Below are 57,671 nucleotides of genomic sequence, written 5' to 3'. Positions count from 1 at the left end.
GTGACCACGGCGCGCGGCCGCGTGCTGCCGCTCGGGCGCATCGCGCTGCACGCCCTGTCGGTCTTTGTGCCGGACGAGCGCGGCGTCGCGCGCGCGGCGCTGGCCCCGGTGCCGGACGAGCTCCGCGAGCTTTGGGCGGCCCTCGACGGCGACGGCTCGGCGTGGGAAGAGGTGCTGTCCACGGCGCTCGGGGCGGCTCTGAGTGGTGCAATCATTGGAACATGAAGGCAGGAGGTTCATTGATCTTTTCCCTGTCTTCCGCCTTCATGTTCCAAATTGACCACTACCCGGATACGAAACGTCGCTCGCCTGACGGCGATCAAAGACTCCCGCTCCCGCAGGTCGTCCCTGATGCTGCTCAGACCCATGCACAGACCGGGTCAGTGGCGGACGACGATGCCATTCCGTTGCGGGCATCAAGCGCGCTCGGAGGCCGCCCCCATTGGGCTCTGCCGCTTCGCTCGTCTAACCGAGCGTGTCGCAGACGTCCCCGAGCGCCAGCGGGAGGACGGACGTCAGGTACAGAGCATTCCTGAGCACTCTGCTTCAGATCTATTTGTCCAGCGAGGTGGCTGTAACGCGCAGGGTATTGAGCGACTGCGAGAGGGATATTACATCCTTCGACATCCAAGAGCGCTCAGTGCATGCGTGCACGACGCTGTTCGCGGCCGCTAGGAGGCTCTCGATGAACGTGAGCCGATTGAGGGATCCTTGAGTGATTGGACTGCTTGTCGGGCTTATGTCGTCGAAGCAGCGCACGTGCCATGTGTCCTGATCTTGTGATATGTCGAAGCAGAATGAACCGTCCATGAATAGAAATTCTTCGTGTTTTGCTCCGTTGATGAGGCGCATGGTCGCCTGGCACCACCATGACAGAATGACGACCGGGAAGTCCGACCATCTCGCTTCAGGGAATATGGTTCCTGCATACTCGATGAAGACTTCTCCGGTAATCGGTCCGTTGTGAGTAAGGCTGAGTGTTTCTGTGTCGACGATGATGGAGAGTCGATCGCTGCCCTGATACATTTGGCGCTCCAGGTGGTCAGTACATCTGTTACCTGTACTTCGGCCATGCGGTCTCGATTTTGAGATCGGTCAGATTGACCCATATTCGGATCGTCAATCCGCCGCTTGTGCCTTCGACCAAGACTCTTGTCGAATTGAGGTCGCTTTGTGTCTTGATTCGCTGGCCATTTTGATAGGCTTCGCGAACGGCTGCTTCTACCTGTTTGTCACTCATCGTCTCAGGGAACACGTCCTTATTTGCGCCTGGTTGAAGTCGATGGCCCCCTTTCATGTGGCCCGATCTTATGTGATCCATATCAATTTTGAGCTGTTTCAGCGAGGGCAAATTTACCGGCTTCGTTCGGCCAGGTGCGCCAGACCGTTTTCCTCCTCCCCGAAGCATGGCGGCCATGGCGAGGACCTGGATCGCCACCTTGACCGACCTGTTTCCGACCTTGCGAGCGTCCTCATCCTCGACCGCCTCGACGAGCTCGATCGTGTTCGTGGCGAGCCCGACCAGGGGATTATACCTCTCGTTGATTGCTCCGAAGAACCCGAGGACGCCGCCGCCGTGCTCTTCCATCTCCCGTTCGATCTCGCCGGCCGCCTGGTGGATGTTGTAGATGGCCAGCGGGATGCCGATCGGCGTCATGTAAAGCGCGTTCGTGAGCATGTCCTCCGCGGTGCCCAGCACCAGCTCGGAAATGGCTTCGACCGCGCCGATCGCGCCCTCCTGCAGGCTCCACGGGTCGACCAGATCCCCCCGGTCGCCATCGTCGTCGTACCGGCGAGGCGCCGCCGCGCGATCGCGGCCGCGGGAGAACCGCGGCGCGTCCGGGGAAGCGGCGTCGAACAGGTCGGCTAGCTCGCCCGCGGGTGTGGGGGGCCACAGCTGAGGGCGCGAAGTTCGCGGCGCCGCAGCCGGCGGCTGGTAGAGCGCGCCGCCGCCGACCGCGCCGGTGGTCCTCGGCGCGTTGAGGATGCCGCCGAGCGACGTACCCGGCGGCGCCGGCGGCGCGCCGACAACCGGCGGCACCGGCGGCACGCCGGCAACCGGCGGCGACGCCGTGACCCCGACGGATCCTAGCGGCGAGGACGGCGCCGTAGGAGGGCCGGAAGCAGGCGACAGCACCTCCGATCCGAACAGCGCGGGATCGAAGATCGACGTCGGCTGTTCCGGCTCGGGTACGGTATAGCCACCGTACATCCTTTCGAGCACATCCAGCAGGGCGGGCTGCGGCGCCGGCGCGGGCCGCGCTGGCGCCGCATCGCTCTTGCTCGGGCTGAATTCGAACAGCTGGTTCTGCAGCTTCCAGAGGGGCCCATCCGCCCACGCAGGTGGGGCAGTTTGGGTGGCGTCATGCGCATCCGCCAGCCGTTCATCCGGACTCTTGTCGAGGAGACCCGTGCCAGCGCGCGCCAGCTCTCCCAGCGCCTTGTCCAGCGCGGCGCCGCTCGCGCCGTCGACACGATCCATCGTGGGGCCGAGGAGCAAGCGCATTGCCGCGTCCGCGCGCGCCTGGTCCATGGGCTCGCCGGTGGCCGGGTCGAGCAAGGTGCCGTCGTCCGCCAAGAGCCCGACCATGCCGAGCACCTCGCCCTTGGTCTTGCCTGCGGATAGCGTCGACGGCGTCCACTTCGGCATCCAGGGGTCCACGTTGAGCCCCATAGCGATCTGCCGGCCCTGGACCGCGCCTGCGTCCCCAGCGACGCCCGAGCCGATCGCGCCGCCCGTCTGGCCGACGATCTCGCGCTGGAACCACCACATCCACTCCTCAAAAGGCATCGTCATCCGCGCGCCCTCCTCTTTCGCCAGCGACTCCGTCGAGGCCCATGCGACGACCGCGTGGCGGTCACTCCTCGTACTCGATGGTCGCCGTCTTCGGCTGCGGATCTCCGTCCGGGCGCGGGGGACCGTAGTGGGGCGCGGTCGTCTGTTGCTTGTACAGTCGCGAGCTCCACACCACCTTGCCTCGATCCACGAGGATGTAGTCGTTGTACGCGTTGAAGCAGACCATTTGATCCCGGGGTACGATCACAGATTGGCTAAGGAGCTCGGGGCGGTGGTTGTATGCGTAGGCCCAGTACCCCATCAGGTCCCATACCTTCGACCGACTGATGCTGCTGCCGCCCGGATAGCAGCGGTCGTAGACGTCCGCGCCCGGAACCTGTCTCTGCGCGTTATCGACCATGGCCGAGAACTCTCGCTCGCGCAGGTTGTTCGCCGTGACGTGGACGCGGACCCGCGCGCGGACAGGGCCGCCGTTGGCTTGCAGCGTCAGCTCGAGCCGCACGATGCCCATGCTCGGTATCAAGCCGCGATCGTAGCCGATGTTGAGGTACGTCTTCCCCGTGAGCGACACCGCGTCCGTGTTCGTGAGCGGCGTCGGCTGCTTCCAGGACCACACGAGCCCGTCGCCCGAGTGAGCGAGGTACACGTGCAAGGACACCGGCCCGACGCTAGCCTCCACCTGATCCGTGCTCACCTCGACGGCCAGCTGGTCGTAGGCGCCGAGCAGCTTTCCCAGGCTCGGATAGCTCACGGCCTTGGCGATCGCCGTGCTGCTATACATGAAATCGTTGTATGCAGTCCTGGTGATCCGTCCCGGCAGCTTGCGCTGTCGTCTCTCCAGATAGCGCCTCAGCGCGATCCTGCTCAGCTCTCGGACCCTGTCTTCGCCACTCACGTTTCCTCCTGCGGTTGCTGTTAGGGTTGATTGAACCGTGTCAGGACAGCCGCTCCGCAACGACGGGCGTCCCGGCGGGCTCCACGCCGACAGGCGCTTGGTCCGTACCGCCGCCCTCACACGCCGCGCAGGGGGGCGCCTGAACACCGTCTCGTCTGCCGTCTCGCTCGTCCTGCGCTGCCGGCCGGTGGTCCGGCGTCGGCGTGCTCTCCGCTCGCGCTCCGGCGTCCTCTTCCTCCTCGTCGAGCTCTGCCGACAGCAGCTTGACGACCCCGCGCCCGAGGTTGAGCAAAAGCCTTTTGGACTCCACGTCCATGTGCTGCACGCGGCGCACGAGCCCGAACACCTCGCGCTTGCTCCGCAGGCTCATGCTGCCGAGCACCTCGGTGTACCGCGCCTCGCCATCGAGGTGGCTCGCCCCGAGGACGAGCTCCCGGAGCTCGTCCAGCACCTCGCTGCGGACGCCGAACAGGAGCTCGGCCAAGGGGATGTGCTCCGACGAGTCCTCCGAGTCCTCGTCCCAGGGCAGAAGCTCTTCTCCACGCCTGCGGATCGTCACGTATACCTTCACGGCGACGGAAAACGTGCCCGACCCATCGCCGACGTCGATCCGGAGGCGCACGAAGCGCAGGCTGGGCCGGGTAGGCCAGCTCTCGCCGCCTGCGAACGTCGCTGTCTTGCCGTTCGCAGGCAGCACCCCAGAGACCTCTGAACCGCTGTTCTTGGGCTTCCAGTCATAGCCGTTCGCGGAGTGCTCCATCGTGATTTCAAGGGGCAGATCCCTGCTGCCGCCGATCCTATCCATGACCGCCTGAAAGCAGAGCTGGCCCGCGGAGCTCAACATGTCCGTGTGTTCGAGGCTCGTGTACTTCCTGATGAAATAGGCTCCCTCAGGCACGGCCGCTCCGACGAACATGTCGCTCAAGGTATCGTCGAACACCATCTCAAAGGATCGTTCCACCCAAAGCTCCTTCCTGCGGGCGACCGCGCCTCCGTTGCCCGAATGGCGCGCCGGAGCGCGACGACGCCCGGCCTTTCGTGTGTCGTCGCGCCGGCGCTCATCCCCTCAGGAGTCGTCCCTTTGCGTGACGTACACCCGGACATGCGCCGAGGTCGTCGCGTTGGTGAAGTACAGTCTGAACCGCACGTAATTGAGGAGCGGACTGCTCCCAGAGTGGTACCCATACTTCACGTTCGTGACGCCCGTGGAGAGCGTCGTGATGCTGATATCGCCTGAGCCGCTCGGGGTGGTCGAATTGGTGTTCTCCACCAGGAAGTTGCGCCCGTCGGCGCTGTGCTCGATGAAGAGCTCGAATCCGCCGATCGAGCTGCCCCCGACGTTGTCGATCGCGATCATGATCGCGAGCTGGTCGAATTGTCCCAGCTTGGCGTTGAGCTCCGCGCTGGTGAACACAGGCGCTGACGAGCTGGTGCCCAGAGGAAGGAACTCATCAAACGCAACGAAATTAGCTCTTCGCATCCTGAACCTCGCAGTTGTCTGGTATGTGAACGGACCACGGCCGATGGCGACGAAGACTCCAGCGCCGATGCCGCTCGAGGGCACGGCGGTGACTGGGAGCGGCGGGCTCCGACGCGCGCCGAGAGGCTGCCCGGGCGTATGCCGTCAGCCCATGATGGAGAAGGCGCTCGCTTCCTGAGCAGAGCCGTTCCCCCCGCTCAACGCATTCGTATATGGTGGCCTCCCGCCTCGACGTCCAGGCGGTTTTCGGTTTGCGCGATTACGTGATTTTGTAGTCGTGCAATGATGACGGGATCCTGGGTTGCCTGGAGCTGCGGTGGTCGCGTATTGCAAGGTTTCCCAACAGCACTTCGGCTGCGGTATCCCGGCGCCCAAGGATCCCGAGGCGCGGAGTGGCATCAACCCGCATGGAGCAGGTCCCGAAGATGCACGCGTCGTTTCGTCCGTGGCGTGTGATATCCACGGCGCGATCGTGGCGTTCCTGGGAGCGATCAACGCGGCGCGGTGCTCTATGCGACGGGTGCGCGTGGCCGGCGGCGCCTCGCGGCGGTGCGCGAGGGGGGCGAATCGCGCGGGTGTACGTCGGCGTCGCTGGCGAGTGCGTCGTGGGATCGGGCACGTGGGATGCGCCCATCGGCGCGCCATCGTGGGGCCCGGTCGCTGACCATGGGGAGGGACCAGGTGATCCCGCTATCTCGCGTCGCGCCGCACGCCTTGCGCGTCACGGTGCCGGACGAGCGCGGAGAGCTCTGCGCGGCGATCGCGCCGGTGCCGGACGAGCTCCGCGATCTCTAGGGAGCGCTCGACGGCGACGGCGCGACGTGGGAAGAGGTGCTCTCCGCGACGCTCGAGGCGGCCCTGCCGCTCGGTGCTCCTTCCGGTACCAGATGACCTCGCCTCGCCCTCTCACCCGCGCCGCCCTGGGGATCCTCGCTGGCCTTGCGCTCGCCGCCGCCGGCGTGGTCGCCGTGGCCGAGCCGCAAGCACCGCCGTCCCGGGCGGGGTATGCGCCGGACCCGGCCCCGCGGCCCAGCGTGAAGCAGTGGGTCTTCGACGTGCAGTACGCGAAGGGGAGGGGCTCGATCGTGCGCGTGCGGCCGGTGGCGCTCGACCGGCCCCTGGCGACGGCGCGGGTGATGGGCCGGTTCGCGATCGAGCTGTACGTGGGCCAGGAGCTGCTCGATCGGGTCCGCTTCGACGTGCCGCTGACGGGGGACGCGCCGGAGCGTCCGCAGGGCGCCCTGCTCCGCCGTCCGACGTTCGACAACGGCGTGACGACGCGGCTGCGCGTGCAGATGGCGGACAACCCGCGCGCGAGCTGGGCCAAGCTGGTGGACCGGAAGACGGGCGCGGAGGAGCGCTTCCTCTGGCCGCCGGAGCCGGACGGCCGGCTCGTGCCGCTGAGCGCGCAGGGCGGGGTGGCGCCCGACGGGGGCGCGCCGGGGGATGCGGGCAAGCTGCCTGCGGACGCCGGGGGACCGGCGGATGCGGGCTGGCAGGACGCTGGCCCCGATGGGGGCTTTCCGCCGGTGGACGCGGGGTGGCAGGACGCGGGGAGGCTGCCGGTGGACGCGGGCTTTCCGCCGGTGGACGCGGGGTGGCCGGACGCGGGCTGGCCGCCGGTGGACGCGGGGCGGCCTCCGGATGCCGGGGTGCCGCCGGATCCGTTCAGGCCGCGGCGGAAGTAGCGCGCCCTGCCTGAGCTGCGGTACCTTGGCGGGCATGCAGGACCGCTCGCTCGCTGTCGTCGCATCGCTCGCCCTCGCCGTCGTCTTCTCCGCGGCGCCGGTCGCCGCCCAGCCGCCTGCGGGCAAGGAGAAGCCGCAGGCGGCTGCGCCTGAGCCGGCGGCAGCCGCGCCCGACGCTGCTCCGTCGCAGCGCAAAGATCCCAGCGGGCACACCGGCATCAGTCCCTACACGGAGCAGGTCCTGAAGGGCCAGGCGTCGTTCGTGGCGCGCGACATCCCCGGCGCGATCGCGGCCTTCCAGGAGGCGATCAAGCAGGATTCCTCGAAGATGCTCGGCTTCTATCTGCTCGGCGAGGCGATGCTGGAGTCCGGCAACATGGCGGAAGCCGAGACGGCCTGGACCACGGCGACCGGCAAGAAGGGCACGGAGGAGCTCCACGCCAAGGTGCTCTTCTGCCTCGCCGATCTGCGCGAGCGTCAGAAGAACTGGCAGGCGGTGAAGGAGGCGTGGGGGGCCTACAGCGCGTACCTGACGAGCAACCCCAAGGCGACCGGCTATCCGGCGACCGCGGCGGAGCGGCAGAAGCAGGTCGACCGACGGATGAAGGACGAGAAGGACTACGCCGTGGTCAAGGAGCGTATCGTCCAGCGCGAGGCCGAGCGCCTGAAGGAAGCTGAAGAGAACGCCAAGAAGGACAAGATGAACCGGTAGCGCGCCCCCGGCCGCGCGCGGCGCCCGCCGCGCTCCCTACCCGCGGCGCCAGCCGTCGCTGGGCTGGGCCCCCGCCTCCGTCCACCGGTAGAACCCTTCCCCCGTCTTCTTCCCGAGCTTCCCCGCCCGCACCATCTGCCGCAGGATCACCGGCGGCCGGAACTGCTCCCCCACCTCGCGGTGGAGGTGCTCCAGGATGGCGAGCCGCACGTCGAGCCCCACGAGATCCGTCAGCTTGAGCGGCCCCATCGGGTGCCGGTACCCGAGCTCCATCGCCCGATCGATGTCGACAGCCGACGCCACCCCGGCCTCCAGCATCCGCATCGCCTCTGCGCCGAGCGCCACGCCGAGCCGGCTCGTCGCGAAGCCGGGCGTGTCGTTCACCACGATCGGCGTCTTGCCCAGGCGCCTCGCCACCGAGAGCGCCGCCGTCACCGTCGCCTCGTCGGTCTCGAGCCCCCGCACCACCTCGAGCAGCTCCATCACCGGCGGCGGGTTGAAGAAGTGCAGGCCGATCGTGCGCCCGCCCGCGCCGAGCCGGCGCCCGAGCTCCGTGACGCTCAGGCTCGACGTGTTCGTGCCGAGCAGCGCCCGCTCCGGCGCCGCCGCCTTCACCCGGCCGAGCACCTCGACCTTGAGGTCCATCCGCTCGGGCACCGCCTCGATCACGAGATCGGCGTCCGCCGCCGCGCGCTCGAGATCCGGCGACGCCACCAGCATCCCGATCATCTCGCTGCGCGCCTCGTTGAGCATCTTGCCCTTCTGGACGAGGCGATCGGTCGCGCGCTTGAGGTCCTCGATCGCCGCGCCGATCCGCGCGGCGTCGACGTCGTACAGGCGCGTCACGTAGCCGGCGACCGCCGTGACCTGCGCGATCCCCTGGCCCATCGTGCCCGCGCCGAGCACAAGCACCGTGCGCATGCGCGCCGCGGCGGGGACCACCGCGATCTCGCTCACTTCGACGGCGCCGGGGCGCCGTCCTTCTGCCGCGCCTCCATGCGCTTGCGCACCTGATCCACCTCCTGCGGCGTCAGCTTGCGCAGGTTCGCCGGGCCCGGCGCGGCGGTGCCCGCCGCGCGCGCGGCTGCGGCGGCGCTCAGGGCCTCCGCGGCCGCCCCTGCCGCGGGCCCGGTCGGCGCCGCCGGGCGCGCGCCGGGCTGAGCCGCGGGGCGAGCCTCGGCGGTCGCCGGGCGCGCGCCAGCGGGGGCGGGGCGAGCGCCGGCCGCGGCCGGGCGAACCTCGGCGGTCGCCGGGCGCGCGCCCGCCGGCGCGGCCTGCCCTGCGGCGCCGTCGTCGTCGCTGCTCATCGCGAGAAACGTGACGCCAGCCACCACGAAGACCGCGAGCCCCAGCGCAGGGACCCAGTTCGGGGTGGGCGGCTCGTCCGCCGGCAGCGCGCGGGCGGGCTCCCCGTCGAAGCCATGGTGATCGCTCACGTCGTGCGCCGGGGCCGCGTGAGCCTCGTGATGGGCCGTGCTCATGCGCGGACAGTTGCCGCACTTCGAAAGCGGCGTCGAGGGGGTTCCACGCGCTTCCACGTCCCGCCCACGTACCACCCGCGCCCCGCCGGCCAGAACGGCCGGGCGCGCTCAGCCCGCGAGCCGCCGGTGGCTGTCGAGCGCCGCGCGCTGATCCTCGAGATCGTCGCCGTAGACGGCCTCGATCGCCTCCGCCGCGAGGCGGTGCTGCCGCTCCGCCGTCTCCTTCGGCTGCATCCCGTACGCGGCGTCGCGGATCAGCACCGTGCAGAACTCGAAGCGGTGCTCCCCCATCCGCGACCAGATCCGCTGCGCCTCGCCGAAGCGCAGGTGATCCACGAGCGCCGAGGCGTCCGGGATCATCCGGGCGAGCACGCGCGTGTCGAACTCGCGCCCCAGCACCGCGGCGGAGATCACCGTCTGCCGCGTGCGCGGCTCGAGCCGCTCGAGCCGCGCGACGAGCAGGCTGTTCACGGTCCGCGGCGGCATGAACCGGCTCGATCGCGCGGCGTCGTGGGCCGACCCGTACCGCCCGTCCTCCAGCCAGTACGCGAGGATCTCCTGCGCGAAGAACGGATTCCCCCCCGCGGTCTGGCCGAGCAGCGACCCGAGCATCGTGGGGAGCGGGCCGCCGAAGAACGGCTCCGCGAGCGCGAGCAGCCGCTCCGCCGGGAGCGGCGCGAGCTCGATCGCCTGCGACGGGATGCCGGCGTCGAGCGGGATGCGGGCGTCCACGCCCTCCCCCGAGGACGCCGCCGGCCGCGCCGAGCAGATCACCGCCAGCGGCAGGTCCCTGCAGGCGGCCGTGATCGCGCGCACCGCGTCGAGCGAGGTCCGATCGGCCCACTGCGCGTCGTCGAGGTGCACCACCACCGGCTGCAGCGAGCTCTCCGCGACGAGCAGCGCGGCGAGCGCCTCGAGGACCTCGTCGCGCCCGCCGGCCTCGGCCCCCGCCTCCTGGCCGCGCAGCCTGAGCAGCCGCGCGAACGCCCCGCGCGACCTGTCGATCCCGGCCCGCACCTCGGTCCAGCTCTCGGGCAGCCGCTCCAGGAGCAGCTCCAGCGCGAGATCGAGCCCCGCCTCCTTGGCCCGCTGGCCGAGCTCCGACGAGATCCCGAGGTACTCCTTGAGCGCGAACTCGAACGCGTAGAGCGGGGTCCTCAGCGTCTGATCGCAGCGGGCCTCGATCCACAGCAGCGGGCGCATGTCCATGAGCTGCGCGCGCTGGTGGCGGTAGCTGTGCACGAGGTAGCTCTTGCCGATGCCCGCCTCGCCGAGGATGTACACGACGCCCGCGGAGCGCCCGGTGAACAGGGGCTCGAGCGCCTGCGTGAGCCGCCCGAGCTCGACCTCGCGGCCGATGGGGCCGAGGTCGTAGAACTCCTCCTGCACCGCGATGCGCCGCCGCTCGAGCGAGTAGACGAGGATCGGCAGATCGAACCCGTCGAACCGGAAGATGTTCTCCGTCGACCACTGGTGGCTCGCCTCGCCCGCGCGGAACGCCCGCTCGTCCGCCCAGATCGACGACGGCGCGGCCTTCCGCGCGATCTGCGCGGCGAGGTGGATGGCGCGGCCGACGCACGCGAACTCGCGGCGGCCCACGGCGCCGAAGAAGCCGACCAGGCAGCGCGCGCGGGTGACGCCCACCGCGAGCCGGGGCACGCCGAGGCCGTTGCTCTTCAGCTCGAGCGCGAAGTCGAGGGCGCGATCGTGGTCGCTCTCGTGCGCGACGGGCGCGCCGAAGTAGAACTGCGCGCCGAAGCCGCGCTCCGTCACGGTCATGCCGGCGAACGTCGCGCCGTACATCGCCGAGATCTCGTGCAGCTGCTGGAGGAGCTCCGTCGGGCTCGCCACCCGATCGAGCGAGACCGACACCGTCGTCACCTCGCGGATCTCGCCCTCCGGCGCGAGATCGCCAGCGCCCGGCGGCAGGAACGCCTCGACGTCCGCGTCCGTCGGGGCCGACGTGATCGTCAGCGAGGGGGGCCCGCTCAGGAGATCGGCCTCGTCGAGCTCCGCCACGCTCTCCCGCGCGCTGGCCGCGGGGAGCCGCTCGCGGAAGCTGCGATCGAGGTGGAGCTCGCTGTCGTCCACCCCGCGGTCGGTCGCCTGACAGGCCTCCATCGCGGGGCCGTAGATCAGGTAGTACGCGCGATCCGGGGCGATGCGCACGATCGTCCAGTGGACCGTGCCCCAGGCGAGCCCGATCCTGAACGGCGTCTGCGCGCCCCCGGCGCCCAGCGCGCGCCGCGCCGCGAGCTCCAGGAGGCTGCGCCGCATCGCGAGCGCCGCGCTGCGGGCGTGCCGGGTGACGTTGCGCCCTGGCCGATCGGGGAACAGCGCCGTGAACCCGCCGGCGGGCGACAGCGTCGCGACGAACCCGCCCGACTGGTGCACGGCCTCGAACAGCGGATCGAAGAACGATCGCAGCGCGTCCGGATCGAGCGCCTGGCGCGCGATCATCTGCTCGGCGAGCTCCACGATCGCCGGCAGCGAGACGTGCAGGACAGCCGCGTCGATCGCTCCCGCGTATTGCCCTTCGGCATCCTGTTCGAGGATGAAGTCCGGGACGAGCGGATTCATGTCGAAACTGTATCGGGTATCTCCGCCCGACACGAGCGCGGCGGGAGGGCCGCTCGATCCCCGGGCGAGCGCGCCCGGGGGGGCGACGAATAGGTTGTTACGGAAGCGCGCTGCGGGGGTCGTTCAGGACATGTGAAGGGAGGGGTGCGCAAGAGAGAGCCTCCGCGCGTGGGCGGAGGTCGGTCCCGTCAGGTTCGTCGTCGTCTTCGTCGATTCCGTCAGTTTCGTCCGTTTCGTCAGAACGGCGAAGCCGCCAGGCCGTCGACCGGCACCAGGCGGGAGGTGAAGAAGACGCGCACCGTGCCGAGCTCGAGGCGCGCGCCGTCGAGCGTGAAGGGCACCTTGCGGGTCTCTCCCGCGAGGCGCAGGGTCAGCTCGCCGCGGACCGGGCCCGGCGCGCGGGCCCCCGGGCTCGCGGCGCCGGCGCCTTCCTCGGCCGACGCGCGCGCGATCTCGACGACGTAGCTCCCCTTGGGGAGGCTCCGCAGCGCGAGGGACTCCGAACGCGTGCTCGTCGCGTCGCGCGAGCGCACACCCACCGACGGGAGGGTCGCGCCCATCCACGAGACGCGCCGCCCCTGCGCGTCGATGAGGGAGAGGTCGAGGTCGGCGCCGCCGGTCCACTCGGCGCTGAGCCGCACGTCGCCGGGCAGGTCGGCGGCCGGCGCCGGGTCCGGCTGCGCGAGCCGCCTGTCGATCTCCGCGCGGACGGCGGAGGTCGCGTCGAGGCGGAGCTGGCTCGCGAGCTCGCTCATGCCGCCCTCGCCGGCGCACCGGATCGCGGCGGCGACGAGCTTCGCGTCGGCGGGCGCGAGGTCGGCGAGCGCCACCCGGTGCTGGCACGCGAACGCGGGCCGCCCCGCGGCGTCCCAGAGCTCGGCGAGCCGCGCCTGGGTGGCCCGGTCGCCGGGGCGCACGTCGGCGAGGCCGCCGAGGATGCGCGCGGCGCGGTCGCGCTGCCCCTGCCGCGCCGCGAGGTCGGCCCGGGCGATGAGCGCGTCGGGATCGAGCGCGTCGCGCCCGCTCCAGCGCGCGGTCAGCTCCTGGGCCTCGCCGAGACGGCCGGTCGTGGCGTAGAGCGCGTAGAGCCCCGCCGTCCTGTCGCGGCTGTCCGGGGCCGCCGCGAGCGCCGCCTCGGCGGCCGCGGTCTTCGCGGCGCTCTCGGGCGCGAGCGTGTTCGTCGCGTCGAAGCTCACCTTGCGATCGAACACCCGGCGCATCGGGATCATCCGCCGCGGGCGCGGGCGCGACCACTCCTCGGCGGCGACGAGGTCATCGCGCGACCTCCGGGCGCGCTCGTCCTGCGGGAGCGCCGGCTTCGGCTCCGCGGGGGCGGCGGCCGTCGGCGCCGGCGCCGGCGCCGGCATGTCGTCGAGCGAGCCCGAGAGGGGATCGAGCTCCTGGGATCGTCGCTTGGCGGGCGACGCCGGGCGGGCGCCGGCCGACGTGCGAGACTCCGCCTTCGCGGCCGGCGCGGCGTCCGGCCAGCCGGAGCCGCCGCCGCCCCTGCCGCTGCCCGACAGGCCGAGGCCCGCCCCGAGCGCGTCGCCCTTCTCCTCGGCGCCCTCGTCCGCCGCGTTGCCGGGCTCCTCCCCCTCGGCGCTCGCGCTCACGCGCTCGGCCTGCTCCTCGCCCGTGAAGGCGGAGGTGATGCCGTCTCGATCGAGGCCGAACGCCTTGAACATCGCCTCGCTCTCCAGGACGAGCAGCGAGGTGAACCGGCTCGCCACCGAGAAGCGCCGCGACAGCTCGATGACGGCGGGCTTCTGCGCGTCGCCGCCGGTCTCCTCGAGCTCCGCGATCTTCGCCGCGGCGTAGAGGCGCGGGACGAAGGCGTTGCCCGCGCCGCTCGTGGCGACGATGTTGACGGGGTAAGTCTGCTCGAAGCGCTCGCCCGAGACGCGGCCGCGGAGGCGGATCGCGCCGTTGACGTCGGCCCCGGAGCTCATCCGCGCCACGACGAGCGCCTCGCCGCCGGCGCGGATCGGGTCGAGCCGCGCCGGCGTGACCTGGGTCAGGCCGGGCGGGAGCTCGATCTCGGGATCGCGCAGCGCGAGGCCGTACGCCGCGCCGAGGACCGACTGCGCCGCGCTCGCGACCTTCTGGCCGGGCACGTAGGGGACCATCACCCCGCCGCCGCCCCGCGCGAGCGCCCTGAGCGACGTCGTGTCCGCGTCGCTCCCGAGCGCGACCGCGACCACCGCGGCGGCGCCGTCCGCGGGGACCGCGCCGCGCACCGCGGCCTCGATGTGGGCGGGGCGCGTCGGGCCGACCGAGGGCGTGCCGTCGCCGAGGTAGATGATCCGGAGCTCCTTGCCGTCGAGCGGGCCGGCGGCCGCGCGCGCCGCGATCATCGCCGCGGCGAGATCGCTGCCCCCGTCGGGCTCGATGCCGCCGAGGAAGCGCTCGACCTCGCCCGCCGAGGCGGCGCCGGGGGCCATGGGGCGCGCGGCGCCGCCCTGGCCCGCGTCGCCGAGCGAGCGGCAGAGGGTGTCGCACGCGAGCACGACGACCTCGTCGCGCCGGTCCATCTCGCGGACGAGCGACGAGGCGAGCCGCGTCGCGCGGGCGAACCGCTCGCCGACCATGGATCGGCTCGAGTCGACGACGATCGCGTGGCGCCGCGAGGTCGACTCCTGCCACCGGGGGAGCCGGGGCCGGATCGCGATCGCGACGTAGGGCGACGTGTCGCTCGCGATGGCCTGCGCCGCGGCGAGGGAGGCCTCGTGCTCCGCGCCGTCGCGCTTCGACGTCCCGGCCGCGCCGCGCCGCGCGCTGTCCACCCGCGGCGCCGCGGGCGGCGTGGCCGGGGCCGGGGCGGGGGGCATCCGGTAGGCCCAGGCGGTGACGGGCCGGTCGCGATCGGGGAGCGCGTACTCGACCGTGAGGTCGCCGGCCGGCGTGAACCCGCGGGCCTCCAGCGTGCGGCGGTCGGCCGCGCCGTCCGCGGGCGCGGCGGCGAGATCGTAGCCGCGCGTCGCGACGCCGAACTCCCGGTCGTGGCCGAGCACCTGCACGTCGAGCGAGAAGTCGCCGATGTTCGTCGTGCCGCTCTGGTCGTGCGCGAGCGGGTAGGTGAAGCGCCGGACGCCGCCGGCCTGCTCGACGAGCTGCGTGTAGGTGAGCACGACGCGCCGCGAGCCGCGCTTCGGGATGGGGAAGATGCGCAGCTCGAACCGGCCGCCCCGCTGCCACTCGAGCAGCGCGGGGTCGCGCCACGGGCCGGGGACCCAGATGATCTCCTCGCGCGGCTTGGGCGCCTTGGGGGCGGCGTTCTGGAGGACGCCGCGCCAGATCGCGGCCCCGCGATCGCGATCGACGAACGCGCCCTCGATGAGCTTGCCGTCCACCTCGAGCGCGAGCCGCTCGATCTGCGCGCCCGGCGGGAGCGGGAACCGGAAGATGCCCTCGAGCTCCTCGTCGGTGTCGTTGGCGAAGGTCTCGTCGATCTCGGTCCTGGCGACGACGTCGACGATCCGCACCTTGACGGCGTGCCTGGCGAGCCGGACGGCCCGCTCTTTCTCCTGCGTCGCGCCCGGCTTGCGCGCCCTGAGCTCGCCGAGGCCGCGGAGCGCCGGGGCGTCGGCCTCCTCGGCGGAGCGGTCGCTCCACTCGAGCGTGTCGGCGAGCGACGTCGCGCTCGCGACCTCGGGCGCGGCGCCCTTCGCGAGCGTCGCCTCCTCGCCGGCGCGCACCTCGACGGGCTCGCCGCGCTCGCCGGTGACGCGCACGGCGCCGCGGGCCACCTCGACCGAGGCGCGCGCGGCGCCCGCGGTGATCGCGAGCTTGGTCCCGAGCACCTCGATCTGGCCGTGCGGCACCTCGACGCGCGCGGGCGGCGCGCCGGGGCTCGGGGTGACGTCGAGGACGACGGCGCCCTCGTCGACGCGCGCGCGGCGGCCGTCGCCGGCGATCCACACGCGGGAGCCGCGGTCGATGGCGAGCGCGGAGCCGTCCGCGAGCGACAGGTGGGCGCGCGTCCGCGCGTCGGTGCGCAGGGTCGCGCCCTCCGGGAGCGTGGCGCCCGCGGCGAGCGGCGCGCAGGCGCCCGAGGCGTCGCACGCCTCGAGGCCGCCCGACTTGTCGGCCGACGCGCGCGACACCGAGGCGACCTTGCCGGACCACGGCGCCCCGGCCGCCGCGGCGACGGACGGCGCCGTCGTTTCGCCGCCGCGCCGCAGGGCGACCCCGGCCGCTACCGCCGCCGCCGCGGCCAGGGCGGCGGCGGCGAAGGCCGAGCGCCGCCCGAAGGCCATGCGGCGCGCTGCCGGCGCGGTTCGCTCCGGCATCGTGGAGCGCGGTCCGCCCGTGCGCGCCTCGGCCGCGCCGGATCGCGCTCCGGACGTGTCGGAACGCGGCCTGGGCGTAGCGGAACGCCGCTCGGGCGTGTCGGATCGGGCGTCGGCCGTGTCGGATCGCTGCCCGGCGATGTCCGATCGCCCTTCGGCGATGTCCGATCGAATGTCGGCGGTGTCCGATCGCCCTTCGGCGATGTCCGATCGCCCTTCGGCAATGTCCGATCGAACGTCGGCGGTGTCGGATCGCTCTTCGGCGATGTCCGATCGAACGTCGGCGGTATCGGATCGCTCTTCGGCAATGTCCGATCGCCCTTCGGCGATGTCCGATCGCCCCTCCGTCACGCCGGATCGCGCGCCAGCGGCGCCGTGTTGCTCCTCGGCGGCCACCTTCAGGACCGCACCGCTCGTTGCGCCCTCCGAAGGGCGCGCCGCCTCGATCCGCCGGAGCAGCGCGTCCGCGAATCCGTCCGCCGGCCGGAAGTCCGCGCCCGCCGCCGCGACCACCTCCGCGGCGCGTGCCGCGTCGTGGCGGAGGTCGCGGCACGCGTCGCAGCCGGCGATGTGCTCGTACAGCGCCGGCCGCGCCGTCCCGTCGAGCACCTCCGCGAGCTGCTCCTCGACCTCGCCGCAAAGCCCAACCGAACCCGTCTCTGTCGCGCCCATCGCCCTCACTCCTCGCCCAGCTCGGCCCTGAGCCGCGAAAGCGCGCGGCTCACCCGCTTCCGCGCCGCCGCCTCATCGATCCCGCACGCGATGGCCACCTCCTTGAAGGAGAGGCCCGCCTCGAAGCGCAGCACCACCGCCTCGCGCTCGCTCGGCTTGAGCCGCGAGAGCGCGGCGCGGGCGCGCTCGGCCCGCTCGCGCTCCGCCGCGAGCTCGCTCGCGTCGGGCCGCGGCCGGGTGTCGTGGACGAGGCGCAGCCGCGCCTCGCGCCGCGCCCTGAGCTCGGTGTGCCGCCCGCAGAGGCGCCGCGCGATCCCGAAGAGCCAGGCCCGCACGCTCCCCTCGGCGCGGTACTGCGGGAACGCATCGAACGCCGCGAGCAGCGTCTCCTGCACCAGCTCCTCGCTCTCGGCCTGCGACCCCGTGAACGCCATGCACAGCCGGCCCAGCGGCATGGCGTAGGCCTTCGCACACCGCGACAGCGCTTCCCGGAAGTCGCCTGTCCCGATCAGCCCCTCGATCGCGCGCGCCTCGTCGGCCCGCGCGTCGCCCTCCGACCCAACGAGCGCTAACCCAGCTGCCATCGCTGCCTCATCGCCGGCCATGTGCCCCCGTCCCCCGAGTTCGTGACCGGATTTTTTTTCGCCCCCCGCCCCCGGCGGACTCCGGTGCCCGATCCCACGGTACAGCGCGGTCCGGCCTTTGCCTTTTGCAATGCGATCCCCGCCGCAGCAGAATCTGCCGTCGCCTCAGGAGCCGCGCTTATGAACGAGACAAGCCCGCCTGGTGTCACCAAGGTCGCCGCGCCCCGAGGCGCGGCGCCGAGCGATCCCGTTGACAGGTCGCGTGTGAAGGGATGGAGACGGTCGCTGGCGCTCGCCGCTGCCGTGTCCGCCGCCGCAGCGCTCGCCGCCCCCGCGGCGCTCGCGCAGGGCGAGGCGCAGGCTCAGGGGGAGAGTGAAGCCCCGCCGGCCGGCAAGCGGGTGGTGCTCCCGACCCGGGCCAGCGCGGGCGGGAAGGAGAAGAAGGCGGCCGCCGCCGAGCCCAAGGGGGGCCCGGCCGAGAAGGACAAGGCGGAGCCGCCGGTGGAGGAGCGCGCCGCGCGCGGCGTGGTGGTCATCGAGCGCGGCGGGCAGGTCCTCGGCCTCGGCGCGGCGCTCGCGGGCGACGGGCGCATCCTGACCGCGCTCTCGCCGCTCGGCGCGGGCAACGACCTCACGGCGCGCCTCGCCGACGGGACCACCGTGCGGGTGAAGCTCGGCCACCACGACCGCGTGTGGGATCTCGCGCTGCTCGTGCCGCAGACCGGCAAGTGGGCCGAGGGGCTCACCGCCTCGTCGCGCGATCCGGTGCGGCCGGACGCGCAGATCCGCTCGTTCTCGGCGGCGCGCGGCAAGGTCGCGGCCACCGCGCTCGTGCTGCGATCGCACAAGACGCTGATCGGCGGCGACGACCGGCCGCTCGATCGCGCGATCGAGCTCGGGTCGCGCGTCTCGCCGCTCGATCTGGGCGCGCCCATCATCGACGAGGACGGCCGCGTGGTCGCGGTCCTGGGCCGCGGCTGCGCCCCGAACGAGGGCAAGCCCTGCACGCCCGTCGCGTTCGGCGTGCCGATCAGCGCGATCAGGGCGTTCCTTCGCGCGGTGCCGCCGACGGCCGTGCCGCCCGCGGCGTGGCTCGGGATCCAGGGCGTCAGCGAGGCGGCGCCGGTCGCGAAGGGGGTCCGGGTCACCGTGGTGCACCCCGAGAGCCCTGCGGACGAGGCCCGCTTGACGGGCGGCGATCGCGCGGAGAGCGACATGATCCTCGCCGTCGACGGCGTGCCCGTCACCAGCCCCGAGGCGCTCTCCGACGCGATCCGGACGCACGCGGTCGGGGAGAAGGTCCCGCTCACCTTGCTGAGCCGCGGGAGGTACCGGCAGGTCACGGTCGTGCTCCGCGCCGCGCCGGATCCGTCGGCCCCCGCGGCGAAGCGGCCGGAGGCCGAGCTCCCGCCGCCGAGCTCGAGCGGCAAGTCGACCGAGGAGTACCGCAAGTAAGAAAAAACTGATGCGGGCCCGCGCGCGGATTCTATAAGCTCGGCGCTCGGGCCCGACCCGGTTGACACCCCGTCAACCGAACCTCCAGGATCGGGCTCGAGCGGCTCGGACGGGCGCGCTCGCGGTTCTCATTCAACCTCGCGCCTCGCGCGGGGCCATCGATCGGGTGATCCGTGTCCCAAACGTTTCGAATCGAAGTGGCCGGCGAGACGAACGTCGGGCGCAAGCGCAACCACAACGAGGACAACTTCGGCATCATGGTGGAGTACGGCCTCTTCATGGTCGCCGATGGAATGGGGGGGCATGCGTCGGGCGAGGTCGCGTCGAAGATGGCGGTCGACGCGATGCAGGACTTCTTCGCCCAGACGCAGGACGACCCGGAGCGGACCTGGCCCTACAAGATGGACCGGTCCAAGGGCTACGAAGAGAACCGGCTGATCACGGGGATCAAGCTCGCCAACCTGCGGATCTACGAGACCGCGCAGCGCGAGGCGAAGAAGCGGGGCATGGGGACGACGTTCGTCGGCATCTTCACGGCGAACGACGGCGTCTACGTCGCCCACGTCGGCGACAGCCGGGTCTACCGCTTCCGCGAGGGCCGGCTCGAGATGCTCACCGAGGACCACTCGCTCCTCAACGACTACATCAAGATGAAGCGGCTCACGCCCGAGGAGATCGCGAACTTCCCGCACAAGAACGTGATCGTGCGCGCGCTCGGGATGAAGGACACGGTCAAGGTCGACACCCGCTTCGAGGTGCCGCAGCTGAACGACACGTACGTCCTCTGCTCGGACGGGCTCTCCGGCCCGGTGAGCGACCTGGAGATGACGCAGATCCTGACGGAGCATCAGGACATCCAGGTCGCGACCGCCAAGATGATCGAGCGCGCCAACGAGAACGGCGGCCCCGACAACGTGACCTGCGTCCTCGTCCGCTGGACGCAATAGTCCGCACGACGCTCGCCGATCCCGCCTGCGCGATGTGCGTCGCTCTAGGGCAGGGCGCCGCCGCTCCAGGGGATGAGCACCAGGAAGACGAAGGCGATGAGGGCGAGCATGAAGAGGCTCGTCATCAGGTAGGTCGAGCGCGGCGAACGCGCGGTGCTCCAGCCGTCGCCGTAGAACTTCCCCCGCGAGCGCACGCGGATCCGGCGCTGCACGCCGCGCAGAAGGCTCGGCGGCGCCGCGGGCGGCGGACGCATCGCCCCTCGGACCAGCTCGCGCAGATCCAGCTCGTCGACGAGCGGCAAGTCGCCGTCCTCGGGGAGATCGCCGTCCTCGGAGAAGTCGTCTCGGGGCGTGGCGGCGGCGGGCGGGCGCTCCACGGGGGGCGCCGAGGGACGGCTGCCGCTCTCCGCGCCCGAAGCGGCCGGCTCATCGGCTCGCCCCGTGCGCTTCGGGTCGTCCGCTCCGCTCATTTCCCGCCTCTCACCTTCTCGCCCATCATCTTCTCGACCAGCGCGCGGAGCTGGCCGCGCGCGCGATGGATCCGGCTCTTCACCGTCCCGTCCGGCAAACCCGTGACCGAGGCGATCTCTTCGTACGACATGTCCTCGACGTCGCGAAGGATGAGCGCCTCCCGGAACTCGGGATCGAGCTGCCCGATGGCGCGCTTCACGACCGCCTCGAGCTGCATCCCCTCCACCAGCTCGTCAGGGCGGCTCACGTCGCCGACGCTCACGCCCTTGGCCGCGGACAGCGGCACCCGCTCGGCCATGGCGTCGACGTCGTCCTGGGCGCCGGCGTGCCGCCGCGAGAGGTACTTCGTCCGGTTTTTGCAGAGATTCACGGCGATCCGATAGATCCACGTCGAGAGCTTCGATTCGCCGCGGAACTGATCGATCGCCTTGAAGACCTGCACGAAGACTTCCTGGGACACGTCCTCGGCCTCGTCACGCCGGCCGAGCATGCGGTAGACGAGCGCGAACACGCGGCGCTCGTACATGATCACGAGCTCGTTGAACGCGCTCTCGTCACGGGCGACGAGCCGCGCGATGAACTGCGCCTCGCCCGCCTCGAGCGGCGCCGCCGACGCGCGCCCCTGCTCCGCGCCCGCTGCGGGCGGAGAGCCGCCTCCGCGGTCCGTATCTACATGGGTAGGGGCTCCGCGTCCGCGGGCCCCTTCATCGCTCGCCACGCCGTCCGGTCCTCCAGGAGCCAGGGGCTCGCGCACGCCGCGCGGCAGGCGCAGAGCCCTCGGTGAGACCACGGTAAACAACCCCGGCTCGACCGCGCCAGACAATAGCGAGCAAGTGACGGCGCAGGAGGCGCCCGCGAGGCGGTGCGACCTCGCCCGAGGCGCTCCCGCCCACGCGATGGACATCGGCCGCCATGACCCCCCTCAGAGGGCGCGGGTGCTCGATGGTTCCGGCGCGTGGATTCGAACCACGATTAGGGGATTCAAAGTCCCCCGTCCTGCCCTTGAACGACGCCGGAGTGCTGCGGGACGGAGCCGACCGCCGCGCGGCGCGCACCTTAGCGCGAGTCGCGCAGGATGGCACCCGTCCCGATCCATGAGTCGGCTCTGCGGGCCGGATAGCTGATGCCGCGCGTGGCGTCCGCCTCGGATCGGCCTCGCCTCAGGCGGAACTGCCCGCGCTCGCGGCGACCCGCCGGCGCCGGCTTCGCGCCGGACGCCGAGGCCTTCTCCGCCCGGTGGAGCGGCAGCGCGGGCGCGCCTGTGTCCTCGCCCGGGGTCGCGGTCGCTTCCTCGCGCGCCGGGGCCGCTTCGGCCGCAGCGCCGTCGCGCGCCGGGGCCGCCGCGGGCGCCGCCGCGGCAAGCGCCGCAGCGCCGGCGCTCGCGGCGAGGTCCGGGGCAGGCACGGCGACCTGCGCGGCGGCGGCCGCGACGCCCTGGGCCACGCCGAGGTGCGCAGCCTGCGCGGCCGCAGGCCTCGCAGGCGAGGCCGCAGGGGCGACCACGCTCAGCACCGAGAGGCCCAGCACGAGCACGAGCGCCGCGCTGCCCGCCGCCGCTCCGGCGGCGCCGCGAGAGACGCGGGCGCGCCGCGCGAGCCGCGACCAGGCGCCCGACACCCGCCCGCGCGGCGTCTGATCCGCGTCGCGCGCGCCTCGCGCCGGCCCGGGCTTCGCGGCGCCGGGCTTCAGCGCCCCGGCGCTCGGGAGCGTGTCGGGCGGGGACGAGGGGGCTGCGGGGAAACAGGACGGAATATCAAGAGAAATCGGCTGCGAGGGGCTGTCCCGCCGCAGCACGGCCTCGGTCAGCGGGAACCGGCCGAGGGTGAAGGCCTCGGCGCGCTCGCCGCGCGCCTTCTCGGGGGCGCCCTGGTGGAAGCGGGGCGCCACGGAGCTGAGGTCGTCCGGCGTCAGCGCGAAGCTGAGCGGGCCGGTGGACTCGGGCGCCTCGCCCGCGGCGGAGAGGGCGGGCGCCTCGTCGCGCGGGGGCGGCTGGGAAATGGTCCAGCCGAGCGCCTTCACCTCGCCGGCAGGCGTCCAGCACTCGAGGCCTTCGCGCCAGACGCGCGTGCTGTGGGGGAGCTCCCCCAGCTCCAGCGCGCGCCAGAGCGTGACCGTGCTCATCGCCTCGAGAAAGTCGCCGCGGTCGATGCACCAGGGCTTCGACTCCGCCGGTGCCTCCTCCGCGCCGCCGGCGTGCGACGTGAACGGCATCGTGGGGGCGCTGCAGAGGCTGCTCAGCTGCCCCTGCCCGCACCCCTCCGCGCCGCCCGACGCCGGCACGCCGTCGCCAAGCCCCTCCACCTTGTACGCTGCGCTCGGGCCCATCGCTGTCTCCCTAGCGAGCCGCGGCGGCCCACCCGATGCTGCTTCCGGGTGCACCTCCGCTGCTCTCGTGCGTCGGTAGCGGATGCTGGCGCGGTGGGCCAAGAAAGGTGCCGGGCAGGGCAGGCGCCCAGGCCGGGGGCCTGCGTCTGGCGGCAACGCTGCGCGGGCAGGGCGCGGCAACGCTGCGCGGGAGAGGGCGCGGCAACGCTGCGCGGGCAGGCGCGGCAACGCTGCGCGGGCAGGCGCGGCCCGGCGTCAGAGGTCGGTGTAGTTGTCGGCGAACATCGCGCGCTGGCCGAGGAAGGCGATCTCGAGCGTGCCGCTGACGTCCGTCCCTCCGGTCGAGCTACGGATCACGTTGAGCGCTGGCATCAGCCGAATGAGCCCGCGGTACTCCGTCCCTGCCGGCGCGCGCGCCAGCGTCACGTGGACCGGAGCGCGCAGGCTGAGGCGGACATCGGCAGGCGCCTCGTCGTTGAGCGCGACCGCCACCTTCGCGCCGAGCGCCGCGCGGAACGTGGCGTTCGCCGCCTTGTCGACGAGCCCGGCGTGCGCCGCGATCGTGAGCTCCTGGCTCTGCACCGGCGCGCCGAGCACCTCCTTCCTGCAGCGCGTGGCAGGGACGAAGGAGGTGGACTGGGTGACCGGATCCACGCCGTGGACGACGTCGCCCGCGGGCTCGCACCACTCGAGCGTGTCCGTCGACGCGGTCCAGCGCGAGTCGAACTTGATCTGCCCTTCGAGCGTGGGCGCGAGCTTCTTCCCGCCCTCGCCGACGTAGACAGCCGCCGCGCCGACGCTCCAGGGGACAGCGGTGAGCTCGCGCGGCGCGTAGGTCGGCGGCAGGCTCTGGTCGCGCCGCTCGGGGCCGGGACCCAGGTAGCTGAACCGGGTGCGGCCGACCGCGCCGCCGACGTAGAGGATCAGCGGGGGATAGGCCGAGCTGCCCTCCCCCTCGAAGTCGAGCCGCGCGAACGAGGCGGAGAGGCGCAGGGTGCCGGTGGGCGTCTGGGCCGCGTCGTCGGTGGCGGAGAACCCGATCAGCGTGGCCAGCCCGTCCTCGGCCGCCACCTCGGCCTCGATCACGGCGCTCACATCCCATGCCGTCGGATCCGTCACCTCGCCGAACCCGGCCAGCACGCCGAAGCCGACCCGCGCGAGCGCCGCGCCCCCGGAGCTACCCGTGATCCCGACCGGAACGATGTAGACGGGCTCGCGGCCCGTGGCGGCCGGCGCGATGGCCGCGCCCCCGGCAGGCGCGAGCGGCGCGATGGGAGCGCCCGACGCGGCCGGGGCGACCGGCGCAATCGCGCGGCCCGGCTGCGCGGGCGCCACGGCCACGCCAGCGCCCGGTGCCGGCGTGGCAGGCGCGGCGGGGGTGCTCGGCGCGGCAGACGGGACCGGCGCCGTGGGGGCGCTGGCCGCCGTGGGGGCGCCGGGCGCGGAGGCGGCCGGCCGGACGGGCGCCGGGGGCGCTGCGCCCGGCGGCACGGGAGCCGACGGCTGCCCCGCGCCCTGGGCGAGCGCGGGCGCGGCCAGCGTGAGCGAGAGCAGCGCTGCGGCGCGCTGGAGCAGCAGGGCGCCCCTCACGGCGCCACCGTGAAACGGAAGGTGAGGCAGTCGGCGCCGCTCGACGTGTCGTATTCGGCGCGGGTGCTCTGGTTCGTCTTGGGATCGAAGGCGAAGATCTGGAACTTGCCGCTTCCGTTCCGGACCCTGAAGCGGAATACGTAGTTGCCGGGATCCAGATCGAACTCGGGGAAGACCGTGTTGCGGATCGAGAACGGCCTCACCCCCGCCGGATCCGCGGTGGGCTCCGGGTCCTCGAACAGATAGCCGACGGCGCTGAGGTGGTACTCGTCGCTGTGGAGCTTGAGCTTGATCCTCTTCATGGTCGAGAGCGATCCTCTCACACGCGCGCGGCACGGTACAGCGGCTGGAGGGCGCGCGACATGGCAGCGATCGGGCTCGCCCGACCGTCCGGACCATTTCTGACGAGCGCAGGTGGGTCATTTCTCGTGAGCGCCGAAGGATGCCGGAGCGGTAATGTTTTTAACCGGGCAACTGCATGGTCGAGCGTCGGGGCGCTCGGGTATCCGTGATGGTTTTGACTTCATGGTGGTACCGGTCATCGGGCGGAGCGGTGGCGACGGGCGCGGGCTTCGGCGCCGACGGGGGCTGTCCGCGAGTTGATTCCTCGCGGCGGCGCTCGTGACGGTCGCGTGTGATGGGAGGGTCCTGGGGAGGATCGGCGAAGACGAGAACGGTTTGGCGTCGAGCGGCGGCGCGGGCGAGGGGAGCGCGAGCTCGTCGTGGTGCGGCTGGTCAGGTAGCCGCCGCCTGCGAAGTGGGGGAGGAGCGTGGCGCCTCGAGGCGCTCAGCCGCCGCTGGCGCGCCGCACGGCGACGCCGACGCCGGCGGTGCTGTAGCAGCCGCTCACTGTCCAGGAGATGGTGGTGTTGGAGCTGGCCACGAGATAGCCGGCCAGCGCGACCATGGTCGTCGGATCGGTCAGGCGCCGGTTCATGGTGGAGGTCGCCGCGGTGGGGCTGATGGTGGCGCCGGTGCTGGCGTTGCGCGCCGCCATCACCGTGTACACGAACGAGTTGGTCGCGCTGAAGTTGGTGCTGACCCCTCGGGACACCGTGCCGCTGCAGTCCGTCGTGTTGGTGTGGATGCCGGTCGTGGTGGCGCTCGCGAACGGGTTCGACTGGTGCACGGCCTTCAGCTCCACCACGTTGGCGAAGTACACGCCCCAGGTGTTCGCGTTCGCCATCTGCACCACCACGGGCTTGTTGCCGGTGGCGGCCGGAAGCTGGCTGTCCAGGAGGTAGTAGATGTGCGCGGCGGAGTTGTTGTCGGCCTGCCGCGTGTTGAAGAGCGTCATCGGCGTGCCGTCGTAGGTGACGCTCACCGGCACGAGCGAGTTCTCGGAGGCGACGATCCCGACAAGGACCATGCGATCGTTGTCCCGCGGTGTCTGCAGGGCGTGGCTCACGTTGATGGTGGGCGCCGAATTCCCGATGGTGCTCAAGGTGCCGGTCGTGCCGGAGTTGACGACGACGATGTCCGGCGAGACGACGCAGTTGCCGTTCGAGCAGATGGACCTCGTCCCCGAGCACACGTGGCCGCAGTCGCCGCAGTTGCTGGCGGTGCCGAGCTGGGTCGTGCAGCCGCCGCTGGGGTCGCCGCAAGCCTTCCAGCCCGGGTCGCAGGTGGGCACGCAGGTGCCGGCCGTGCAGGCGGTGGCGCTCGCGTGCGCCTGGAGGCACTGGGTGTTGCAGGCGCCGCAGGCGTTGACGTCGCCGGAGACGTCCTTCTCGCAGCCGTTCATGCCGTTGCCGTCGCAGCTGCGCCACAGGCCGCTGCACACCGGGTTGCAGCCCGACGAGCTGCATTGATTGCTGGAGACGTGGGCGCTGGCCCCGCTCTGGCACACGAGGTTGCAGCCGAGGCAGTTGTTCTCGTCGTCCCACAGGTCGATGTTGCAGCCGTTCCTCGGTACCCCGCAGTCGTCGTACTGCGCGCTCGTGCATACCGGGTTGCAGGTGCCGTCGAGGCACAGGTTGCTGGTGGTGTGGATTATGTTGCACTGGGTGCCGCAGGCGCCGCAGTTCCCCTCGTCGGTCCTGACGTTGGCCTCGCAGCCGTCGGTCAGCGAGCTGTTGCAGTTGCCGTAGTCCGCCTTGCAGCCGGCGAAGGAGCACGCGCCGCCCTGGCAGGTCGCGGTGGCGTTCGCGTAGATCGTGTTGCAGTTGACGCCGCCGGCGGCCGCGCAGGCGCCGCAGTGGGTCTGGTTCGAGTTGACGTTCGTCTCGCAGCCGTTGTCCGGATTGCCGTCGCAGTCGCCCATCCCGCTGTTGCACGTCCGCACCTTGCAGTCGCCGCCCTCGCACTTGGGGGTGCCGCCGGCGATGGTGCAGGTCTCGCCGCAGGCGCCGCAGTGGCTGAGGCTCGTGTCCGTGCTCGTCTCGCAGCCGTTGTCGTAGCGGCCGTCGCAGTCGGCGAAGCCCGGCTCGCAGCTGCCGATGGCGCAGCCGGTGGCCGTGCACTTGCCGGTGCCGTTGGCGACCGTGCACAGGCCGCCGCACGTGCCGCAGTTCTCCGGATCGGCGGCCAGATTCACCTCGCAGCTGTCCTCGGGGTCGCCGTTGCAGTCGCCCCTGCCGGCCGGGCAAGTCGTCTCGCCGCACACGCCGTCGCGGCACCAGGGCCTGCCGCCCGCCTCGGGCACGCACTCGATGCCGCACCCGCCGCAGTGCAACACGTCACGGGTAGTCGCCCTCTCACAACCGTCGACGACCTGGTCGTTGCAGTCGGTGAAGCCCGCGTCGCACGCGATCTTGCACTCCGACGCCTCGCAATACGCGTCGCCGTTCGCGGCCGGGCACAGCTCGTCGCACCCGCCACAGTGGCTCGAGTCCGTCGAGGTGTTCACCTCACAGCCGTTCTCGGCATTGCCGTCGCAGTCGGCGTAGGGCGCTTCGCACGCCTTGACCTTGCAGGCGCCGCCCTGGCACTCGGCCGTCGCGTGCGGCAGCGCGCACTTCTGGCCGCAGCTGCCGCAGTTGTCCGCGTCGGTGCGGATGTTGACCTCGCACTCCCCCTTGGCCAGGCGATCGCAGTTGGCGTAGCCATCCGGGCAGGTGGGGCCGCACACCCCGTCGATGCAATCGTCGCTAAGGCAGTCCCCGCTCGAGCGGCAGATCTTGCCGTCCTGGCAGCCCCCACAGTCGGCGCCGCAGTCCACGTCGCTCTCGGTGCCGTTGGGCACCCCGTCGGTGCAGGTTGGCGCGACGCATTGGCCGTCCTGGCACACGCCGCTCTCGCAGTCGCTGGCCCGGTTGCACTTCTTGTCGGTCGCGCACTTCTTGTCGCAGCTGCCGCCGCAATCGATGTCCGACTCCGAGCCGTCGCGGGCGCCGTTCATGCAACCCGCTTCCTGGCAGACGCCGTCGATGCACTCGCCCTCGGCGCAGTCGCGGCTCGCGGCGCAGCCGGAGTCGAGCGGGCATGGATCACACTCGCCGCCGCAGTTCAGGTCCGTCTCGCCGTCGGACTGCGTGTCGTCCGTGCAGTGCGCCGGCGGGCCGGATGCCGACGCGAACTCGAAGTCCGGCACGCTGCACGAAGCGGCGGCGGCGAAGATCCCCGCCGTCAGCGCGGCGGCCGAGAACGCGCGGAGCAGCGCGAAGCGACGCAGAAAGCCAAAGCTAGGGGTCGACATCCAGCGACAAAAGTACCATTCGCGGGCGGATTTCGCGGCCATAAAGTGAGAAGGCGGCGTCAGGATCCGCGCATGAAAGCTCCGCCGGCGCGCGCGCACCTCCGACCACGACGCGGTGCGGCGTCGGGCGCGGCGAAGGCCGCGCCCGCCATGTTGACGCGCTCGGCGGAGGCCGCGCCCGCCACGTTGACGCGCGCGGCGAAGGCCGCGCCGCCTCGTTGACAGGAGCGGAGGCCTCAAGTCACCATGGCAGGCGCCGCATGAGGAATTTCCCGCGAATTTTCCGCGTCGCAGCGGTGCTGCTGCTGCTCGAGGCGCCCGCGCTCGCCCAGGACTCCGACGAGCTCAAGCAAGCCCGCGCGCAGTTTCAGCAGGCGACAGAGCTCGAGCAAGCGGGCAACTGGGCCGCGGCCCTGCAGCGGTTCCGCGAGGTCGGCCAGGTGCGGATGACGCCTCAGGTGCGCTTCCACATCGCCGTGTGCGAGGAGAACCTGGGGCGACTCGTGACCGCGCTCGGTGGCTACGAGCTGGCGCTCGCGGAGGCCGACACCGTGGGGCCCGATTTTCGGGCCGAGGTCGAGCAGTCGATCGGCCGGCTGCGCGCGCGGATCCCGAAGCTCGTCATCGTGCGCGGCAAAGGAGCGGCCTCCGCGGCCATTGCGCTCGACGGCGTCGCCCTCGGCGGGACGTCCATCGGCGTCGAGGTGCCGCTCGATCCCGGGCCTCACGCGCTCACCGCCAAGGCCCCCAATTACAGGCCGTTTCAACAGACGGTGGAGCTGAAGGAGAAGGGGGTGACGCGCGTCGAGGTGACGCTCGAAGCATTGCCGCAAGAGCTGCTGATCCAGGCGGGCGCCCTGCGGGAGAGGCCGCCGTCCAAGGTGGTGCCGTACGTGATCGGGGGCGTCGGCGCCGCGAGCCTGATCGGCGCCGGGGTGTTGTTCGGGCTCCGCCAGGGAGCGCTCCAGGATCTGGAAGATGCCTGCGGCTCGGAAGGCAGGTCGTGCCCGCCGTCCATGCAGTCGCGCTACGACGACCTCAAATTCTATCACTATGGCGCGCAGGTGGCGCTCGGCGTCGGCGTCGTCGCGGTCGGCACGGCGACCGCGATCTTGCTCCTTCAGAACAGGAAGCCAAAGCAGCCCGAGAAAACCTCGCTCGAGCTCGTGCCCGTCGCGGGCGGATCCGAGATCGGCGCGAGTCTCTCAGGAACGTTCTGAGGGAGCCGAGCTCGTCCAGAGCGGGGCGCTAGAACCCTGGATCATGCTTCCACGACTTCGGCGGCGTGGGGGTTGGCGTCGGGCTCGGCGAGCTGCTCTGCTCGGCGGGCTTGGTCGGACGGCGGGGCGCCGCGCGCGCGGGTGACACCGGGAGCGGAGCCGGGGTCGGCGCTGCGCTGGCCGAGACGGAGGCAGAGGGCTGGCCCGGGGGCGCGTCGAGATCGGTCGCAGGGGGCGCCTCCGCCTTGGAGGGCGCCGGCGCCGGGGCGGCGGACGCCGGGGCGGCGGGCGCGGCCCCGGAAGGAAGAGGGGCGGGCGCGTCGCCGCTCCGGAGCAGTACCGCGAGCACGCCGGCGGCAAGGAGACCGAGGATCACGACGGCGGGCAGCGCGCGGCTCCTGGAGCGCGCGAACGGCGGGATCTCGTCGTCGAGCGCGCTGTTTCCGGCCGCGCTCCGGGCCGCGCCGCGGAGGTTGACGGTCCTGAAGGTGCTCACCGACGAGGGGCCGGCGCCGGTCACGTCGGAGCTGCCGAGGCTGTTGCGCAGCTGATTGCGGTCGGCGCGCTCCAGCGCCTCGGTGAGGGCCGCGCGCGTTTGCTCCTGCTGGTCCTCGAACAGCTCGCGGACGAAATTGGCGACGTCCTCGTCGGTGGCTCGCTGGTTCGGCGGAAGCGCCTTGTCGAGCGCGCGCATCAGCTCGTTGGCCGTGGCGTAGCGCTGGTCACGCTCCTTTTCGAGCGCGCGCATCAGCACGGCCTCGAGCGACGCCGGGTAGTCGGCCTGGAACTCGTGCGGCGCTTCCACCGGGTCCGTGGACGAGATGGCGAACAGCGTCGCGCCCTCGGAATCCCTGCGGAACGGGTGTTTGCCGGTGGTGAGCGTATAGAGCACGATGCCCATCGCGAACACGTCGACGCGCCGGTCGATCGCGTCGCCGCGCACCTGCTCCGGCGCCATGTAGCTCACCTTGCCCTTGAGCTGCCCGGCCTGCGTCGTGCTGTCGTTGAGCGCTGTGGCCTTGGCCACGCCGAAGTCGACCACCTTGGCCAGGCCGTTGTACGTGACCAGGATGTTCTGAGGGGAGATGTCGCGGTGCACGAGGCCGACGAGCTTGCCGCTCTTGTCCTTGAGCTCGTGCGCGGCGTGCAGGCCGGCGCAGGCCTGCGCCACGATGCGCACCGCGATCGGGATCGGCATGCCGTTCTGCCGCTTCGCGACCTTCATCACCTGGTTGAGCGGAATGCCGTCGATCCACTCCATCGCCAGGAACAGCACGCCGTCCTGCTCGCCGAGGTCGAGGATCTCGACGGCGTTCGGGTGGCGGATCTGGGACGCGAGCGACGCCTCCGAGAGGAACATGCGCTCGAACTGGTCGTCCTCCGACAGCGTCGGCAGCATCGTCTTCACTGCGACGATCTTCTGGAAGCCGCGCGTCCCCTTCAGCCGCGCCGCCCACACCATGGCCATGCCGCCCGCTGCGATCGGCAGCAGCAGCTCGTAACGACCCAACACGGACCCGGGCCCGAGCTCGGCCGGTGTGTTCTGCAGGAGGTTCGGGGCAGGATTCACGCTACTCGGAAGGTTTGTTAAGTGCCCTGACCGTACGAGTGTGCGGCGTCACGAAGCGAGTGCCCAGCACGAAGAAACATCGCGGAGACAAATTGCGGCTATCGCACCAATAACCCCACCTCCCTACATTGGTCGACGGCTGGCGGCGGCGCTTCGTGGCTGGGCAGCTGCCGCGAAAACGTCGCTAGGAAGTCCAAGCGCCGTCCGGAAGTCAAGCTGCTCTTATGCGCCTACCATCGTACAAGGAAGGCGGAAGGGCGCGTTGCCACGCGTCTCCGCGCGTCTCCACGCGTCTCCACGCGTCGCCACGCGCTGTCACCGCCGCACGACGAACATCGCGGCGAAATACCCATCCGTGCCGTGCACGTGCGGCAGCAGCCGGAACGCGTCGCCGCCGCCCGCGAGCTCGCGCGCGAGCTCCGCGTCGAACGGCGCCGGCTCCAGCCGGACGCCGAGGCCGTCGTCCGCCGGGGCCGCGAGCCGCGCCGCCACGGCCTCGCACTCCTCGCGCAGCACGCTGCACACCGCGAACACGAGCCGGCCGCCGTCCCGGGCGCGGGTCGCGGCGCGGCGCGCGATCGCGACCTGGAGGTCGGCCAGGCGCGGGAGATCGTCCGCCTCGCGCCGGAGCGCGATCTCCGGGCGCCGCCGCAGCGTGCCCACCCCGGAGCAAGGCGCGTCGACGAGCACCCGGTCGTAGCCCTCGGGGACGTCGCCCGCGCCCACCGTCCAGTCGACGGCGTAGGTCTCGCGCACGGAGGCCGCAGCCCGCCCGAGCCCGTCGCGCGCGCCGGCCTGCGCATCGCCGGCCTCCGCGCCTGCGCCCTCTGCGCTCACGGGAGGCGCGCCGAGCGCCGCGCGGAGCTGCGAGAGCTTCGCGGGGTACAGATCCGCCGCGTCCACCGCGCCGGAAGGCAGCACCGCGCGCGACAGGAGCCACGACTTGTTGCCGCGGCCGGAGCAGGCGTCGAGCACGGCCTCGCCGGGGCGCGCGCCGAGCGCGAAGGCGAGCGCCTGCGCCCCCTCTTCCTGGCCGATCCACGCGACGCCGAAGCCCGGGAGCCGCCGGAGATCGCCCGCCCCCCGCGCGACGATCGCGGCCGGTGAGACGTGCCCCGCCTCGAAGGTCCCGGTGGGCGCGGCGGCCCGCAGCGCCTCGAGCCACGCGCCGCGGTCCTCGCCAGGGGCGAGGCAGAGGCCGGTCGGCGGCGGCACCGGGCCGGCCGACAGGAACGCCTCGGCCGCGGCCCGGCCGAGCGAGCGGCGCAGGGCGCCCCGCAGCCACCCCGGCGCGGAGGCGACCACCGCGCTCGCGAGCGTCGGGCGACCGCCGGACTCCACGGCCGCGGCGAGCCGGCGCAGCACGGCGTTCGCGAACGCGCCGACCCGCGGCCCGCCGGCCGCCTGGGCGCCGTCCACCGCCTCCGAGACCGCGGCGAACGAGGGGACGCGATCGAGGAAGCAGAGCGAGTACGCCCCCATCAGCACGTGGGCGCGCACCAGCGGGTCGGCCGTCCAGCGGCTCTTCGCGGCGAACTCGGCGATGCGCGCCTCGAGCGCCGCCTGCGCGCGCAGGACGCCGTAGACGAGCTCCGTCGCGAGGCCTATGTCCCGCGGGTCCAGCGCCGGCGCGCGGCGCAGCTCGGCGTCGAGGGCCGCCGAGGCGAAGGCGTCCGAGCCCCACACCCGCGCGAGCACGCGCGCCGCGACCGCGCGCGGCGCGCTCTCGGCCGGATGCGGCGGGCGCGCCGCGCCGCGGCCCCCTTCGCGCCCGTCGCGCCCGTCACCTTGGCTCCGGTCAGCCAACGAGCTCCTTGAATTGCCCCTGGATCACGTCCCAGCGGCGCTCGACGTCGTTCTTGAAGGCGATGCCCATCAGGCCGATGAGCACCATGAGCCCGACCAGGCTCGCGATCTCGCGGACGCGCAGCGGCAGCGGGCGCCGCAGCACGGCCTCGAACGTGAAGAACAGGAGGTGGCCGCCGTCGAGCACCGGGATGGGCAGCAGGTTGATGAGCCCGAGGTTGATCGAGATGACCGCCATCGCCCAGACGAAGTAGCTGACGCCCTTCGCGCCCTCCTCGCCGATCACGTCGTACACCGTGATGGGGCCGCCCAGCGTGGAGATGCTGACCTTGCCCTCCATGATGCGGACGATCCCGACCACGATGAACCGGATGACGTCGTACGTCTCGTCGACCGCGCTCTCCAGGGCGAACTGGAAGGCCGACGGGCTGTCGACGAACGGCTCGGCCACCATCGGCGACCAGTTCGACGCGCGCAGGTAGAAGCGCGGGCGGTGCTGGCCGTACTCGTCGATCCAGTCCTCGCGGCGGAGCTCGATGGTGCCGCTCTTGCGCTGGCCCGAGCGCTGCCACGTGATGACGTGCGGCCTGTCCGGAGCCGCGAAGAGCCGCTCGACGAAGGTCGACCAGGCGGTGACCTCGACGCCGTCGACCTCCGTGATGCGATCGCCCGGCCGGAGCTCGGCGTCCCACTCGGCCGAGCCCTCGGGGACCTCGGCGACGTAGAGGTCGGCCGGCTCGATGCCGGTGCGCGCGAGCAGGTCGCCGTGGCCGCTCTCCGGCGTCAGCGCGGCGACGCCCGACTCGTAGACGGCGAGCTCGGCCAGGCCGCCGAGCGCGCGCGGCACCGTGACCGGGCGCAGGTACGTGACCGGCACCGTGGCGCCGCGGCTCTCCTCGAGCGCGATCTCCAGGTCGGCGAACGTCTTCACGGGCGTGCCGCGCACCTCCGTCACGACGTCGAACGTGCGCAGCCCGGCCCGGAACGCGGGCGAGTCGGGCCGCGAGACGCCCACCACGGCGGCGGGGCGGCTCGGCCGGATGCCGATCTCGCCCACCCGGTCCACGATCTCGAGCGGCTTCTGGACGACCTTCTCCTCCGGGACGACCGTGACCTCGACGTGCGTCTTGTTGCGGAACACCTTGAGGCGGAGCTCCTGGTTGGGGCTCTTCGTCACGATCCGGTGCAGCTCGGCGAAGGTGCTGACGCGCTCGCCGTCCACCTCGAGGATGCGATCGCCCGGGACCAGCCGGCCCTCGGCCGGGTGCCCCGGCAGGACCACGCCGACCGTCGGCGGGACGAAGCGGGTCTCGCCGATGAAGACGGCGAAGTAGAGCAGCACCGGGAAGAGCACGTTCATCGCCGGGCCGGCCATGACGATGATCACGCGCTTCCAGAGCGCCTGGGACTCGAAGGTGCGCTTGCGATCCTCGGGGAGCACGGCCTCCTGCCGGTTCTCCTCGAGCATCTTCACGAAGCCGCCGAGGGGCAGGAGCGCGACGCAGTACTCCGTCTCCCGGCCCCGCAGGCGCAGCACCCGGGGGCCGAAGCCGATCGAGAAGGTGAGGACCTTCACGCCGAAGATCTTCGCGCACACGAAGTGGCCGAGCTCGTGCACGAAGATGAGCACGGAGCAGAGCAGCGCGAAATACAGGAGGTCCACGGCGGCGGCTCTCTTTACGCGAGGCCGGGCTCGGTGACCACTGGCCACTGAGGGGCGCAGGGCCAGGGCGCCCCCGCGCGAAGGGCGGCCTCCGGCGAAGGGACGGCGTCCGGTCCGTGGAAAGGCGCCCTCCGGCGTGACGATGCCTTCACGGCGCTGGCCCCGGTCGGCCGCCCACAGACACCCGCGGTTCCGCCGCGTGGCGAAATGTCACAGAGCGCGGGCGCGCCCTGCGCGATGCGCGATCGGAAGAGCGCCAGAGGGCCGCAGGCCCCGCGCATCCGTGATATCTCACCGATGGAACCCGGCCGGGCGACGCGCCCGCGAGCGACGCCTCACGGCGCACGGTACCCTGGCCGATTCTCGCGATGTGCCCTGATACGAACTGCGAGGTCCCATCATGAAGCACACGATTGAGCACGACCTGAGCGACACCGAGGCAAAGCTGGCGACCGAACGAGCGATCGCGCAGTACCGAGCGCGGTACGCCGAGTACGAGCCTTTCCTCGTGTGGCGCGACGCGACGCGCGCCGAGCTCGGCTTCTCGGTGAAGGGCGTCAAGCTGAAAGGCAGCATGGAGCTCCGCCCCGGCGCCGTGGACGTGGATCTCGACGTGCCTCTCCTGATGCGCCCCTTCAAGGGGGTAGCGATCGCCGCCATCGACAAGGAGGTTCGTCACTTCATCGCAGAGGCGCACCGCGAACGGGCCCAGGGAGGCGGCAAAGCCACCTGAGCGAGCGGGCTGTTCCACTATGGACATGAGCGCCAGCCGGCGCTATGTTGCTCCAACAGTATCTACTTCGCCGGCCGAAGTACGCCCCGCGACACGACTCACTCCAGTGCTCGGCCGGCAGGGGGCTGTCTCCTCGCTGCTCACCTGCCGGTCTCGCCGTCGTACTCACCGAGCGAGCGCCTTCACGGCCGTCAGCTTGTGCGAGGCCAGCACGGAGTGGATCGCGGTGATGAGGCCCCCCGCGTCGATCTCGCAGCGCATGACGAAGCGTGGCGCCAGCTTCTCCACGGTGGTCGTGCGCTCGATGACGACCGCCGGGAGGCCGTTGATGAGGCGCAGCTCGTGGCGGAGCGCTCCGGGGTCGTCGATCCTCAGCAGGCCGACGTAGAAGCGCGCGACCCGGTTCGGGCCGACGACGATCCGGCGCGCCGCCTTGAACTCGCCGTTCGCGTCGTTGATGACCCGGACGCCCTCGCTCAGGAGCGCCTCGATGGCGGCGACGTCCTGCGTCGCCAGGGTCTGCAGGAAGCGCACGAGCGCCGCGCCCGACCGCTCGACGAGCTCGGGTGAGGGGCGGCAGCGCTCGCGATCGTACGGCTCCAAGGCGCGGCGGGCGCGGTGGTGGGTCGTCTTCACGCTGGCCTCCGACAGGTCGAGCGCGGCGGCGGTCTCCTGCACCGAGTAGTCGAAGACGTCGCGGAGCAGGAGCACCGCGCGCTGCTGCGGGGTCAGCGCCTCGAGCGCGATGAGGAAGGCGAAGGACGCACTTTCGAGGAGGTCGTAGCGGCCCTCGGTGCCCTCCTTGCCCGGGATCTCGAACGACGGGGGCTCGGGCTCCGCCTCGATCGGGGAGGGGAGCCACGGTCCGTCGTAGGTGAGGCGCTTGCGGCGCCGGAGGGCGTCGCGGCCGAGGTTCAGCGCGACGCGCGCGAGCCAGGGGCGGACGGGCTCTCCGGTGCGCGCGGGCGGGCGCTCCAGCGCGCGGACGAACGTCTCCTGCACGATGTCGTCCGCGTCCGCGGCGCTACCGGTGAGCCGGTAGGAGAGGGCCCAGAGGAAGCGCTCGTGCTCGCGGTAGCTCGCGGCGACGAAGCCGGGGGCGACGAGCCCGGCGCTCGGGGCAGGAGAGGCCGTGGAGCTGCTCATGGAGCGTCGGGTAACCCCGTCACGCCGCGCGGTCGAGGGCGCGGCGCGAGAGGATGTCCCGCGCGGCGTCCCGCGCGCTGGCGAGGCTCGCGTCGGCGAGCATGCCCGTCGGCCCGACCCAGTCGCCCGCGAGGAAGAGCCCGTCGAGCTCCGGGACGCGGGCGCCGGGGCGCCCTGCGCGGCCGCCGCCCTCCGCCGTGACCACGGCGTTGGAGACGATGAGCGAGGGCAGGAAGCGGCGCTCGACGATCGCGCCGCGGTAGCCGGGCTGCGCGCGGTCGAGCAGATCCTCGAGCTCGCGCTCGGGGTCGCGGCCGGCGAGCTCGGGGCTGTACTGGGCGGTGTGGATCACGGCGCCGCCCGCGGGGGCGAGGCGCGCGGCGTCGGTGTGGACCGACAGGTAGAGCGGGCGGTCGATGCCGAGCACGAAGCCCGGGCGCTGGCGAGGGAGCCTCGACAGCGCGACGTCGAGGCACGCGGCGCGGACCGGGACGGCGCGCTCCGCGAGCGCGGCGAGCGCCGCGCTCGCGGGCACGAGCGCGGCCGCGGCGCGCGGGCTCGCGGCGACGAGCACGGCGCCGGCGCCGAGGCGGTCGCCGTTCGCGAGCTCCACGGCGGAGACGGCGCCGCCCTCGGCCGCGATCTGCGCCGCGCGCGCGCCGGTGAGGATCTCCACGCCGGCCGCCACGGCGGCGTCGCGCAGGCCGTCGACGAGGGTCCTCCAGCCGCCGTCGAGGTAGAGCACGCCGTGGCTCAGGGCGAGCTGCACCTGCGTCAGCGCCGCGCCGGCGCTCTGGCGATCGTCGTCGGCGCAGTAGGTCGACAGCCGGACGAGCGCGCCGACGAAGCGGCGCACCTCGGGCGTCCGGAAGGCGTCGCGCAGCCAGGCCGAGACCGGGACCGCCGCGAGCGGCGCGGGGTTGGCCGCGGCGAGGCTGCCAAGGACGCGCCCCATCTCGACCTTCGCGGCGAGGGGGAAGAGGCCCGTCGTGAGGAGCGACAGGGCGCCGGACGGCAAGGTGTGGAGGGCGCCGCGGTCGAGCGCGAGCGCGCCCGACGGGGACGGCGCCGCGCCGGTGAACCGGACGCCGAGCTCGCGGAGCACCTCGTGCGCCGCGCCCCCGCGGTAGAGCGCGTGAGCGCCGAGGTTCAGCGAGAAGCCGTGGCTCTCCTGCGTGGAGGCGCGGCCGCCCGGCGCGTGCGCCTTCTCGACGAGGGCGACCGACCGACCCGCCCGGCCCAGGTACGCCGCCGCGGCCAGGCCCGCGAGCCCGCCGCCGATCACCACCACGTCTTTTGTAGTACGCATCACATCGTCCCTTTCCTGGCGGTATCACGATCGGGGGCCCGGAAAGGTTACGCGCGCCCTGACGAATTTTCGGAGCGCGGCGGGACGGGGAGGGGGCTGGACGGCGGGCGAGAAGCGGCGTGCCGGCGCTCAGGTGGCGCGGACGAGCGGCGTGTCGACGAGGTGCTCGGACAGGAACCACACCTGCATCTCGTTCGTGCGGAGGACGTCGCCCATGAGCAGGTCGGCGGTGCCATCGTCGCGGTTCTCGGTGGTGAGCTTCACCGCCTCGCGCGTCTCCGCGAGGATGAGCTCGTGCGCGTCGAGCAGGCGCGAGAGCTGGGCGGGCACCTGCTCGCGGCCGCGGGGCGCCCGCTCGATCCTCGTCGTCTCCGCGACGTCGTGCGCCATGGCGATCGCGACGCCGCCCAGCATCTGGACGCGCTCGGCGAGCATGTCGATCAGCGCGGCTTGCTCCTTGAAGTGCTTGTCGAAGAGCAGATGGAGCTGGAAGAAGGTCGCCCCGGACACCTGCCAGTGGTGCTTCTTGTACATGTCGCGCAGGACGAGCGTGTCCGACAGGATCTGATTCAGCGCCCGGATGCTCTCCGCGCGCGACTTCGCGGCGAGCGCCAGCGGATAGTCCACGACCGTCCCGAAAGGCTGGATCTCCTCGCTTCGCTGGCGGAGGAGGGGCTGGGCCTCGAGCGCCCGCGCGCCTCCTTCCTTGCCACCACGCCTCTGTTTCCTCTGTTGCTTCCTCTGTACTGCCATGGTCCCCTCCCCGTCGATCGGTTCACTACGTATCTAGAGCCCGAGCCCGCTCCGTCCATGGCTGCACGTCCGCTGTCGTGTCCACGCGGGCCGGCGCGGCGCTCCGCTGGAAGGCGCGCCCGCGCGGCATCGCGCCACCGCGCGGCTCGCATCCGGCTGGGATTTCGTGCAAAGTCCAGCGCAGCATGAAACGGCTCCTGCTCACCAGCGCGCTGCCCTACGCCAACGGGCACATCCACATCGGCCACCTCGTCGAGTACACCCAGACCGACATCTTTGCCCGTTATTGGCGGATGACCGGGCGGAGGTGCATTTACCTGTGCGCCGACGACACCCACGGCACGGCCATCATGATCCGCGCTCGGCAAGAGGGGCGGAGCGAGGCCGACGTCATCGCGGACATGAGCGCGGCGCACCAGCGCGATTTCGCGGCGTTCCAGATCCGGTTCGACCACTACGGCAGCACGAACTCCCCGGCGAACCGCGCGCTGTGCGAGGAGATCTGGGCGTCGCTGCGCGAGCGCGGCATGCTGACCACGAAGGAGGTCACGCAGCTCTTCGATCCGCAGGAGGGCATGTTCCTGGCGGATCGCTTCGTCAAGGGCACCTGCCCGAAGTGCGCGGCGCCGGACCAGTACGGCGATAGCTGCGATCGGTGCGGCTCGACCTACGCCGCGACCGACCTGGTCGAGCCGAGGAGCGCGCTCACGGGCGCGCGGCCCGAGGTGCGGAGCGCGCAGCACCTCATGGTGGCCATCGAGCCGGAGCGGCCGTTCCTGTCGACCTGGACGCAGGGCGAGGGGCGGATGCCGAAGGAGATCGCGAACTACCTGGCGGGGCATTTCCTGTCGGAGCCGCTCCGCGACTGGGACGTATCGCGCCCCGCGCCGTACTTCGGGTTCGAGATCCCCGACGCGCCAGGGAACTACTGGTATGTCTGGTTCGACGCGCCGATAGGGTACATGGCTGCGAGCAAGGAGTGGTGCGCCCGGGAAGGCGAGGCGTTCGACGACTGGTGGCGATCCGAGGAGACGGAGATCGTCCACGTCATCGGGAAGGACATCGTGTATTTCCACACGCTCTTCTGGCCGGCGATGCTGAAGAGCGCGCGCTTCTCGCTGCCGTCGCGCGTGCAGGTGCACGGGTTCCTCACCGTGAACGGAGAGAAGATGTCGAAGAGCAAGGGCACGTTCGTGCTGGCCTCGACGTACCTGAAGCACCTCGACCCGGCGTACCTCCGTTATTACTACGCGAGCAAGCTGAGCTCGAAGGTCGACGACATCGATCTGAACCTGGAAGAGCTCGTGAACAAGGTGAACGCCGAGCTCGTGAACAAGGTCGTGAACCTGGCGAGCCGGTCGTCGCGCTTCGTGGCGCAGACGGGGCTGTCGGCGGTTTACCCCGAGGACGGGGGGCTGTTCGCGGCGGCGGCGGCGGAGGGCGAGGCGATCGGGGCGGCGTACGCGGCGTTCGACTATGCGCGGGCGACGAGGAGCATCGTGGCGCTGGCGGACCGGGCGAACGAGTATGTCGACCGGATGCAGCCGTGGGCGCTGGCGAAGCAGTCGGAGAAGAAGGCGGAGCTGCAGGGCGTCTGCACCGTGGCGCTCAACCTGTTCCGGCAGATCGTGCTCTACCTGGCGCCGGTGCTCCCGAAGCTGGCCGACGACGTCGCGCGGCTGCTCGGGTGCCCCATGGACCGGTGGGAGCTCGCGAAGACGCCGCTTGTGGGCACGCCTGTGGCCGCGTATGAGCACCTCATGAAGCGGGTCGAGCCGGGTGCAGTGGAGAAGATGATCGCGGAGGGCCGCCCCGCCGAGGAGGCGACGGCGCCGGGCGGCGCGGCGGGGGCGAACCCGGAGGCGGGCCCGGCGGCGGGCGGGGGCGCGGCCGCGGAGGACGACGGCGCGGCGCTCGCCAAGGAGCCGCTCGCGCCGGAGTGCACGATCGACGATTTCACCAAGGTCGACCTGCGCGTCGCGCGCATCGTCGCGGCGGAGCACGTGCCCGAGGCGAAGAAGCTGCTCAAGCTGACCGTCTCGCTCGGCGGGGAGGCGCGGAGGACGGTGTTCGCCGGGATCAAGGCGTATTACAAGCCGGAAGACCTCGTCGGGCGGCTCGTCATCGTGTGCGCCAACCTGGCGCCGCGGAAGATGAAGTTCGGCCTCAGCGAGGGGATGGTGCTCGCGGCGGGGGACGAGACGGTGCATCTCCTGTCGCCGGACTCGGGGGCGAAGCCGGGGATGCGGGTGCACTGAGGCGGCTGCCGGCTGCGCGGGCTCGGTGGGCCCGCGCAGCCGCCGCGCCACGTCCCCTGCTGTCGACGTGGCGGACTACTTGGTGAGGATCGGGGGGACGGTTGACCGCGGGAACGGGCGGACGATCAGGCCCTGCTTCTTGATCTCCACGTTGGTGAGCTCGCCGAACGCGCCCCGCGCGGTGACCGTGATGTTGGTCCTCGTGCCGTCGGCCCAGAAGAGCTCGCGGGCCTCGCCATCGAAGGTCAGCTGGCCGAGCTTGCGCACCTGCTTGTGGACGATGCTGCAGCTCTCGGCGCCGGAGGGCGGGTACTGGGCGGCCAGCGTCGGGTCCTCGACGATGTGCCAGACGACCACGCTCGAACCGAGCGGCGCGTCGTAGACGTCACCGGCGCCCCAGCGGTTCTCGAGCAGGAAGTACTCCTTGTCGCCGCGCGCGGCGTCCCAGAGCAGCGTGACCTCCTTGCGGGTCTCGATCGAGGCCAGCGGGACGGTCTGGGTGGTCCACGAGCCGATCTCGACGAGGTCCGGGGTCACGAGGGCGCTCTTCAGCTTCTCGAACGGGCCCATGTGGGTCGCCTGCCAGTGCCAGTACATGGCGTCGAAGTACTTTGACGCCGTGCTCGACGAGTCGCAGCCGTACATGTCCTGCGCGTCCAGGATGCGGTGGGTGAGCTCGTGGGCGAGCAGGCCCACGCCGTTGCGACGATCCGAGTCGAACGGCGACAGGTAGACGTCGAGGAGGTCGAAGTTCAGCGGCGTCGAGTTGCCGTCGACCGCCACGTCGACGCTGCGGTTGGTGCCGTAGGCCGAGTTCTGCGGGCGCACAACGATGAGGACGAGCTCGTCGCGGGTGATCTTGCCGTCGCCGTTGGTGTCGTAGTTGTGGAAGTTGATGCTCGGGTCGGCGGCGCGGATGGCGTCGCGCCAGGCCTCGGCGTGCCCGCCGGGCGTGTCCCAGTACCAGTTGCCCTGGTGCGCGGCCGGCGCCTGGGCGAACGGGCCGCAGTTCACGTACTGGAAGCTGTCGAAGGCGAGCTTGCCGTCGGTGTTGTCGGCCAGCCAGCCCTTCATGCTCATGCCGCCGTCGCCGCCCTCGTGGTAGTTGAGGATCTGGGAGAGCGAGGGCGCGGCGTGATCCGGGCGGACCGGGTCAATGCACAGCACCAGGGCCTTGTGGGTGCGCACGCGCGGCGAGTGGCCGTAGCCCTGGCCGATGCCCATGAACGCCTGGGCGAAATCGGAGCCCGAGCGCCGCTTGGCGGTCACGCGCAGGGAGCGGTCACGGATGTTGGCGGTGGTGCCGGTGTCGCTGCGCGCCTGCAGGGTCACGGTGTGGTTGCCCGGGCGCAGGTTCTTGAGCACGAAGGTGTGCGAGTTGACGCGCATGAGCGGCTCGCCCTGGATGAGGGTGACGTCGCCGGGCTGCGCCGGAACGCCGTCGACCAGGGCGCGCAGGAACAGGCGGCCGCTCGAGGAGTAGACCTCGCCGGAGAAGGTGATCGCCGCGCTCTCGGCGGGAGCCTGGGTGTTGAGGTTGACCGAGAGGTCGGGGATGTTGGTCCAGTTCAGGCCGGAGAAGGGCACCGGCGGGCCCTGCATGGTGGCCGCAGCGGTCGAGCCGCCCGGGGCCGAGGCCGGCGCGGCGGAGACGGCCATGGTGCGGTCGCCCAGGCGGATGTCGCCGCCGGCGGTGTCGCCGGACCACTGGATCTGCACGGTGTGGTTGCCGGCGGGCACGCTGGGCGCGACGAAGGTCATGCTGCGCGTCCCGCCGCGGTTCGACATGTTGGCGTGGAGCAGGGTCACGTTGCCCACGTCCACGCCGTCGACGAGCGCGCGCACGAACATGCGGCCGCTGTTCGAGGCGGCCTCTGCCGAGAAGGTGACGATCAGGTCCTGCTGGGCGCTCGTGGTCAGCTGGGTCGTGAGGCCCGGGACGTTCTCCCAGGCGGTGGTGGTCTTGATGAGGTCCGGGCCGCTGGGCGCGGCGGCCACGGCGAGCCGACCGTCGCCGCTGAAGGGCGCGGCCGAGTTGACCACCAGCGAGCGATCGCGCATCTGGGCGTCGCCGCCGTTCACCACGTACCACTGGATCTCGACGATGTGCTGACCCGCCGAGACGCCCGACTTCACGAAGGTGAAGGAGCGCGTGCCGTCGAAGTTCTCGCTGCCCATCTTGATCTTCACGTCGCTCGGCGAGACCGGCGCGCCGTCGACGAGCGCGCGCAGCCACACCGTGTTGGTGGCGTAGATCTCGGCGCTGAAGCTGATCTCCAGGTTATCGCCCGCGTGCGAGTAGACAGCGCTGGACAGGCCGGGGGCCGAGGTCCATGCGCTCTTGGTCGCGATCGCGTACGGCGCGCCCTCGGCGGGCGAGAGCACGGACAGGTTGCCGACGGGGTTCTGCTGGTAAAGCGAGAGCGCGGCTGCCTCGCTCGCGATGTCCTCCTCGTCTGACACCGCCTGCGAGACGTCCTCGTCGCCGGCGCAGCCGAGCTGGACGGTGGAGGCCGTGAGCGCCATGAGCGCAACGTGCTTGAGACGCATCCGCGGGGCCAGGAAATCCCAGCTGGCGTCGCGCTTGTACTGACGCTTGAGATGCTGAAAGAATGCCATGATGACACCTCCGGAAAAAGCCAATGGGCCCTTGTCCTCGAAACGGAGCCGGCATGACGGCCCATGTCCCCATCGCAGAACACCTGTCGATCGGGCTGTCCGTCAGCGCGTGTCGTCATCGTTAGTGCACACGAGGTGCCAAGCAGGGGATTTGTTTCGTCTGGCTCACTGCCGGGCCGGCGTGCGTGCTACGCCGCCCGAGCCAGGCACGCTGGCCCTTGCCGAGCGCGTGCTTCGGAGCGGGATCCTCGTCGCCCCGCGGGCGTTCGCCACGGCCACGCCGGCGTTGGGCGACCGAGCCAAGGCCGGAGAAGCATGGGACGGCGCGCGGTGAGCATGGGACGGCGCGCGGGCGCGCACGTGGGCCGCCCGGAAGCGGCCGGCGATCGCGCGATGGCTCGCGAACGCGGTCGGATGACACGGGCACGCTGGTTGTAACGTGCAACGGCCCGCTCCACAGCGACCGGCGTGCTGGCGTTCAGGGCCGACTCAGGATCGCCCTGACCATGGGGTGTGAGAAGACAACGAACAGAGGCAATGTTCCGAAGACAGGTCGATACCAGGGCCTGCGAGCAGCCCCTTGACAGCCGCCCAGAACTCGAATCACGTAAGCAGCATGACCCCGCATCATGGCGATCGAGCATCTGGCGATCGGGTCAGTCTCGGCGGCGAGCGCCAGCATCATCCTCGGCTTTTCGCCCGCGACGAGGTGCTCCACGAGATCGACGCGCTCTTCCGGAGGGGCGCGACCACGGTCCTCGTCACGGGAACCCCCGGCGTCGGCAAGAGCGCGATCCTGGCCAGCTATCTTCAGCGGGTCACCGCGGCCTGTCAGGTCGAGCGCGTGCGCGGCAGGATCGCTGACGCGAGCCGGCACCTCGCGCGCTGGGCTGAGCAGGTTGAACGCAACGTACGAGCGGAGGCGCGCTGGGCGGTCGCCTCCCATTTCCTGAGGACCAGCGCGTTCGATCGGCCCGAGTTCGTCGCGAGCTCGCTCGCAACGCAGCTTGAGAACCGCTTCATCGACATGCGCGACGGGCATGCGCACCCCGAGCGCCGCCTCATCGACCTCATCGAGCGCATCTCGAGGCGTGTCCTGGAGCCGGATTCCATGAGCCTCCTCCTGGTCATTGATGATCTCGACGAGGCGGAAGACGAGATCGGTTACTCCGATCTCGCCCGCCTGCTCCCCGCCCCGCTCCCGCCGCGCGTCGTCCTGCTCGCTTCCTCGCGCCCCACCACGAATCTCGGCTGGTTCATGCGTTACGCCCCGGCACACGTCGACCTCGACGCCCCGCGATGGATCCCCTCGAATTACGCGGCGTGCAGGGCCTTCTGGGACGGCGTCGTCCGGGAGCTCGGCCTCCCGGCCTACGTCGCCGACGAGGCCGTGCAGCGCGCCCAGGGCAACATGCTCTATTCCGTCGAGCTCGCCGAGTGGCTGCGGCGGTTGCCCCCCGAGGGCCGCCTTGGCGCTCCGCTCCCCCGCACGCTGCGTGACGTCTTCATCAAGCTATGGGGCCGCGTCAACCACCTACCCGCCGAGTCGGAGGTGCTGGTCAAGCGTAGCCTGGCCCTCCTCTGCGCCGCTCCCTCACCGCTCCCCCTTTCGACCATCGCCGCGCATACCGGCTGGAGCAGCCGTCTCCACGCGACCACCTTTCTGCGCGTCACGCGCCCCTTTCTCCAGCGCTTCACGACCCCGGGCGCCGAAGACACGTTCCGCCCGTTCCATGATGAGCTCCGGACGCTGATCACGGAGCAGCTGACCGTCGAAGCTGCGGCAGCCAGGGCCGCTCCGTACTATGCCGGTGTGGCGCCGGCTGCATCATGGCCGCCGCCTGCGGCGTCGACCCCGCCGCCGCCGGCGCGGACCACGGGCAACCGAGGCACCCTGGTGATGCGCGAGGTAGCGCCGATCCAGCCGCCGGCGCTCGACCAGGGTTCGGCGGCGCGTGTGCAGCGGGCTCACGCCCGCGGCGATGAGGCAGAGCGCATCGCTGACGCCGAGGCGGAACGCGCGATGGCCGCTGCGGAGGAGCAGGTGCTCGGTCCAGTGGCCGCTCGCTACGCCTTCCTCGTCGGGGTACGCCGCTACGATGACCGCAGCATTGGCAATCTGCGTTTTTGTGTCAACGACGTCGTCGCGCTCGGGAACGCACTCAAGAACGAGCTGGGCTACACCGTCGTGAAGTCGATGCACGACGACGTCGAAGAAGAGCGCATGTTGCCCCTGCGCAACCGCGTCTTGCAGGAGCTGAGCCTCTTCGCCAGTGGGCTGAGCCCCAATGACCTGCTCCTTGTGCATTTCTCCTGTCATGGAGCCCTGCACAACGGCAAACCGCATCTCCTCTTTCGCGACAGCGGCAGCCAGGTGCTCCCCGAGACGTCCCTCTCGGTCGACAGGATCAAGGAGATCCTCCTCGAGTCGCCCGCGCGCCGCAAGATCCTCGTCCTCGATGCTTGCCACGCCGGGGTCGATCTCGGCCGGGCGCCCGGCGCTCCCTCGCTCGACCCTGGGTTCGTCCACGAGGCCTTCGAGCTCGCCGAGGGCATCGCCGTCCTCTCGGGCAGCACTTCCCAGCAGATCGCGATGGAGCGTCCGGAAGCCAAGCTCGGTGTGTTCACGTCGTTCGTGCTCGAGGGGCTTCGTGGCGCCGCCGATAGCACGGGTCGCAAGCGGTTCGTCACCGTGGACGATCTGAATCACTACGTCACGTACAGCGTCCAGCAATGGAGCCGCGAGCAGTCGCTCTCCCTGCAGACCCCCACGGCGAGGATCGAGGGGACCGGGAGCATGATCCTCGTCGACTTTCGCCATCGGAGCGCCTGAGGGCTCGACGCCCACGGCGCCTGGCTCAACGTGAGCCGACCTGCGTGGTGGCGGTTTTCGGCTTTGTGATGAGAGGATCGGCTGGACCCGAGGGGTTGATCTGGGAAGCCTTCATGCCACCGGCGTCGGCAAACGTGCCGAACTCGGCGGGCCTGGCGTCCTTGTGACCCGCCTGTCCAGGCGCCGGATCGCGACCGGCGAGCGCGGCGGCGATCTCTTTGCGGCGAAGGGGTGCCGGTGAGCTGAGCGCAAGGATCTTCCCCTGGGTGGGGGTGACGAGCCACCCCGCTGCTGGAATGCGCGTGGCTTCGCCGGCCTTGGCGTGGATGGCCTCGCCGTCCAGCGGGTATGTCGTGATGGACCGAGTGCTCTCGGCGACCTGCACCAGGTACACGTAGGCGTCGTGCTCGACCGTTCCCTCGAAGGCGATCTTCGTGTTCGCGGGAGCCAGGAACTTCTCGGTCGCGGCGGCGGAGAGGTTCTTCGTCGTCTCGCCGACGAGCACCGAGAGCGCCCACCGCAGGCGGTGGAGCTCGTCGCTCGACGTGGAGGGGGCGCTCTTCCTGGCTTTTTTGCTGGCTGACTTCGCAGGAGCCGTCGTGGACTGTGTTGCCCGCTTGGGTCTCGCAGCGGTGTTCCGGATCGGCATGATCATGTTCTCCTGGAGGCGTGTTGTCTGGATGATTGAAGCGCACGAGGACCGATGAGCTGCGCGAGCGAGGGCGCCGGGCGGCGAAGCGCCCTCTCCGTCCGTTCCTGGTCATGCGGCCGCTGCCGCGCCCTGCTCGCCGCCCTCCGCCGGCGAGGTGGCTCACCGCGAGGCGCACCGGAACCCGAGCCCGGAGCGACCCTCGATGCGCTTCGAGCGGCCGCGCGTCACACCTCGAGACATCACATCCAGCGCCGGCCATGAACCGCCGCGGCGTATGCGCTGGTCCTCCTCGCGCGACACGCCAGGGCCCTCCGTCACGGGATCGATGCAATCGCCGCATGAGCCGTAGTGAGGAAGCAAGAATTGATCCTGCACCCATTCCGCTGCATTGCCGCCGAGGTCCCAGACCCCCTCCGGCGTCCTGTCCTGCAGGGAGGTGCCCACGTCGTGCTCGCCCTTCGGAGACCTCTCGCAGAGGCCCTTCTCGTACACGCCAAAGGCGACCCCGTCGCAGCGGGGTGGATCCGAGCCCCATGGAAACCGGCGCGCCGTCGCGCCACGCGCGGCGAACTCCCACTCGGCCTCGGTGGGGAGGCGTTTCCCGCGGGCTTTGCAGTAGAGCGAGGCGGCGTCCCAGGTGACCTGGATGACCGGCTTGTTCTCGTGGCCCGGCCGGGGCACGAAGCGCCTCTCCGGGCGCAGGAGGATCCCCGAATGCTCGGGGAAGAGATCGACCAGCAGATAGCCGCGCGCGCGCTCGACTACGTAGCGCTGGATGCGGTGCTCGGTATCCTCCTTGATGTCGAGCGCCGGCGAGGTGACATCGAGCCACGCGGCGAACTCGGCGTTCGTGGTCTCGTAAGCATCGATGTAGAAGGGGGAGACGGTCACCTCTCGCACGGGCTGCTCTCGCTCGAGCAGGTCCCGGCGGCACTCGGGCCCGAGGCGCTGGCACTCGGCGTCGATCTCGGCGAGCGTGCTCCCCATCCGGAACTGGCCTCCCTGGAGCCGCACCATGTTGGACAGCGTCACGGGCGCTCTCTCCGGGAACGCGGGCCTCGCTGGTGCGCTCGCCACGAGCGCAGCCTTCAGGGGGAGCCTTCTGGTCAGCGCAGCCTGCGCGGGTCCGCCGCCGACGCCGTTGCTGCACGCGCGAACGAGGCCATAGGACGCGGTCACGAGCAGCGCAGGGATCGCGAGCAGGCCGACCAGGCGCCGCCCCTGCGGCCGCGCGGACGGCGGGGTGACCTCCTGCGTCTCGGTGCGCTCGACGCGCAGCTCCATCCGCTCCGGTGTGGTGTCGGCTCCGGGGCCGGGTGACGGCGCGGCCCCGGACGGAGCCACCTCCGCCGCCTCGGCGACCTTCGTTCCGCCTGGCCGTGATCCCCTCTCGTGCGGGATCGTCTCCCGGACGACTGGCTTCTTCACGGTCGTCCTGCCGGCGTACCCCGCCTCCGGTGTCGCTGCTGACGTCGACTCCGCTGCGGATCCCACGACCGCCACCGGCGTGACCGCGGGCGCCGCTGCGATGTCGCGGCGCATGGCCTCGGCGATCTGGGCGATATCCGGGCGCCGCGATGGCTCCTTCGCCAGCATGCGCCGGATCAAGCTCGAGATCTCCTGGGGCACCTCCGGGGCGACCTCGCTCAGAGGACGCGGATCCTGGAAGAGGTGCATGCGCAGGACCTCGACGGGCTCACCCGTGAACGGCGGCTCCCCGGCGAGCAGCTCGTGGAGGACGACGCCCAGGGAGTAGACGTCGGATCGGCTGTCCACCGGCGATTGGCCGACACACTGCTCGGGCGACATGTACATCGCCGTTCCGAGCACCGAGCCCGGCGCGGTGAGATCGGCCTTGTCCTCGGTGAACCGGGCGATGCCGAAATCCAGCAGCTTCAGGCGCTCCCCGCCGGACGCCTCGTCGTCGGCGACGAGCATCATGTTCGAGGGCTTCAGGTCGCGGTGGACAATCCCGTTCTTGTGGACCGCCGAAAGCGCCGACGCCGCTTGACGGCCGATACGAAGCACCTCCGGGAGGGCGAGCCTCTGGCATCGCATCAGGCGACTCCGGAGCAGCTCACCTCGGAGATACTCCATGAGGATGTACGGCTCGCCCTGGGGCGTCTCACCGAAATCGAAGATCTTCACCAGCCCAGGATGGTCGACCAGGCTCAGCGCGCGCGCCTCATTGGTGAACCGACGAAGCTGGCTCGCGTCCCGGGCGAGCTGGCTGGAGAGCACCTTGACCGCCGCGAGCTGTCCAACGCTCCGATGGACCGCGCGGTAGACAACCCCCATCCCCCCACGGCCGATCTCCTCGGTGATGAGGTACTGGCCGATGCTCGATCTGAGGAGTGAATCCACGCTGCGCCTCGGTTCAGACTCGGCGGCCTCGAACGGCTCGGGTGAATCCTATAACGGTGAACGATGGGGGAAAACGACCTATCGATGCCCGGCCTGCGCGGAGCAGCGGGGGCCAATGCGATGCCGCCCATGCTGTAATTTGCTTTGCGCGCGGTGAGCGCGCGCGGTGAGCGGCCACGTCAGCGGCGGAAGCGCTGCACATCGAGGTCGTGATGGGCAATCCATCGATAGATCTGCTTGCGCGACCGGCGCGTCGCCCGCGCGATGTCCGCCACCACGCCGCGGTGCGCGCGGAGCAGCTCCTCGAGCTGGGCTCGATCGGGCGGAGGCTCCCGCTCGTCGGCCGCGTTCGACGCATCTTCTTCGCTCGAGGGCGCGGGGGTCGACGAAGGGTGCGCGTCGGAGGTGGTCGTCGGTGGAGCTGCGGGCGCTGCGCTGGACGGGGGTCCGAGCCGGTCGGCCACGAGCTCGAGATCCAGCACGCCGGCCTCGCCGCCGCGAATGCGGAGCTGTGCGGCGAGGGCGAACACCTCGCGAACATTGAAGGGCCACGGATGCAGGAGCAGCGCCTCCGCGAGCGCGGAGCTGATGCGCGGGCGGGGCCGGCCCAGCGCGTGATCGAGCAGGGGCAGCACGTCCTCGCGCCGCTCGCGGAGCGGCGCGATCCCGAGCGGGAACTCCGAGAGCCTCGCGAAGAGATCGCCGCGAAAGCGGTGCGCCGCGATATCCGCCGTGAGGTCGCGGTTCGTCGCGGCGACGATGCGGACGTCGCAGGCGACCGGGGCAGTCGCCCCGACGGGGAGCACCATGCGATCCTGCAGCACGCGAAGGAGCTTGGGCTGCACGCCCTGCGGGAGATCGCCGACCTCATCCAGGAAGAGGGTGCCCCCGTCGGCGGCGCGGAACAGCCCGGGGCGGGCCACTGCCCCGCTGAACGCGTTGGCCAGGTGACCGAACAGCTGGCTCTCGGCGAGGCTCTCGGGGATGGCGCTGCAGTTCACGGCCACGAACGGCCCTCGGCGCTTGCTGGCGTCGTGCACGGCGCGCGCCACCACCTCCTTGCCGCAGCCGCTCTCGGCGAGGAGCAGCACCGTGACCTCGGTGGGGCCGACGCGGTGGATGGCGGCGCGCAGCGCGCACATCGATGGAGCGTCGCCGAGGAGCGATGGCACCGGCGCGTCGGCCTGGGGCTCGGGTTCGGCGCGGACCACCAGGTACGAGTCGCCTATCGAGAGCACGTCGCCGTCGTCCAGCAACGCTTCGTCGATGCGCCGTCCGTTCACGTGCGTGCCGTTGCGGCTCTTTTCATCGACGACCCGCAGCCGGCCGAGCGCGTCTGTATGGAGCGTCGCGTGGAGCCGCGATGCGCGAGCGTCGCGGGGCAGGGCGATGCCGCTCCGCACCTCGCGCCCCATGGGCGTCGCGCCTCGCGACGGCGTGAAAATGACCGGCGGGTTCAGGAGGTCGTCGCCGGAGTAAACCAGGCGCAGACGGAACACCCGCAGCAGGCCGCGCAGGATCGCAGGCGCCTTCTCCTCGGTCGTCGCCGCGGGCGGGACCTCGCCTGGCCTGCTGGTGGGTACATCCTTGGGCATTCACCAGACAAATAGCGCATCGAGGCGCTCTCCTGGGGACCGCGAGCGGCCATCCGGAGGCCATGCGTCCCGTGGCGATGCCTCCAGCGATTGCAGTGAGAGTGAACTGGCGCTGCGGCGATCGTGGCCATCGCTCGGCCGGGTGTGCACGGGTCGTGGGACCGCCCGCGGGCCGTCCAGGCGGAGGGCGGTAGGGCTCGATGGGCGTCGCGGGGGTCGCGGTGGGCGTCCACATCGGGTGCGCGACGACCTATCCTCCTGCAACCGCGAAAGTATTCCAGGGAGCTCGATGAGCAGACGTACGTGGGCCGATGGGTTCGACGACTCGACTGGCGGTCAGGAGCTCGCCGTGAGACGAGATGCGCTCCACTCCTTGCGTGGCCCGGAGGGAGGCTATGCCCGATCGCACCGCGGCCTTGCTTCGTTCTGGCGGACCATTGCGGAAGAGATCCGCGCTCGGCCGACCTCGCCCGACATCCTTCCGTTGCTGACACAGCTCGACGACTGGCTTGCCGGCGGGCCGCCCTGCGGGATGGTGGTGAGCACAAATCCAGCGGCGCGCACGGCCCTCCTGGCGCGATGGGCTTTGTCGATCGTGGAGCGCAAGTCGGCCGAGGTGATCTTCGTGCCGGTAAGCCCATGCTTCGGAACCGCGGTCGAACGCGACATGCTGAAACTGCTCTTCGGCTTATTTCGGAGCTCAACAACGGCGGTCTTCAGTCGACCGCGGAGCCCCGAGGAGCTGATCCTGTCAATCCGAATGGCACTGCGGGGTGTCGACTGGGTCTCCTCGGTTCCCAACGAGGAATGTCCCCAGTTGCTCGTGATCGTGGACGGGATCGAGCGGGCAGCGGATGGATGGCCGCATAGGCGAATGCCCTTCTTGGGCGAAGCCTACGATGGGGCACACATCATTGTATCAACCAGCCCGGAGAGCTCTTCCGCGCGCGGTCTAGGTTTGCATGAACGCCTCGCTTGGTCTCCAGAGCAGACGAGCCATTTCTTGCTTGCCGGCGAGAGCGACTCTTCGGAAGGAACGACGCAGGCGCGGCGAACCGTTGAAAAAGCTGGCGACCTGGAACCCTCGTTGGTCCGCTTCTTCGATGCGCTTGGGACGGTGCTCGCTCCCGTGTCGAACGATGATCTCGTCTCGGCAGTGGGTTTGGACGCGACCGAGCTTGACGCTTTCGAGAACGGGCCGCCTTCGGTTCATAGGCTTGTCGAGTTGAGCGACGATGGAAAATATTTCTTCCGCGATGACGCGACCCGTGCGCACTGGACAATGGAAGCGGGCAAGGTCGCGTCCGCGGAAGACGCTCTCATAGGGAAGGGGCTGGCAGCGCTTACGTGCGGAGAACTCGCATCCCACGCGTGGCCATCCTATCTCGTGGAGTACCTGGGCGCCCACATGAAGCGGCGCTTGGCCTGTGTATCCGACTTGATGAAACTTGTGTCGCCCGAGTGGCTCCGGATCTGGATGAGCCGTCCCGGAGGTTTGGTCGGCTTCACCACCGACGCTCGTCGCGCCCGCTACGCTGCGGAGGACGCGCTCATCGAACTCTGCCGTCCAGAGCGCGCTGGATTGGCCGAGCAAGAACGGTCAACGCTGCTCTGCGCCGTTGTTCGGTGCGCCTTGGCCGAAGGAGCTCTGTTCGCGAAAGAGGGAAGTCGCGAAGAAGAAGACTATCGCACGGAGCCTTATGTAGAACCAACCGTCGATCTGAAGAAGCTGACGGGCGCCGTGCGCGAGCGCGCCGAGGCTCTGGTGACGCTCGCCTCCGTGTTGACAGGATCGGAACGGCAGCTGGTTCAGGGATGGGCAACGGATGCATGCGCAGGTCTTGACGAGATCCTTCCCCGACCGATCCCTCACGTGGCAACGGACCAGAGCGCGGCGAATCCCGAACGCACCCGTCGGATCCGCGCGGGCGCGACGTACGACGAGGTCGACGAGTACCTGTCGAGGGACATGGTGATTCGCCCCACGGACCTCTCGCCCGACGAAGCTTGGCGCCTCGCGGAGAGCCGAGAAGGGGAATCGCGGATGGTCAGCTTCGCAGGCATCTTGCCCGATCTCCCCGAGGAAATGCGCGAGAGGGCCGTACGAGAGGTCATGTCTGCATACTGGGCCCATGGCGATCGGGAGGCGCTGCGCGTCCTTTCGGCTTGCGCGCCCTGGATGGCCCTTACCGACGCAGCCAGCGTCATCTGCAACGCGCTCGGCAACGACTGGACGGACGAGCTCCCTCGAATGCTGGTGGGGTACGGCAGCCTCACAGAGCTCTCTCCGCTCTTGCTGCGGTTGGGCGGGACGGCGGCGATCGTGGGGGTCGCCCGCGCCATCGCCGAGGTGGGCCAGTGGCTCCCCTAGCTCCGCGTGTCACAAATCCCGCCAGAAACACCGGTTGATGAGGAGCGGCGGCCGGGAGCCCCTGCGGCCGTCGGCGATAGGGCTCCTTTCACGTCGCCCAGTGATAGGGCTTTTTTCATTCATGCGCTCGAGCGCTGGTACTACGCCTTCAAGCACGGAGCGCTCGACGCCCTCCGTCCGAAGCCGCATGTCGCGCGCGGCGCTCGCTCAGCCGGGCGTGTCCTTGGCCATCGCGCGCGCGGCGGCGGGGCGCGCGGCGCACTTGGCGAGGTAGTCGTCGACGCGCTGGCCTGGCGGCAGCCCGGGGCGGAACCATTGCCCCAGGCTCGCGAAGAGGAGATCGGCCGCGGTGAACTCGTCTCCAAGGATGTATTCGCTCTTTGCGAGCGCGGAGGCGATGCGCTCGTGGACTTCGGCGCGGCCGCGGAATGTGTGTACGAGCGCGGGATTGTCAGCGACCTTCGCGAACTCGAACGTGATGACCGGCTCCACGACGCCGGTGTACCACGCGAGCCAGGTCAGGTACGCACCGCGCAGCGGGTCGCCAACCCGCGGCGCGAGGCCGGCTTCAGGGTGAAGGTCGGTGAGGTACAGCAGGATCGCGATCGACTCGGTGACGAGCGCCCCGTCGTGCACCAACGCGGGGACCTTCTTGTCGGGGTGCGGGTTCGCGGCGTCGGCGGCGCCCGAGCCGTCCATCCGCGGGATGTTCGTGTAGACGAGCTCGTATTTGGCGCCGAGCTCCTCGAGGAGCCACACGATACGTGACGAACGCGACTGCGGAGCGTGGAAGAGCGTGATCATGGCGAGCTTCTAGCCCAGAACACGCGCGGGCGCCCGGCCTCGTGACCTCGAGGGCGGAGCTGAACCGGTAGGGCTTGCCGAGGGCGTAGGGCGGGGCAGATGGTGTTCTTGGGCTGCACTTTCGCGCGTTCCAAAGCTCTGTACGAGGGGCAGGAAGAGCTCGTCCACGATGGACTGGATGCGTGCGGGCTTCAGCGGCTTGAGATCCATGAGCAGGTCGTGCCGCACGAGGTCGTACGGCATGGCGAGCACGGCGGAAGGAATGCGCTCGAGGTCGATCTCACCGCGGTCGTGGGCGCGCTGGTAGGGGATGCGGACACGCGGCTTCCGGGTGTCCATGACCTTGTCGCGCACCTGCGAGGGGGTCAGGCCGGTGCCGGCCAGCAACCCCGAGAAGGCGGCGGCTGCGGCGATGGCGAAGAAGCCGGCAAGGGCGTCGCTCAAGGCCGTCAGGTGGGCGAGCAGGTCGCTGCGCAGGGCGCCGGTGTCGGGGACCGCGACCGGGTTCACGTCCCGGCGGTGCTGGAGGGCGGCGAGCACCAGCTCGTCCTTGTTCGCCCAGCGACGGTACAGGACCGCGATCCCCGTGCGAGCGCGCGCGGCGACCGACTCCATGGTCAGGTTCGCGAAGCCGACCTCGACGAGCTCCTCCCAGGTCGCGTCGAGCAGATCGGCCTCGAGCTGCGCGCCGCGTCGCCTGTGCCGCGCTCGCGTTCCTGTTCCTGTCGTCATGGACCTGATTGTTTAGAGAGATTTTCATTTCTTATCAACGCCGCGGCTGATAAGAGATGGATCTCTCTCTTCGACCGGAGGCTGACGATGGCGGATCCCGAGGCGTGTGCAGTGCTGATCGTCGGCGCCGGCCCGACCGGGCTGACGCTGGCCTGCGAGCTCGCCCGCAGCGGCGTGTCCTTCCGCCTGATCGACGCCGCCCCAGGTCCGCGGCCCGGCTCGCGCGGCAAGGGCACCCAGCCGCGCACGCTCGAGGTCTTCGACGATCTCGGCATTGTCGACCGCGTGATCGCCCACGGCCGGATGGCGATGCCGATCCTCTCCACGGCCCCCGACGGCCGGGAGACGCTGGGCGGCGCCGTCCCCGAGGCGTTGAAGGGTCGCTCCGACATCCCCTATCCGGCGAGCCTGATCACGCCCCAGTGGCGCACCGAGGAAGCGCTGCGGCTGCGGCTCGTGGAGCTCGGCGGCGCGGTCGAGTTCGGTGCTGCGCTCGCGCGCTTCGAGCAGTCCGACGAAGGCGTGTCGGCGGTGGTCGTCAAGGGCGGTGAGGCGGAGACGGTCGCCGCGCGCTGGCTGGTCGGCTGCGACGGCGGCCACAGCATCGTCCGCAAGCAGGCCGGCATCGCGTTCGAGGGTGAGACCCGCGAGGAAGTGCGGATGATCGTCGCCGACGCCGGCATCGACGGCCTCGACCGCGACGCCTGGCGCATCTGGTGGCATGAGGAGGGCGTCGTCGGCCTCTGCCCGCTGCCCTCGACCGATCTCTTCCAGGTTCACGCCGTCGTCGCGCCGCGACAGGACCCCGAGCTCAGCCTCGCGAGCTTGCGGGCGATCCTCGAGCGGCGGAGCGGCCGCACCGACCTCCGGCTCCACGAGCCGACGTGGTCGTCGCTGTGGCGCGCGAACGTCCGCCTCGTCGACAGATACCGCGCGGGTCGCGTGTTCCTCGCCGGCGACGCGGCGCACAGCCACTCGCCCGCCGGCGGCCAGGGGATGAACACGGGCATCCAGGACGCGCACAACCTCGGCTGGAAGCTGGCGGCGGTCGCGAAGGGCGCCTCGCCGGCATTGCTCGACAGCTACGAGGCCGAGCGGCGACCGATCGCGGCCGGCGTGATCGCGCTCTCGAACACGCGCCTCGAGCAGGTGCTCGAGCGGAAGGAAGTCGCCCTCCGCCGCGATGCGAACATCACCCAGCTCGACATCCACTACCGCCGCTCTTCCCTGGCGCGCGACGACCGCGACGGGACTGCCCTGCTCCGCGCCGGCGACCGCGCTCCCGACGCGACGAAGCTGACCACGGTGGAAGGTGAATGCCGGCTGTTCGAGCTGACGCGCGGCGGGCGCTTCACGTTGCTGAGCTTCGGGCCCGCGCCTGCGATCGGCGCCTCAGCCTCCGACCTGAGGACGCTCCAGATTGTCGGACAGCCGGCGGGCCCCGACGACGTCGCCGACACCGCTGGCCATCTCGCCCGCGCCTACGGCGCGACGGAGCGCACCCTCGTGCTCATCCGCCCCGACGGCTACGTCGCGCTGATCTCCGACGCCGGCGACGCATCGGCCGTCTCGGACCATCTCGCCGCGTTCAGTTGAGCGTTGCGACGGCGCATAATCTGTTCTTTTTTGCGGCTTTGCGTCTTTGCGACTTTGCGTTGAGATCTCTCTCCGGACCCTGGCGGGACCTCTGGCGGGCAAAACTACTTCTCTTCACCGATAAGGCCCTGCCGCCGGCGCTCCCGGCAGGCGGCAGGAGCCGCTCGCGCAGGACGGGTGGCTGAACCAGCCCGCGAGCCACTTCCTGTTGCCCGACAGCGCGTGGAAGAAGCGCTCCGCCATCTTCGAGAGCGTGTCGCCGCTCAGCCGGTACGACCACTCGCGGTACCCCTCGAGCGCCCAGAGCGCCACGATGAAGGCCGCGGGGCCAGCCCAGACCTCGCCGCGATCGCTGATCACGACGAGCTCCTCGCCGAGCCAGGGCACGGCCCCGTACCGCTCCGCCGCCTCGGGCGAGCCGGCGGGCAGGAATTCCATCTCGACAAGCGCCGTCTGGTGCTCCATCCAGTGGCGGCACCGCGCGCACAGCGCGCACTCGGCGTCATAGAGCACGGTGATTCGCTCGATCATGGCCCGCTCTCCTCGCGGCGCGGAGGCCAGGGCGCCTGGCCGCGCCGCCAGCGCGAGGCGCCACGGCGCCTCACGCCCGCGTCTGCGCTCGTCACGCCGAGACCTCCGCGACGGCCCGCCGGCGCTGTCGCTGCGCGGCCATCTCCTCTTCCGCGCGCTCGGTGCGCGGATCGATGCGCATCTGCGGCGCGACCGGAGGCGGCAGGACCGCGAGCTTCGCGCGGCGGCGGATGCGGTGGAACACGAGGAGGTTCGTGAAGTGCATCAGGGCGAGCGAGAGCAGGAGCAGGCCCAGCTTCGACGACAGCACCTCGACCGCCTCCGTCATCGTCGCCGAGCCGTCCGCCTTCAGGATCAGCGACGCATACCCCAGGTTCACCAGGTAGAACCCCACCACGAGCAGGCGGTTCACCGCCTCGGCCATCCTCGGGTTGTCGGCGAACACCTCCTCCAGGAACACCGATCCATTCTTGAACAGCGTGCGGGCGATCCAGATCGTCAGTCCGACGCTGATGACCGCATAGGCCCCGTACACCGCGATGAGATAGCTTTCGACCGCTTCTGCCATGGTTCGTCTCCTCGACAGGCCTCTCAGCAGCGCCCGTGCCATCCGCGGGATCCGCGCCGATCGACCGGATCGAGGCGCGGCGGCGGGCCGCGGTGCCCAGGCCATGGGCAGGCCGCTGTCCACGCCGTGGACACCTCGCGCCCGCGGGGGCTCTGGCGCTATCGTCGGGGCTTCCTACCCCGCCGAGGCCGTGTGAGATCCCTGGTCGCTCTCGCGTACTACCCGCTCTGGGCCGCTGCCGTGACCGTCGCGGTCACCGCGCTGCGGCTCGGGCGCAACGTGGGCCGCGGCCTCGTCGCGCTCTGCTTCTTCCTCGCCTTCTGGGTGACAGGGCTCATCCTCCTCGAGACCGACGGCACGCTCGTTCTCGCCGAGCACGTCATCCCGAGCGGGATCATCGTCGCCGCGGGCCTCGCCCACGCTTACGCCGACGTCGCCGGCGCCTCGCGCCGCCCCGTCGTCCTGGCCTACGCCGTGAGCGCCGCGGTCGCGCTGGTCGGGGCCGTCGACCCGCGCCTCCTCTACGGTCCTGGCGCCCGCTCGCCGGGACCGCTGTTCTTTCCGCTCTCGGTCGTCATGGGCGTCGCCTGGGTCGTGGCCGGCGTTCACCTCGGGCGCGCGGCGCTGGCGGCCCGAGGGCTCCAGCGGCGGCGCATCGCCGCGCTCTTCTTCGGCAGCGTGCTCGCGACGCTCGGGGGCGGCTTCGTCGTGGCGCTGCGTGTGCTCCGGCTCGGCGACGTGCTCCTCGGCGCGCCGCTCCTGCTCCTCGCCATCCTGCTCGTGGCCTACGCCGTGCTCATCGGCGAGCTGGGCCGCTTCCGCCGCGTCTTCGCGCAGGGGCTCGCCTATGCCGGCCTGACAGCGCTCCTCTCGACGCTCGGTCTCGTTGTCTTCTTCAAGGTCCTGCCCGCGCTCGCGCCGGGCGGCGGCGCGTCGCTCGGCTGG

41 protein-coding genes, 1 tRNA gene and 1 pseudogene (2 of these 43 running past the window's edge) are annotated in these 57,671 nt (G+C 71.2%); 12 read left to right on the top strand and 31 right to left on the bottom strand.

All coding sequences use genetic code 11. The features are described 5' to 3' along the window. A protein-coding gene (locus WME95_RS43225) for a pseudouridine synthase (RefSeq protein ID WP_437905089.1) crosses the window boundary here: on the top strand, nt 1-225 show its end. The gene continues 750 nt to the left of window position 1, outside the view; 225 of the gene's 975 nt are visible here — the last part of the coding sequence; its start codon lies off the left edge, out of view; the stop codon is at nt 223-225. 327 nt (nt 226-552) lie between these two features. Here the strand turns inward: WME95_RS43225 and WME95_RS43220 are convergent, their stop codons facing one another. The 5 genes from WME95_RS43220 to WME95_RS43200 form a co-directional block, all read right to left on the bottom strand. Beyond that, on the bottom strand, nt 553-1,026 hold the full coding sequence (locus tag WME95_RS43220; protein ID WP_437905088.1) for a hypothetical protein: 474 nt from the start codon (nt 1,024-1,026) through the stop codon (nt 553-555). 28 nt (nt 1,027-1,054) lie between these two features. Next, a complete protein-coding gene (locus WME95_RS43215; protein WP_437905087.1) occupies nt 1,055-2,797 on the bottom strand; it encodes an EndoU domain-containing protein in 1,743 nt (580 codons plus the stop codon). 61 nt (nt 2,798-2,858) lie between these two features. Next, nucleotides 2,859-3,578, bottom strand: a complete 720-nt coding sequence (locus WME95_RS43210; protein ID WP_437905086.1) for a hypothetical protein — start codon at nt 3,576-3,578, stop codon at nt 2,859-2,861. Between the two features lie 154 nt (nt 3,579-3,732). After that, nucleotides 3,733-4,653, bottom strand: coding sequence for a hypothetical protein (locus WME95_RS43205; protein ID WP_437905085.1), 921 nt, complete (start codon nt 4,651-4,653; stop codon nt 3,733-3,735). A gap of 105 nt (nt 4,654-4,758) precedes the next feature. Next, nucleotides 4,759-5,172: a hypothetical protein gene (locus WME95_RS43200; protein ID WP_437905084.1), complete on the bottom strand. Its 414-nt coding sequence runs from the start codon at nt 5,170-5,172 to the stop codon at nt 4,759-4,761. Between the two features lie 887 nt (nt 5,173-6,059). Between WME95_RS43200 and WME95_RS43195 the strand changes: the two genes are divergently transcribed. Together WME95_RS43195 and WME95_RS43190 are read left to right on the top strand one after the other, a co-directional pair. Next, nucleotides 6,060-6,860: a hypothetical protein gene (locus WME95_RS43195; RefSeq protein WP_437905083.1), complete on the top strand. Its 801-nt coding sequence runs from the start codon at nt 6,060-6,062 to the stop codon at nt 6,858-6,860. A 34-nt stretch (nt 6,861-6,894) separates the two neighbouring features. Further along, nucleotides 6,895-7,572, top strand: coding sequence for a hypothetical protein (locus WME95_RS43190; RefSeq protein ID WP_437905082.1), 678 nt, complete (start codon nt 6,895-6,897; stop codon nt 7,570-7,572). Between the two features lie 36 nt (nt 7,573-7,608). Here the strand turns inward: WME95_RS43190 and WME95_RS43185 are convergent, their stop codons facing one another. The 5 genes from WME95_RS43185 to WME95_RS43165 form a co-directional block, all read right to left on the bottom strand. Then, complete coding sequence (locus WME95_RS43185; protein ID WP_437911088.1) at nt 7,609-8,520, bottom strand: 3-hydroxyacyl-CoA dehydrogenase family protein; 912 nt, start codon at nt 8,518-8,520, stop codon at nt 7,609-7,611. A 5-nt stretch (nt 8,521-8,525) separates the two neighbouring features. Beyond that, nucleotides 8,526-9,053 carry a hypothetical protein gene (locus WME95_RS43180; RefSeq protein WP_437905081.1) on the bottom strand — a complete coding sequence of 176 codons (528 nt, stop codon included), beginning with the start codon at nt 9,051-9,053 and terminating at the stop codon, nt 8,526-8,528. Nucleotides 9,054-9,161: 108 nt separating this feature from the next. Then, a complete protein-coding gene (locus WME95_RS43175; protein ID WP_437905080.1) occupies nt 9,162-11,633 on the bottom strand; it encodes an AAA family ATPase in 2,472 nt (823 codons plus the stop codon). Nucleotides 11,634-11,869: 236 nt separating this feature from the next. Next, entirely contained in the window at nt 11,870-16,594 is a 4,725-nt protein-coding gene (locus tag WME95_RS43170; protein WP_437905079.1) for a VIT domain-containing protein, read from the bottom strand. Nucleotides 16,595-16,599: 5 nt separating this feature from the next. Further along, nucleotides 16,600-17,178, bottom strand: a complete 579-nt coding sequence (locus WME95_RS43165; protein WP_437295745.1) for an RNA polymerase sigma factor — start codon at nt 17,176-17,178, stop codon at nt 16,600-16,602. Nucleotides 17,179-17,358: 180 nt separating this feature from the next. Between WME95_RS43165 and WME95_RS43160 the strand changes: the two genes are divergently transcribed. Together WME95_RS43160 and WME95_RS43155 are read left to right on the top strand one after the other, a co-directional pair. Beyond that, entirely contained in the window at nt 17,359-18,633 is a 1,275-nt protein-coding gene (locus WME95_RS43160) for a S1C family serine protease (RefSeq protein ID WP_437905078.1), read from the top strand. Nucleotides 18,634-18,806: 173 nt separating this feature from the next. After that, complete coding sequence (locus WME95_RS43155) at nt 18,807-19,580, top strand: Stp1/IreP family PP2C-type Ser/Thr phosphatase (RefSeq protein WP_012240508.1); 774 nt, start codon at nt 18,807-18,809, stop codon at nt 19,578-19,580. 44 nt (nt 19,581-19,624) lie between these two features. Here the strand turns inward: WME95_RS43155 and WME95_RS43150 are convergent, their stop codons facing one another. The 7 genes from WME95_RS43150 to WME95_RS43120 all read right to left on the bottom strand — a co-directional run bounded on the left by WME95_RS43150 (nt 19,625) and on the right by WME95_RS43120 (nt 27,603). Then, a complete protein-coding gene (locus WME95_RS43150) occupies nt 19,625-20,050 on the bottom strand; it encodes a hypothetical protein (RefSeq protein ID WP_437546463.1) in 426 nt (141 codons plus the stop codon). After that, nucleotides 20,047-20,769 carry a sigma-70 family RNA polymerase sigma factor gene (locus tag WME95_RS43145; RefSeq protein WP_437546461.1) on the bottom strand — a complete coding sequence of 241 codons (723 nt, stop codon included), beginning with the start codon at nt 20,767-20,769 and terminating at the stop codon, nt 20,047-20,049. The genes WME95_RS43150 and WME95_RS43145 overlap by 4 nt, the downstream gene beginning before the upstream one ends. A 225-nt stretch (nt 20,770-20,994) precedes the next feature. Beyond that, nucleotides 20,995-21,068, bottom strand: a tRNA-Gln gene (locus WME95_RS43140). Between the two features lie 39 nt (nt 21,069-21,107). Beyond that, nucleotides 21,108-22,376 carry a hypothetical protein gene (locus WME95_RS43135; protein WP_437905077.1) on the bottom strand — a complete coding sequence of 423 codons (1,269 nt, stop codon included), beginning with the start codon at nt 22,374-22,376 and terminating at the stop codon, nt 21,108-21,110. Nucleotides 22,377-22,631: 255 nt separating this feature from the next. Beyond that, on the bottom strand, nt 22,632-23,966 hold the full coding sequence (locus tag WME95_RS43130; RefSeq protein ID WP_437905076.1) for a hypothetical protein: 1,335 nt from the start codon (nt 23,964-23,966) through the stop codon (nt 22,632-22,634). Beyond that, a complete protein-coding gene (locus WME95_RS43125; protein WP_437546455.1) occupies nt 23,963-24,268 on the bottom strand; it encodes a hypothetical protein in 306 nt (101 codons plus the stop codon). The genes WME95_RS43130 and WME95_RS43125 overlap by 4 nt, the downstream gene beginning before the upstream one ends. Nucleotides 24,269-24,753: 485 nt before the next feature. Next, a complete protein-coding gene (locus tag WME95_RS43120; RefSeq protein ID WP_437905075.1) occupies nt 24,754-27,603 on the bottom strand; it encodes a hypothetical protein in 2,850 nt (949 codons plus the stop codon). 260 nt (nt 27,604-27,863) lie between these two features. Here WME95_RS43120 and WME95_RS43115 point away from each other — a divergent pair, with 260 nt between their 5' ends. Beyond that, nucleotides 27,864-28,823 (top strand): PEGA domain-containing protein, encoded by a 960-nt coding sequence (locus WME95_RS43115; protein ID WP_437905074.1) that lies wholly within the window; start codon nt 27,864-27,866, stop codon nt 28,821-28,823. Nucleotides 28,824-28,851: 28 nt separating this feature from the next. Here WME95_RS43115 and WME95_RS43110 read toward each other — a convergent pair whose 3' ends face one another. The 3 genes from WME95_RS43110 to rseP form a co-directional block, all read right to left on the bottom strand. After that, nucleotides 28,852-30,393 (bottom strand): serine/threonine-protein kinase, encoded by a 1,542-nt coding sequence (locus tag WME95_RS43110; RefSeq protein ID WP_437905073.1) that lies wholly within the window; start codon nt 30,391-30,393, stop codon nt 28,852-28,854. Between the two features lie 315 nt (nt 30,394-30,708). Then, a complete protein-coding gene (locus WME95_RS43105) occupies nt 30,709-32,199 on the bottom strand; it encodes an RsmB/NOP family class I SAM-dependent RNA methyltransferase (protein ID WP_437905072.1) in 1,491 nt (496 codons plus the stop codon). Further along, on the bottom strand, nt 32,192-33,862 hold the full coding sequence (gene rseP, locus WME95_RS43100) for an RIP metalloprotease RseP (protein ID WP_437905071.1): 1,671 nt from the start codon (nt 33,860-33,862) through the stop codon (nt 32,192-32,194). The genes WME95_RS43105 and rseP overlap by 8 nt, the downstream gene beginning before the upstream one ends. A 400-nt stretch (nt 33,863-34,262) precedes the next feature. Here rseP and WME95_RS43095 point away from each other — a divergent pair, with 400 nt between their 5' ends. Continuing rightward, the gene (locus WME95_RS43095) at nt 34,263-34,595 is read left to right on the top strand and encodes a polyhydroxyalkanoic acid system family protein (protein WP_437546443.1); all 333 of its coding nucleotides are present in this window, start codon (nt 34,263-34,265) and stop codon (nt 34,593-34,595) included. Between the two features lie 165 nt (nt 34,596-34,760). On the opposite strand, the gene WME95_RS43090 is transcribed toward WME95_RS43095, so the two are convergent. From WME95_RS43090 to WME95_RS43080, 3 genes are all read right to left on the bottom strand, one after another. Then, nucleotides 34,761-35,741 (bottom strand): sigma-70 family RNA polymerase sigma factor, encoded by a 981-nt coding sequence (locus WME95_RS43090; protein ID WP_437905070.1) that lies wholly within the window; start codon nt 35,739-35,741, stop codon nt 34,761-34,763. Between the two features lie 19 nt (nt 35,742-35,760). Then, a complete protein-coding gene (locus WME95_RS43085) occupies nt 35,761-37,050 on the bottom strand; it encodes a phytoene desaturase family protein (protein ID WP_437905069.1) in 1,290 nt (429 codons plus the stop codon). A gap of 129 nt (nt 37,051-37,179) precedes the next feature. Beyond that, a complete protein-coding gene (locus WME95_RS43080) occupies nt 37,180-37,803 on the bottom strand; it encodes a Dps family protein (RefSeq protein WP_437905068.1) in 624 nt (207 codons plus the stop codon). A gap of 185 nt (nt 37,804-37,988) precedes the next feature. Here WME95_RS43080 and metG point away from each other — a divergent pair, with 185 nt between their 5' ends. Then, the gene (gene metG / locus WME95_RS43075) at nt 37,989-40,061 is read left to right on the top strand and encodes a methionine--tRNA ligase (RefSeq protein ID WP_437905067.1); all 2,073 of its coding nucleotides are present in this window, start codon (nt 37,989-37,991) and stop codon (nt 40,059-40,061) included. A 75-nt stretch (nt 40,062-40,136) separates the two neighbouring features. Here metG and WME95_RS43070 read toward each other — a convergent pair whose 3' ends face one another. Then, nucleotides 40,137-42,680: an EF-hand domain-containing protein gene (locus WME95_RS43070; protein ID WP_437905066.1), complete on the bottom strand. Its 2,544-nt coding sequence runs from the start codon at nt 42,678-42,680 to the stop codon at nt 40,137-40,139. Between the two features lie 616 nt (nt 42,681-43,296). Between WME95_RS43070 and WME95_RS43065 the strand changes: the two genes are divergently transcribed. Beyond that, nucleotides 43,297-45,513, top strand: coding sequence for an AAA family ATPase (locus WME95_RS43065; protein ID WP_437905065.1), 2,217 nt, complete (start codon nt 43,297-43,299; stop codon nt 45,511-45,513). 25 nt (nt 45,514-45,538) lie between these two features. On the opposite strand, the gene WME95_RS43060 is transcribed toward WME95_RS43065, so the two are convergent. The 3 genes from WME95_RS43060 to WME95_RS43050 all read right to left on the bottom strand — a co-directional run bounded on the left by WME95_RS43060 (nt 45,539) and on the right by WME95_RS43050 (nt 50,124). After that, nucleotides 45,539-46,168 carry a hypothetical protein gene (locus WME95_RS43060; RefSeq protein ID WP_437905064.1) on the bottom strand — a complete coding sequence of 210 codons (630 nt, stop codon included), beginning with the start codon at nt 46,166-46,168 and terminating at the stop codon, nt 45,539-45,541. 156 nt (nt 46,169-46,324) lie between these two features. Then, nucleotides 46,325-48,529, bottom strand: coding sequence for a protein kinase domain-containing protein (locus WME95_RS43055; RefSeq protein WP_437905063.1), 2,205 nt, complete (start codon nt 48,527-48,529; stop codon nt 46,325-46,327). 179 nt (nt 48,530-48,708) lie between these two features. Next, nucleotides 48,709-50,124, bottom strand: coding sequence for a sigma 54-interacting transcriptional regulator (locus WME95_RS43050; protein WP_437905062.1), 1,416 nt, complete (start codon nt 50,122-50,124; stop codon nt 48,709-48,711). A 349-nt stretch (nt 50,125-50,473) separates the two neighbouring features. Here WME95_RS43050 and WME95_RS43045 point away from each other — a divergent pair, with 349 nt between their 5' ends. After that, entirely contained in the window at nt 50,474-52,495 is a 2,022-nt protein-coding gene (locus WME95_RS43045) for a hypothetical protein (RefSeq protein ID WP_437905061.1), read from the top strand. A gap of 207 nt (nt 52,496-52,702) precedes the next feature. Here WME95_RS43045 and WME95_RS43040 read toward each other — a convergent pair whose 3' ends face one another. Both WME95_RS43040 and WME95_RS43035 read right to left on the bottom strand, forming a co-directional pair. Beyond that, complete coding sequence (locus tag WME95_RS43040) at nt 52,703-53,299, bottom strand: glutathione S-transferase family protein (protein ID WP_437905060.1); 597 nt, start codon at nt 53,297-53,299, stop codon at nt 52,703-52,705. A 123-nt stretch (nt 53,300-53,422) separates the two neighbouring features. Beyond that, nucleotides 53,423-54,031, bottom strand: a pseudogene (locus WME95_RS43035) (TetR/AcrR family transcriptional regulator); the annotation flags it as partial. An 87-nt stretch (nt 54,032-54,118) separates the two neighbouring features. Here WME95_RS43035 and WME95_RS43030 point away from each other — a divergent pair. Beyond that, nucleotides 54,119-55,627: an FAD-dependent oxidoreductase gene (locus WME95_RS43030; RefSeq protein WP_437911087.1), complete on the top strand. Its 1,509-nt coding sequence runs from the start codon at nt 54,119-54,121 to the stop codon at nt 55,625-55,627. Between the two features lie 114 nt (nt 55,628-55,741). Here WME95_RS43030 and WME95_RS43025 read toward each other — a convergent pair whose 3' ends face one another. Beyond that, a complete protein-coding gene (locus WME95_RS43025; RefSeq protein WP_437905059.1) occupies nt 55,742-56,158 on the bottom strand; it encodes a DCC1-like thiol-disulfide oxidoreductase family protein in 417 nt (138 codons plus the stop codon). A gap of 91 nt (nt 56,159-56,249) precedes the next feature. Beyond that, nucleotides 56,250-56,726, bottom strand: a complete 477-nt coding sequence (locus WME95_RS43020) for a hypothetical protein (RefSeq protein WP_437905058.1) — start codon at nt 56,724-56,726, stop codon at nt 56,250-56,252. Nucleotides 56,727-56,918: 192 nt separating this feature from the next. On the opposite strand from WME95_RS43020, the gene WME95_RS43015 reads away from it, so the two are divergent. Beyond that, nucleotides 56,919-57,671, top strand: partial view of an ATP-binding protein gene (locus WME95_RS43015; protein ID WP_437905057.1) — the 5' portion only. It continues 843 nt past the right edge of the window; 753 of the gene's 1,596 nt are visible here — the first part of the coding sequence; it begins with the start codon at nt 56,919-56,921; its stop codon lies off the right edge, out of view.

The sequence above is a fragment of the Sorangium sp. So ce327 genome (assembly GCF_051530205.1).
GTDB lineage: Bacteria > Myxococcota_A > Polyangia > Polyangiales > Polyangiaceae > Sorangium > Sorangium cellulosum_B.
The sequence above is the reverse complement of the archived record's forward strand: the minus strand, read 5'-3'. Positions and strand labels throughout refer to the sequence as shown.

What these genes read in the sequence shown, in the direction of transcription:
- WME95_RS43215 (WP_437905087.1), bottom strand. Translation starts at nt 2,797, where the DNA reads ATGACGATGCCTTTTGAGGAGTGGATGTGGTGGTTCCAGCGCGAGATC.
- WME95_RS43180 (WP_437905081.1), bottom strand. Translation starts at nt 9,053, where the DNA reads ATGAGCACGGCCCATCACGAGGCTCACGCGGCCCCGGCGCACGACGTG.
- WME95_RS43115 (WP_437905074.1), top strand. Translation starts at nt 27,864, where the DNA reads ATGAGGAATTTCCCGCGAATTTTCCGCGTCGCAGCGGTGCTGCTGCTG.
- WME95_RS43125 (WP_437546455.1), bottom strand. Translation starts at nt 24,268, where the DNA reads ATGAAGAGGATCAAGCTCAAGCTCCACAGCGACGAGTACCACCTCAGC.
- WME95_RS43060 (WP_437905064.1), bottom strand. Translation starts at nt 46,168, where the DNA reads ATGATCATGCCGATCCGGAACACCGCTGCGAGACCCAAGCGGGCAACA.
- WME95_RS43030 (WP_437911087.1), top strand. Translation starts at nt 54,119, where the DNA reads ATGGCGGATCCCGAGGCGTGTGCAGTGCTGATCGTCGGCGCCGGCCCG.
- WME95_RS43150 (WP_437546463.1), bottom strand. Translation starts at nt 20,050, where the DNA reads ATGAGCGGAGCGGACGACCCGAAGCGCACGGGGCGAGCCGATGAGCCG.
- WME95_RS43175 (WP_437905080.1), bottom strand. Translation starts at nt 11,633, where the DNA reads ATGAATCCGCTCGTCCCGGACTTCATCCTCGAACAGGATGCCGAAGGG.
- WME95_RS43095 (WP_437546443.1), top strand. Translation starts at nt 34,263, where the DNA reads ATGAAGCACACGATTGAGCACGACCTGAGCGACACCGAGGCAAAGCTG.
- WME95_RS43085 (WP_437905069.1), bottom strand. Translation starts at nt 37,050, where the DNA reads ATGCGTACTACAAAAGACGTGGTGGTGATCGGCGGCGGGCTCGCGGGC.
- WME95_RS43165 (WP_437295745.1), bottom strand. Translation starts at nt 17,178, where the DNA reads ATGGCAGCTGGGTTAGCGCTCGTTGGGTCGGAGGGCGACGCGCGGGCC.
- WME95_RS43190 (WP_437905082.1), top strand. Translation starts at nt 6,895, where the DNA reads ATGCAGGACCGCTCGCTCGCTGTCGTCGCATCGCTCGCCCTCGCCGTC.
- WME95_RS43170 (WP_437905079.1), bottom strand. Translation starts at nt 16,594, where the DNA reads ATGGGCGCGACAGAGACGGGTTCGGTTGGGCTTTGCGGCGAGGTCGAG.
- WME95_RS43195 (WP_437905083.1), top strand. Translation starts at nt 6,060, where the DNA reads ATGACCTCGCCTCGCCCTCTCACCCGCGCCGCCCTGGGGATCCTCGCT.
- WME95_RS43050 (WP_437905062.1), bottom strand. Translation starts at nt 50,124, where the DNA reads ATGCCCAAGGATGTACCCACCAGCAGGCCAGGCGAGGTCCCGCCCGCG.
- WME95_RS43220 (WP_437905088.1), bottom strand. Translation starts at nt 1,026, where the DNA reads ATGTATCAGGGCAGCGATCGACTCTCCATCATCGTCGACACAGAAACA.
- WME95_RS43135 (WP_437905077.1), bottom strand. Translation starts at nt 22,376, where the DNA reads ATGGGCCCGAGCGCAGCGTACAAGGTGGAGGGGCTTGGCGACGGCGTG.
- WME95_RS43200 (WP_437905084.1), bottom strand. Translation starts at nt 5,172, where the DNA reads ATGCGAAGAGCTAATTTCGTTGCGTTTGATGAGTTCCTTCCTCTGGGC.
- WME95_RS43120 (WP_437905075.1), bottom strand. Translation starts at nt 27,603, where the DNA reads ATGTCGACCCCTAGCTTTGGCTTTCTGCGTCGCTTCGCGCTGCTCCGC.
- WME95_RS43210 (WP_437905086.1), bottom strand. Translation starts at nt 3,578, where the DNA reads ATGTATAGCAGCACGGCGATCGCCAAGGCCGTGAGCTATCCGAGCCTG.
- WME95_RS43160 (WP_437905078.1), top strand. Translation starts at nt 17,359, where the DNA reads ATGAACGAGACAAGCCCGCCTGGTGTCACCAAGGTCGCCGCGCCCCGA.
- metG (WP_437905067.1), top strand. Translation starts at nt 37,989, where the DNA reads ATGAAACGGCTCCTGCTCACCAGCGCGCTGCCCTACGCCAACGGGCAC.
- WME95_RS43065 (WP_437905065.1), top strand. Translation starts at nt 43,297, where the DNA reads ATGACCCCGCATCATGGCGATCGAGCATCTGGCGATCGGGTCAGTCTC.
- WME95_RS43070 (WP_437905066.1), bottom strand. Translation starts at nt 42,680, where the DNA reads ATGGCATTCTTTCAGCATCTCAAGCGTCAGTACAAGCGCGACGCCAGC.
- WME95_RS43025 (WP_437905059.1), bottom strand. Translation starts at nt 56,158, where the DNA reads ATGATCGAGCGAATCACCGTGCTCTATGACGCCGAGTGCGCGCTGTGC.
- WME95_RS43040 (WP_437905060.1), bottom strand. Translation starts at nt 53,299, where the DNA reads ATGATCACGCTCTTCCACGCTCCGCAGTCGCGTTCGTCACGTATCGTG.
- WME95_RS43080 (WP_437905068.1), bottom strand. Translation starts at nt 37,803, where the DNA reads ATGGCAGTACAGAGGAAGCAACAGAGGAAACAGAGGCGTGGTGGCAAG.
- WME95_RS43090 (WP_437905070.1), bottom strand. Translation starts at nt 35,741, where the DNA reads ATGAGCAGCTCCACGGCCTCTCCTGCCCCGAGCGCCGGGCTCGTCGCC.
- WME95_RS43020 (WP_437905058.1), bottom strand. Translation starts at nt 56,726, where the DNA reads ATGGCAGAAGCGGTCGAAAGCTATCTCATCGCGGTGTACGGGGCCTAT.